Raw genomic sequence first — 57,671 nt, 5'->3', positions numbered from 1 at the left:
TCATGGTATTCAAGACAGCGTCACTGTTCCCTGTGAATGAACAGACACGTTGGCGGGAATCTCGTTGTGAGACAACACCACCAAATGGGGAATGACCCCCTCCGTAGCCTGTTTCACGAATGGTCGGACCCGGGTGCCGCAAACCAGGACCGGTTGCACCACCTGGGATGCAATCCGTTCGACCATGTCACGTACTCGCGAACAAAACTGGTTGGCGGCGCGTGGCGACAAGGCAAGATAAGAGCCATATTCGCCATCCACGATAGCCTCCGCGACCAGGTTTTCCGCATCGGCGCCCAGCATCAGAACCTGCAACTGGGCATTCTCGTCCAAATATTTTTTGACGATGGAACGAGACAAAGATTGTCGCACCAGCTCCACCAACTGCGGCGGGTGCTTGATAATTTTGGCATAATCCGAAACCGTTTCCAGAATGGTCGGCATGTCCCGGATAGAGACCCGTTCCCGCAACAACCCCTGCAACACCTTCTGGATCCCACCCAGGTTGATCACGTTGGGCACCAGCTCCTCCACCAGCTTGGGCTGATTCTTGGTCACCAGATCCAACAGATTCTGCACCTCCTGGCGACTGATCATCTCGTGCGAAAAAGTGTGAACCAACTCGGTTACATGCGTCGCCAGTACCGTCGAGGGATCCACCACGGTATAACCCAACATTTCCGCCCTTTCCCGATCATGGGGCGTGATCCAGATGGCCGGCAGGCCAAAGGCGGGCTCGGTGGTGGGAACGCCATCGATATGTCCAGACACCGCGCCCCCCTCCATGGCCAGGAACTGCCCTGTCTTCAACTCGCCGCGCCCCACTTCCACCCCTTTGACGAGAAAGGCATATTCGCCCGGACGAAACTGTAGATTATCCTTGATATGGATGGGGGGAACCACAAACCCCATGTCACTGGCGAACTGCCGCCGGATGGCCCGTATCTTGTCCAAAAGATCCCCTTGCTGACTCTCATCGACCAGGGCAATCAATCCATAACCGACATCCAATCTAAGCACATCCAGTGCCAAGAAATTTTCGATGGGCTCTTCAACCTCAGCCGCCACTTGCGCCTCTTGCGCCTCCGCATGGACGCGCTTCCGGTCAACGATCTCCTGACGACGGAACAACAGGTAGGCCCATCCACCCAGCAGGAGAGCGAGTGTGGCAAAGGAGAGGGTGGGCATGCCCGGCAAAACGGCAAACAGTCCGAGCACAGCCGAGCTGATCAGGATAACCCGTGGTTGGGCCGTAATCTGGCCACCAACATGCTCGGCCATGTGCTGATCGGACGAGGCCCGGGTCACCAGGAAACCGGCGGAAGTGGAGATCACCAATGCGGGAATCTGGGCAACCAGACCGTCGCCAACGGTCAGAATCGTGTAAATGTTCGCCGAATCCGCCGCCGTCAAACCCTGCTGGGCCACGCCGATGATGAACCCGCCCACAATGTTGATGACAGTCACCAGGATACCGGCGACAGCTTCGCCGCGCACAAATTTTGACGCACCATCCATGGCCCCGAAGAATTCCGACTCTTCTTCGATTTCGCGCCGCCGCCGTTTGGCTTCAGCCTCGGTGATCAGACCCGAGTTGAGGTCTGCGTCGATGGCCATCTGTTTGCCCGGCATTTTGTCCAACGTGAAACGGGCCGCCACTTCCGCGATACGCCCGGCGCCCTTGGTGATGACGATGAAGTTGATGATCACCAAAATGGAGAACACGATGATACCCACCACCGGGTTGCCCCCGACCACAAACTGACCAAAGGCCCGGATCACCTCGCCGGCTGCCGCCTCCCCCTCCCCGCCATGCAGCAGGATACGCCGCGTCGTCGAAATGTTCAGCGACAGGCGAAAGAGCGTCGAGATCAACAACACGCTGGGAAAGGAGGAAAATTCCAACGGCTTATGAACGTAAAGAGTCGTCATGAGTATGACGATGGAGAGGGAGATATTGACGGAAAGAAACAGGTCGAGAGCCCAGGCCGGCATGGGAAGAATCATGATCGCCAGCACCATAATGATGCCCACGGCCATGAAAATATCGCTCACGCCCTTGAGTCGCCCAAACGGTATCCGAAAAGAAAATGCTGAAGCTGCCAAGGGCTTCTCTCCAATGCCAAGTTGGTTGAGGATACCAGACTCTCACCCAGGCAGCAATTCTTGTACCACTTGACGTCAACATCCTCACAAATGCGTCCGGCTTTATGGTGACAGAATCTCCTGCAACACCTCCAACAGGCGGGCTCTGCGGATCGGTTTGGTCAGGAACCGGTCACAGCCCGCTGCCAAGGCCTGTTTTTCATCCTCCTCCATGGCATGGGCAGTCAGGGCCAGAATGGGAATGCGCCCCCCCTGCTCCCGCAACCGGAAACGTCGAGTCGCCTCAAAACCATCCATCACGGGCATTTGCAGATCCATCAACACCAAGTCATAGCGATTCAGGCGCAATTTTTCCAGAGCGAAAGCGCCATTTGCCGCCGTATCCACCCGATAGGGATAGTTCTTCAGGAAAGCCTGGATCAACAGGCGGTTGTCATCGGAATCGTCGACCACCAGCAGCCGCCAAGGCAGGGACTCCGTTCCGCGTTCCATCCCCCCGACTGGCACGGGATCCCGTTCCAAACCCGGTAGAGCCGTCGGCGCAACCACGACGACGCCTTCGGTGGCCGATCTCGACCCCAGGATCACATTGAACCAAAATCGGCTCCCTTTTCCCGGCTGGCTCTCCACATGGATGGCTCCCCCCATTTTTTCAACCAACTGCCGTGCAATGGCCAGACCCAGGCCCGTGCCACCAAAACGCCGCGTCATGCTTGCATCCAACTGGGAAAAAATCTGAAAAAGTTGCGACTGTTTTTCCAGCGGAATCCCCATCCCGGTGTCGCGAATCTCAAACTCCAGATCAACTTGTCCAGGTAACAATCGGTTCAATTTGACGCACAAGACCACAGAGCCTTGTTCGGTGAATTTGACTGCGTTGCCGACCAGGTTGAAAAGAATCTGTTGCAACCGAAAGGCATCCCCCTCCAGATGCCCGGGTATCTCTTTGCCAAGCGCTGCACAAGTCAGTTGAATCCCTTTCTGGCGTGCGGGCACTTGCATGCTCCCCTCGATATGGGCCAAAACATCGGTCAGGGAGAAGGGGGCGATCTCCAGGTGCAGATGCCCGGCATCCACTTTGGCGATATCGAGCAGATCGTTCACCAGACGCAATAGAATTTCCGCAGATTTACGGCTCACCTCCAGATAGCGTTTCTGTTCAGCGGTAAACTCCGCATCCTGCAACAAGTCATGGATACCGAGTATGGCATTCAGGGGGGTGCGGATTTCATGGCTGACGTTGGCCAGAAATCGGCTTTTGGCCTCGTTGGCCGTCTCCGCACGGGCGCACGCTTCGCGACTGGCCCGCTCAGCCAGCTCACATCGGCCCACCAGATCACGAATCTGCTGGAAAATCCACTGCATGGCCAAAAAACCCGTCATCAACAGAAACAGGGAGAATACCAGCAGGTATCGCCACCCTTTTTTTCTCTCTTGCCGAAAATTTTTATGGATCGCCTCGACAGCAAAGCCGTGTCCAGCCTGGATGCGGGCAATATCACGGCGCAAGGCCTCCACCATGCCGGCCAGGACGATGCCACTCGTGGATCCTGTACGACCGGTTTCACGAATGCGGTCCACCCGGCTCTGGATCAGTTCACGCAGAATATTGTATCGCGACTCGGCACCCTTGATGTTGGCCAAAAAAACCCCGGCAACATCATGATTGTTTTCCAGTTGACGCATGTGATCCAACTCTTTCCGAATGCGCTGCATGTGCCGATCCATGATCCACACTGCACGAGTCAGATCGGCCCCGGTATTGTCACCGGCAAGATGGAGCTGCATGTCCGCGAGGGCCACATCGATATGGAGGCAATGGGTGATGGTCGGCAGATGATATTCGATGACCAGCTTATCCCCGCTCTGCACCCGCGACTCGATCCAATGAAGGAATATTCCAAAAAACAATAACATCAACAGGATCATGCCCGACAACAGCCAGTAATGAACCTGTAGGGAAGGTGTGGCGCGCAGGCGCTCGGGCAAACTTTCCTGCATATGAAGAAAGCTCTTCATGGTTCCGACTTCGAGCCACTTTGCTCAAGGTAATGCCGCAAGGCCTCCAGGATAGGGGCGAATGCCTGCGAGAGCTGTTCCAACGCCTCTCGTGCGCGCTGCCACTCCCCATTGCGAATCTCACGGTGCAACCATTGGGAGGGTTCCTTGAGGGCGGGAAAAATGGCGTTGGCCATACTGCCCCGCAAAACATGTGCCTTGGCCCTGGCCTCTTCCTGGAGTCTGTTTTCCACGTCACGGGCCATGCTGTTCAGCAGCTCGGGAAGCTGTTGTACGATCAACTCTGCCACCTCTTGGAAAGTGTCCTCCGGGAGTCCGAAGGCGCCCATGGCCTTGGGTATGTCAAGCAGCGCCTGTGCCGGTTGGTTGGAGTTGCCCTGGAAAGGCCTGTTTTTACCGCCACGAACCGTCGAGGTGATTCCCACCGGCTCCGAAACGATCCCGGGCAAAGGCCGCAAAAATTTTTGCAACAAATGGCCCAAGGTTCGGAGCATCACAGGCTTGACCAGAACATCATCCATCCCCACGGCCAGACAATCCATCCGCTTGCTCTCGGTGATATCGGCAGTGAAAGCCACGACAGGCAGATGTGGTCGGCCCTCTGCCGCTTCCTGCTCCCGGATGGCCCGCGTCGCGGCCAAACCATCCATGCCTGGCATGCGGCAATCCATGAGGACAAGGCCAAACTCTTGCCGTTTCAGTTCTTCCAGGGCCGATTGGGCATCAGGGCAGGTTACGATGCGACGTGGATCACAACCAAGACTTTGCAACATGCCACTGGCCACCTTCAGGTTGGCGACATGATCGTCCACAACCAGGATACGATCCTGGTACTGTATCCGGCTGGAAGAAGTAAACTGCCCTTTGACAAACATTTCGGAGGCATTGGAAAAGGTCGTCATCCGCTGGTTCAGCAGGCGACCCATGGCGCCACGCAGGCGCATGGCGCTGATCGGTTTTTGCAGACAAAGCACATCACCCGGCACATGCGCCGCCTGATCCAAACCGTGATCCAACAGATCCGTCAGCAAGATGACCCCCACTCCAGGGGTCAGGGCATCGTGCCAATCGATCAATTCCGGACGACCACCGATGCCGGCTTTCTGGTTGATCATCAACAACCGATAGGGATCCTCTGTTTCCTGGGCCTCCCGCAGCAAAATCCGGGCGACCTGCGTATCCTCCGCATGCGTATGTCGAGCCCCCGATGCAGCAAAAAAGTCATCCAGAAGCACCCGTTGCAACCCGTGACTCCCGACCACCAAAACCCGCAATGACGGCAACTCGTCCTGTTCGGCAGCCACGGATGACACAGCAACCTCTTCCAGGAGGATGGAGAAGAAGAAAACACTGCCGGATGCCGCTGACACATTCGCCTCGACCCCGATCTCCCCCCCCATCAATTCGACCAGCCTTTTGCTGATGGTCAATCCCAACCCGGTTCCCTCCACACGTTCCTGACCCGGCACGTGGTCCACCTGTGCAAACTTGTTGAAAATGCGATTCCTTTGCTCCTCAGGCACTCCAATTCCCGTGTCCCGCACCTCAAAATGGTATAGCGTCCCCCCGGTATCACGTTGTTGAACACCGGCGTGCAGTTCGACGCTCCCCCCCCCCGGGGTAAACTTGACCGCATTACCCAACAAATTGACAAAAATTTGACGAAGCCGGTTGGGATCCCCCCGCACAGCCGTATGCAGCTCCCGCGGCACAAAGGCGGTCAACTCCACCCCCTTGCCATGTGCCAGGGGCGCCATCATCAAGGCCGCCTCATCCACCAAGGCACGCAGATCGAACTCGGTCAGATCCAAACTCAGGTGACCAGCCTCTATTTTGGAAAAATCCAAGGTATCGTTGAGGAGGGAGAGAACGGCCTGTCCGGCACTGTGGCAGAGATGGACATACTCGCGAGATTGTGGAGCCAAGGGTGCCCGGCGCAACAGCTCCAGAAGCCCCAGCACGACGTTCAGGGGCCCACGGATCTCATGGCTCATGTCTGCCAGGAAGGCGCTTTTGGCGCCACTGGCACGGATGGCCTGGTCCCGGGCTTCCTGAAGATCCCGGGTGCGGTTCCGCACCTCTTCTTCCAGCTCTTCGCTGCGGCTCAGTCCCGCTCGCAGCGCGGCCTCCTGCCTCTCCCGCCAGCGCTCCCACCGCCAAAATCCGAACAGCAACAAAGGGAGACCCAGGAGATCCCCCAAAGCCTGCACCCCTTCCCTTCCGTTCGGATCGACCCAGCGGTCCGAAATCCCCAACCCCATCAGGGGATCCAGCAGGAGCAGAAGAGCTCCTCCCAGCATGAGCCACCAGCCCGGCAAAGGCTCGCCTCTTTTCTGCCACATCCGAACGGCCAAAAAGACCGTCACCGCAGAGGTGGAGAGGAGGCTGGCTGACATTTTATCGACGCTGATCATGATCCACCGGGACAGATCGTTGAAGCCGCATCCGAACCGGGTTCGGCCTCAGGAGGATGCGTTGCGCCATTGAATCATGCTTGCAACCAAAAAGACACCCCCGAATCAGCATTCACCAGGGCAATCGTATTTGCAACAGGCATACCCAAGGCCATGACCATTTTTTTTGGATATGAGGGCCACTATCGGGGCTTCGCCCCGAACCCCAGCCGGACCCTGTCCCGGATCCGCCAGGGGAGCCAGCCCCCCGAACCCCGGTTCGTTGCCGGGTGGTCAATCGTTGCGGGTCTGAATCGTTGCGGCTATCTGACAGAGAGGATACACAGCAGGCGCCGGATATCCGCATCCGTAAGCACCGTTTCAAGGGACAACGTCTTGAGAGATCCTCTGCCTTGGGCCGGACAACCCTCCTCACCATTCAGAAGCTCCAACCGATGCATCTGGCTCCCACCCCTCTCCGAACACCCCGCTCCCTTGGGTGCAGACATATTCGCCACCACATCCGCAATCTGGCCAGGCAGCAACATATCCTCTCCTCTTGTCCAAACGTCACCGACAAAAATACCCACTGCGGCGCCCTCCGCTGGAAAACAACGATGGTGAGGGGAAAAAGCAACTCCCGGGCCAATTGTCCTGATGACCATGAGCGGACACGCCTCATGCCTCTCTTGTGGAGCGATCCTGTCGGGGTGGACACGACCTGTATCCATCGCTCCTCTTTGGACGGGTGCTGCATGGTGGCAAATATTTCAAGACTTGTTTTTTCTCAGTGCGCCGGCTAGAGTGGAGGCATGCTTATCGAGGGGAAGGCAACCTGACACATGTCGTCGACCGAATGATCACGCCCGTGCGCCCTGCGGATACCCGCCCCTTGGTGGAGATCCACACGGATGGGGCATGTCGCGGCAACCCCGGCCCTGGGGGATGGGGGGTTGTCCTGCGTCATGGGTCCAGCGCCCGCCATCTGAGTGGATTCGCTCCTCATACCACCAACAACCGCATGGAAATGTTGGCTGCCATCCACGCGCTTCTCAACCTGAAGCGCAGTTGCCGGGTTCGCTTGGTCACGGACTCCAACTACGTCAAGGATGGCATGACACAGTGGATTCATTCCTGGAAGAAGCGCCAGTGGCGCAAGAAGGACGGTGGAGCCGTGCGCAACGCCGACCTGTGGCAAAAACTTGACCATCTGGCCGGACAACATGCCGTGCAATGGCAGTGGATCAAGGGCCATGCGGGGCATCCGGACAACGAACTGGCCGACCAGTTGGCGCGCCAAGCTATTGACAAGGGACTGAAGGGGGAGTTGCCATCCGACCCGGACGGACTCTCTCCCGAACCACAGCAGCCTGAAGACACTTCGTCTCACACGGATCATCACACTCAGGAGGGAGGCATCCATGTTTGAGGATCAGCTCCAAGCCGTTCGCGAACTGCTGGAAACAGATTCGCAGTTTCAAGAGCTCCACCAGCAACACCAGACCCTGAAGGACAAGATTGCCGAGTTGGGACCGCGAAGTGTCGGTGACTTCACCGTCGAACGATTGAAAAAGGAGAAGTTGCTGCTCAAAGACAAGATGGCCGCCATTCTCCAGCGCCATACCGAAACACGGACCTGACCCCTCCTGTAGGGCCAGCTCAGTCCCCCGGGCGGTCGGAACCAGTTCGGTTCCTGGCCGCTTGGCGCCGTATGCGTCTTGTCCCTGTTGCCACTCTTTCCCTTGCGGTCCGATGTTGCGTCGCATGTGGCACTGATTCTGCTTACCCTTGCGCTCCAGGTACGCCCCGGTTGCGGGGTTCCCTCGGCATCCTTTTCAGTGCTCTCAGCTTTAAAGAGTGAAATGAAAGCCCATGGAAGAGAAAAGCGCAAACACTGTCTGGCATCCGGCTGTCGTCTCCCGGCGGGAGCGGGAGAAAAACAACAACCATCGGGGAATGGTCATCTGGTTCACCGGCCTCTCCGGCTCGGGAAAGTCGACCCTTGCCCAGGCTGCTGAAGCCAAACTGTCGGCAACCGGTCTTCATACCTACACCCTGGATGGCGACAACATGCGTCATGGCCTTTGCGCCGACCTTGGATTCTCCAACGAGGACCGCGTCGAAAACATCCGCCGCATCGGTGAGGTGGCCCGCCTCATGGTGGATGCCGGCATCATCGTTCTGGCCGCATTCATCTCCCCCTTTCAGTCCGACCGGCAAAAGGTCCGTAATCTCGTTGATCCAGGCACCTTTTTCGAGGTCTATTGCAATTGTCCCTTGGACATTTGCGAACAGCGTGATGTCAAGGGTCTTTATCGCAAAGCCAGGGCCGGTCAAATTCCCCATTTCACGGGGATCTCTTCGCCCTACGAGCCGCCGCCCACCCCGGAGTTGGCACTCGATACGGGGCAAGAGGGGGTTGACCATTGCGTGGAGCGGATCGTGACGGCAATCCAGCCGCGCCTCACCTTATAGTTCAACGTTCGTTTCCTGCCTTGCCATGCCATAGGGACCGGTTGCCTCCCGCTGGCGGAGAACTTTCGCACGGGTTACCGGGGCGTGTGGCGGTCGATATCTTTGTTAATTGCAAAAAATGCGGCAAACCGTATAATACCGGCAACCGTATCGAAGCGAAGGATTGATCCCATGATACCGATTCGCACATTACTCCTCTCCGCGCTCGCGGTCCTGATGATCGGCCTGATGTTTCATGGCGGCAACTTCCGCGAAATGATGACCTTGGAAAACATCTTTACCTGGGTCATCCTGGCCATCTTCTGGGTTCTTCTGGGGCAGTGGTTTGAGCGTTCCCGTACCGATTCAGGGTCAGAGTCCGTTGAAGCGCCTCAGAGCATGGGCATGCGGGAAGAGGATGAGTCGGAGGAAGCCGGCGCACCTCAACAGGGCGCAGTCTATCATCAGCTTCCCTGGCAGGTCACCCAGCAGGGCTCCTCCCTGGGTCGGTTTCGTGATCTCCCTATCCCCGCCTGGATCGAAACCTCCGACGGTCGGCGTGCGGAATATTCCGGCACCGTTGCCATCCAGATGCCCGAGGAGTGCCGTTGCCTGGAATTCCCCAAACGGGGAGAACTTATCCTGCCACCCGGTCTCGTTTACCTGATCAATCGTCAATCCTGATGGCAGGTTGGTCAGTGGCTGCGGCATGAGTCCCAAAAAGAGTTCCCCGGTTCTTGGCGGAGAGGGTGACCACACCCCCGTCATGCAGCAGTATCTCTCCCTTAAAAAGGCACATCCCGAGACCATCCTGTTTTATCGCATGGGCGATTTTTACGAGATGTTCTACGAAGATGCCAAAACCGCTGCGGAGGTTCTGGGCATTGCCTTGACCCACCGTGGTCAATCCGCCGGGAAGCCCATTCCCATGGCCGGTGTGCCCCACCACCAGGCCCGTGTCTATCTGAAAAAATTTTTGGACGCCGGTTACAAGGTGGCCATCTGCGAGCAGATGGAACCACCGGGGTTGGGCCGCGGACCCGTCAAACGGGCCGTTGTGCGCACCATCACCCCAGGCACCCTGACCGAAGATGATCTGTTGGATCCCTTGGCCAACAACTATCTCGTAGCCATGGCCTTGCGTGCGGCTCCCCAGAAAGGTCAACAAGCCGAATTGGCCGTCGCCTCTCTGGATCTCTCCACAGGGATTTTTCAGGTGGTCCTGACACGCACCCTGGATCGCACCCTTACCGAAATTTCACTCCTCTCTCCATCCGAGGTGATCATTCCAGAGGGGTGGGATCCGCCCAGGGAGATGGCGGGGCTGGCCCCACGATTGACCCGCCGACCGGACTGGGAGTTCGATCCGGACCATGGCAGCCGCAATCTCCAGGAACATTTCCAGGTCACCACCTTGGATGCTTTCGGCATCGAGGACTCCCCAGCCTGCAAAGCCGTGGCGGGGGCCTTGATCGGTTACTGCCTGGAAACCCAGAAGGGTTCCGTCCGTCACATCACCTCCCTGACCCGCATCGAACCGGATGACGTGTTGATCCTGGACGACATTTGCCGACGCAATCTGGAAATCAACGCCACCTTGCGCGACAACCAGCGGCAAGGCAGCCTGCTGGGCGCCCTGGATGTGACCATGACTCCCTTGGGTAGTCGGCTGCTGGCGGCCTGGTTGAACCGCCCTCTGCGCCAGATCGATGCCATCCTCCAACGACAGGACACGATCGAGTGGCTGCTGCGCGACCCGGCCAGACGGCTGAAGCTGCGCACGGAACTGAAGGGGATTGCCGACCTGGAACGTCTGCTCTCCCGTATTGCCTTGGGCAGGTCTTCACCCCGTGATCTGGGCGCCCTGCGCAACACTCTGGCCCGCCTGCCCAAAATGGACGCCCTGTTGTCCCATCCGACCACACCCTCCCTGGCGGAAGTGCTTCTGCAAAGCCTGCGCGGTCATGAACCCCTGCATGAGCGGCTCCAGGCTACCCTCGCTGATGACCCACTGCCCGTGGACATGAAGGATGGCCCGGTCATCCGCGCTGGTTTCAGCCCGGAACTTGACCGTCATCGCACCCTGGCGCGTGAGGGCAAGGTTTTGATTCAAGCCATGGAACGGGATGAACAGAACAAGACCGGCATTCCCAGATTGAAGATCCAGTATCATCGCACTTTTGGCTACAGCATCGAAGTCGGCAATACCCACCTGGACAAAGTTCCCTACCACTATCAGCAACGGCAGACCATGACCCATGCCGTCCGCTATGTCACTTCAGAATTGAAGGAACTTGAGGAAGGGATCGAAAATGCCGAGGAAAATGCGGCACGCCTTGAAGCAACCTTGCTGGATGATCTGCGCAAGGAGGTGTCAACCCATACGTCAGCATTGCAGATAGGCGCCCGGGCCCTGGCAACCTTGGATGTGTTGACCGCTTTCGCGGAAATGGCGGAACGCCGGAATTATTGCCGCCCGGAGCTCCATGCCGGCTCGACCATCGCCATCCGCCAGGGTCGGCACCCTGTCGTCGAGGTGTTTACGGACAAACCGTTCATTCCCAACGACACCCTCCTGGATGACGCCGACAACCGGCTCATCATGCTGACCGGGCCCAACATGGGGGGCAAGTCCACCTGGATGCGGCAAACAGCTCTGATCGCCCTGTTGGCCCATACCGGCGCGTTCGTTCCTGCCCAATCGGCCCGCATCGGCTTGCTGGACCGCATTTTCACCCGTGTCGGGGCCGCCGACGACCTGGCTGGGGGACGTTCCACCTTCATGGTGGAAATGGCGGAAACTGCCCATATTCTTCATCAGGCAACCCCTCGCTCGCTCATCATCCTGGATGAAATTGGCCGGGGCACCTCCACCCTGGATGGCTTGGCCATCGCCCAGGCCGTGGCCGAGCACATCGTCGATGTCATCGGCGCTCGCACCATCTTCGCCACCCACTACCATGAGCTGACGGCCCTCGAACAACAACGAACCGGCGTGGTCAACCACACCGTAGCTGTTCGTGAATGGCAGGAAACAGTTCTGTTTTTGCACACCATCATGCGCGGCCAAGCCAACCGTTCCTATGGCATTCATGTCGCCCGTTTTGCCGGCCTCCCCCGAACGGTCACCCAGAAAGCGGATGCCCTCCTGGCCGCCCTGGAAAGCGATCCATCCCGTCAGCTCGCATTTCCGAAAGAGATGACACGAGAATCACAATCGGATCCAATCTTGCATGCAGGTGTAACAACCCAGGATGGTCGCGCCATGCAGCCTCCGTTTTGGCAGGATCAGGCCCCCCTTCACCCAGCCTTGGCCGAACTCATGACCCTGGATACCGATGCATTGACACCACGTCAGGCCATGGACACTCTTTACCGGCTCAAGGAAATGGCCGCCATTTGAAAGGAGATGGTCTTCTTGATCAAGCTGGAGAAACATGGATCCCGTCCGCCCTGCAAGCCAGGCTCCTGGGGATTGTCCCTGCTCGTGGTTTTTGCCATGTTGATCCTGCCGGGTTTGGGATCCGCCGCAAGCACCTCCTCCAACCATCTCCACGTATGGATCTATCCTCTGGAGGAAGCCGATTCCGGCAAGGTGGACGAAACCCAGTCGGCGCGGGTTTTAAACGCCATCCAGCAAGCCTTGGGTCGGCTACAGGGGTTCCAGAAAATGGATTTGGGCGCTCCGGCTTATGTATTGCCTGCCGGTGCGCCTGATCCGCGCACGGTTTTGGGGGCGTCACAACTCGCCCGGTTGGGGGCCCATTATGTTGTCGGGCACACCCTGATCGCCGGACAGTCGGGTTTTCTTGCCCTGGAACTCTATCATCCTCCCCAGCCCCGCATGGTCTGGATGGCCATTCACCCTTTGACCGCCGACACCGACATTCGACAGGTTACCAGTCAGTTGGCCTTGCAGTTGGCGGAACATCTACAGCGACTCGATGCACGTCCCTTGATCGCCCTGGCCCCCTTGTCGGCGTTGCAGGCCGTCGCTGCCGCTCCTGCATCAGCCGGGCAAAGCGCCCCGTCCGACCTGCCCAAAGATGACCGTCGCTATGCCCTCCAGGTTGAGGCAAGCCTGATTCCGGATCATGCCTACAATGCCATCAAATCTTTGCGCGCCCTTGGTTACGAACCCCGCATGGAGGTTGCCAAGGACGCAGAAAATCACAAGTGGCACTACGTCCGCCTGGGAACCTATCCCGACCGCAATTCTGCCCAGAGTGCCTTGCAATCTTTCCAGGAAAAGGAAAAAATACCCGCCGTTCTGGTCATGACCACCTCCGATCAAAAAAGCGAGCCTGTCCCGGGGCAGTACCTGGTAGCGCGTAACAAGGACAAGCTTGCCGACAAAAAAAATGTTGGCGAGCGGCCAGGCCGCACAGCCCAGAAGGAACCTGAGGAAAGCATCGGCGACGACGAGGAGGAAGAGGAGGAAGAGGAGGCCCCCCCCCCGGTTGTCTCCAAGCGTCAGCCATCTCATCGCACCGTGAACCCCAAAGGGTCGCCTCACCCTGCTTCCCGTCGTGCAAACCTTTCTCGCAAAGCCCATAGTCACAAAACCCAGGCCGACAGCCCTGGTAGAGTCGACATGGCCAAGAAAAGAGATTCCCAGGGGAAAAAGCGGAGCGAATCTGCAACTTTTGATATTCGGGTCGCACCAGGCCAGGTTCGCGGCAATCCAGGAAAAGTGATGGCTTATTTGCGCAAGAAGGGGTATCAACCGCACACGCACAAGGTGCGCGACTCCCAGAAACGTGTCCGGCATTCGGTGCGTGTCGGTCCGATTCGGGGCCTCCAGAGCGCCGCCTTGGCCCTGGAGTCCTTTCGTCGGAGGACGGGTTTGAGAGCCGCCATCATTCCAGCGACGAAGTGACCCGGACATCAGCTTGAGGTATCACTCCCATGCCGATCTATCCCTATCGGGGTGTTTTCCCCGAGATTCATCCCAGCGCTTTCGTTCACCCCGATGCCGTGGTGATCGGTGATGTGCACATTGGCGCCGAATCATCCGTCTGGCCTGGCGTGGTCATCCGTGGGGATGTCAATATCATTCGTATCGGCGAACGGACGAGCATCCAGGATGGATCCGTGCTGCATGTCTCTCGCCCTTCAGAGACCTCCCCACAAGGCTTTCCGACCATCGTAGGCCATGATATCGTCGTCGGTCACAAGGTGGTTCTGCACGGTTGCCGCCTGGAGGATGCCTGCCTGATCGGCATCGGCGCCATTCTACTCGACAACGTCTCGGTAGGCCGGGAATCGATCATCGGCGCCGGTTCACTCCTGACCCCGGGCAAGGATGTCCCGGAAGGCACGATGTGGATGGGCTCTCCGGCCCGGCAGCTCCGTGCCACATCCGAAACGGAACGCCAATCCATACGCGCCACCGCCGAAAACTACCGCCGTCTCACCACCCAATATCGTCTGGCCCACGGCGGGGAAAACACTTAAAAGGTGAGGTGCTGCATAACCACCGGAAAATAGTGGGGTAACACCATGATGGAGCAGTTGCGCCTTTATAGCGGCGTGGTGTTGCTGATTTTCGTTCTGATGCATTTCCTGGAACACACCCTCGGGATCTTCTCCATACCGGTCGCCAACCATGGCGGCGAGTTTTTGACTGAACTCTGGGATCCGCCACCCGCTTCCTTGTTGTTGATTCTGGCGTTGCTCCTCCACCCCACCTTGGCCCTGTGGACTCTTGTCCGTCGCCGCAACTTTCGCATGCCCCATTGGCAACTCTGGCAAATGGGATTGGGGATCCTGATCCCGTTATTTCTTCTGGATCACCTGCTGGCCAACCTGGTATTGAGCCGCACCAGCTCCTATCACGCGACCCGCGAGTTTGTCCTCACAGCCGTCTGGAAAATGGAACCCGGGCAGGGCATCAAGCTGGGCATCGGTTTCACTTTGGTCTGGATCCATGCCGTTCTGGGCTTCCGTCAATGGCAGGGACATCAATCCTGGTTCAACCGTTGGCGAACTTCCCTCCTCGTCCTTGCCTTCCTGATCCCCTCCCTTACGCTGGCAGGATATATCGCCGCCGGCGTGCGTTCCCCTCATCCTGACCAGCAACCCCATGTGGTCCAGAAAATCATGGACGAGGCCCGCTTTACGCCCAAAATGGCCGCATGGGTCCACGAATATGGCGAAGGTTTGACCATGGGATATCTGGGGCTTCTGCTTCTTCTTCTGCTGATCCGTAAAATTCGTCTACACATCCTGATGCAGGGAACCGCTCCCAAACTTTTCTATCGGGACAATTTTATTTTGAATATACCCTCCGGCGCTTCGGTTCTCGAGGTTATCCAGAGTGAGGGCATTTCCCATGCCTCCATTTGTGGCGGGCGTGGTCGTTGCAGTGTTTGCCGGGTTCGCGTCGGTCAGGGCGGAGAGCATTTGCCACCACCCAACCCCGTCGAGCGGCACGTTTTGCAGCGGGTCGGCGCTCCGGATTCGATCCGTCTGGCCTGCCAGATCCGGCCCAGCATCAATCTTGAAGTGACCCCCCAACTCCCTCCATCCGCCACCATACACGACGGACTTCCCGACTCTGGTCACAAATTTGGCCGTGAGTCAGAAATCGCCATTCTTTTTGCGGATCTGCGCGGATTCACCACCATGGCCGAAAATCGGCTGCCGTTCGATGTCGTTTTCATTTTGAACCAATACTTCAAATTGATGGGAAAATCCGTCGAGGCGTCCGGTGGCTATCTGGACAAGTTTATCGGCGACGGAGTGATGGCCCTCTTTGGCATCGAGTCGGACATGGCAACCGGATGCCGGGCTGCGGTGCAGTGCGCCCAACGTGTTGATGCCGGCCTGGCGATGCTGAACGAGCAGCTCCAGCATGAACTCGACATGCCCCTGCGAGTCGGTATCGGCATCCACGCCGGTCACGTCATTCTCGGCGAAATGGGCTATGGTACCACCCGCCACCTGACTGCCCTGGGGGATACCGTGAACACCGCCAGCCGCCTGGAAGGGGTGACCAAGGAGTTGGGCGTCCAATTGGTCATCTCCGATCTGGTCGCCCAACAGGCCCATATCTCCCCGGAACCTTCCCAAATATCGGAAATCTCCATCCGGGGACGCACGGAACCCCTGGTTGTCCATGCCATTCCCTCGGCATCAAGCCTCTTTTTTGTTGATGAGTAATACAATACCATCTCTCACCGCCCGGCAAGCCGCCCCAGGTAGTGCAACGTCACCTGAACCCGGGCCCTTTTCTCCGGCCCATCCGATAACCACCCCGGGACACCCAACCGGGCCGATTCCCCCGTCCCGTCCAGCATCCACCCTGGGACTCCTTGACAGGCCACGCCCAGGCGGTTAGCCTTTGGACGTGCCTTTTGATCACTTGATGCCCCGACCATAGCTGCCTTCGCCTCCTTTCATCGCCCCCCTTTCGTCGATAGTCCCCCGAACAGTTCAGGTTGGTGCGCATGTCCCCGGCTATCAGAAAGATCAAAATGGAAAACACCATAAGCCAATCTGACCCTGCCGGTACGCGGGACTCTGCACCTCTCTACTCCCGTGCCTACTCGCTGGTCAATTCCCACTCCAAGAGCCACGCCGTCATTGCGGCTTTCCTCCTCCTCCTGTTATTGACGGGCTTGGGTTATACCTCCTATTTGACGGGTACCGTTCCCCAGGCGGTCTTCAAAATCGACTCGTTTTACCTGCTCAACATGGGGGACGAGATCCTGAACGGCCAAAACCCAGTCATGGACCATATCGTAACTGGTCCACAAATCTTTCAGCCCTGGATTACCGCCCTGGGGATATGGCTAGGGGGTGGAACAAGCAAAGGACTTTCCTACGGACCTCTGGCCCTGTTTCCCTTCCTGGTTCTGGCCAGTTGGTACATCAGTATCTCCCGATTGGGCCTGATGTCGGCCGCTTTGGTATCCATGCTGATCAGTCTGGTCCCCTTGGCCCACTTTGGCGTTGACCTTTGGATGCTTGGTTATCGGGAACATGACGCTTACTCCTACGCCATGCAATACAATAAGATTGGTTGGTCATTTCTCTGTTTAGCGTTTCTGCTGCATATTTTTCCTAGAAAAAGGGCAGCCATGACACGAGCAGAACCTGAATATGTCATTGGAGGCTTATTATTCGGCTGCATGATCTTTATGAAAGCCAACTTTGCATTTACAGGAGCATCAGTTGTTGTCATCGGCGCAATTCTTCGTAAACAATGGGGTCACCTGTTTTATACGTTTGGTATCACTGCAATTGCAATCGTCGTCGCCTCCTGCTTTGGTTTTTCGTACCTGGATTTCATCAATGCCTATCTCAGAAACTTCAATGAGACATCGGGCTATGTTGGGGGTCATGCAGTTTATTTAACCAAGATTCGTGATGTCGTCGGTGAGGTCCGAACGAGCTTCCCCTATGTTACCCTGGTCCTCATTGTACTCTTTCAGTCACTTCTACTTAACAACAGAACCAGAAAGGAGTTCTGGCTCAGTCGGTTGGGGTTCGATGATCGGATCTGGACGGGCATCATCGGCCTGCCCATCGGCATCGGTGTCGCCGCCTTGAATGCCGGGGATGCCAGAATCTTCCTGATTTTTTTAGCTATTGTCTGTTCCGATCCAGGAGAGTCCCTCCGGTCTGACGGCCCCGTCGATCGCTCCGCGCTGCGGAAACGTCACCGGCTGTTGATCCAAGCCCTGGTGGCCGTGGTCTGCTTGACATTGGTCGGCAACATATTTTTGCACATCCACTCGGCCTATCATAATAAAATGGCCCTCCGAAAGGGCACCGAACAAGCTTTCCTCGTCAACACAAAACGCCTTCAGGATATGTATTTCCTTGATTCAAGGAAAAATATAGACCCGAAATCCTTTGATGTCGCCGAAATATGGGGAAAATGGCTGGAGGGAAGAAACATCCATCTCGTCATCAGCGATGCCATCAACATCATGCGAGGCCATATCAAGCCGGAAACCAGAATCTTTCCCTTCACCCCCTTGGATGTCGTCAGTTTTCCCCTGGGGCTACCCCGGCCACTCCATGCCCCTACCTGGACCGTCGATTCCGGAGTCGCCAACGGCGATGACAGCCCCAAGTACGACCCCAATGTCATTCTCGCCCACGCTAATACCGTACTGGTTCCCAACGTCCCTCTGAACGCCCCCCCCCTCTCTCTCTGGGGTGAATGGAAAAAGCTGCTTGCCTACGTCGAGAACCACTTTCAACTCACGGCCAAATCGGACCTTTGGGTGCTCTACCTTCGGAAAGAGAACCCAAAAACCGGAGAGTGAATTGGGCCTTGCGGCCTCGTCATGACGTAGCGAAATCAGCCGTGCAGGCAACAAGCTGGAAGGATCCGCTAAAGCATCTCGTGACGGGTGGTGTGTACGCCGATCAATCCGCCTGCGTCGTGGACGAGGGGAAAGCCGTGGAGGACGTATCCTTGTGTACGCCGATCAATCCGCCTGCGTCGTGGACGAGGGGAAAGCCGTGGAGGACGTATCCTCTGGACTGCCGGCTTCAGGTCTCTCCATGTTGGCCGAGAAGAAGAGGGTTCCAAAGTAGTAGCGCAGCCCGCGGATCCGTTTGAATATGGCAAACTCCAGCGCTGGTGAGACCATAAACAGCCCTTGGGAAACACGTGCCAGACCGAAATCCAGCCATATCATGATCATTGTCAGGATACTCGGTCGGACAATGAAGGATCCGTAGCAATACTTTTTGAAAAAATTGTAAAACTCCTCTATGCTTGCCGTGGTCTCGGGGGGAAGGCCAAAAAAATTTTTCTTGATGGTATGAAATGTATGCATATCAAGAACGTTGGTAAAATGCGCCCGGAGCATCAGATACTCCTTCTCATCCAGATACCATTCCTTGATCCCGGGATTGTCATCATAGTAGGCAGTACCGGGCGCAGGGGCCAGGATTGAAATGAACAAGCGCTTGGTATAGCGGGTGATGTCAAGAAAGAGTTGCCTTTCCTCTTCGATCAGATTTTTATTATCGAAGGGGAAGCCGATCATGACGAAAATCGATGGTTGGATTCCATGCTTGGCCACCAGGGAGAGCACACGGTGGACGTTATCCAGATGCTGGACTTTCTTGATCGAGGCGAGGGCAAAGGGCGTCAGGCGTTCCAGGCCAAAGTTGATGCGGACAAACCCGGCTCGTTTCATCAAGGCAACCAGTTCATCACTCAGCTTGAAACGAGTGGTGGTCTGGCTGGAGAAGGTCACCTTCTCGTTCAATCCCGATTCGATCATCCGGTTGCAGAAGTCGATCAGTCGGTCCTGGTGGAGTGTGATGTTGTTATCCGCCAACAGGATATAGCGGACCCCATATTTTTGATAAAGGGCAGCAACGTTGTTGAACATCCACTCCCCTGATGCGCTGCGCTTGTCGGCAAGCTGGACCTCATCGGCACAAAAAGTACATTTGAAGGGACATCCCCTCTGACCGTTGATGTAAAAGTTGCCGACCTCCCGACCAGTCTTGATGTAGTCCGACAGGTTGAACAGGTCGTAATCGACGATCGGAACGGCGTCCAGATCCTCCAGGGCAGGGAACTCGGTAGCCCGGTGAAAAGTACCATCACGGCGCACGAACGAAACCCCGGCAACAGACTCCAGTCCGCTGACAAAAGTTTCCGGGGTGCGGCCCGTCAAGTGGGCAAGCAGGGGCAGAATGACCAGTTCGCCCTCCTGCTCGACCACGGCGTGAATCCCATGCTGCAGGGCCTCCATGGTACAGTGGCGCATGTGGATGCCACCGGCGATGATGATCATGCCGGGAAAGAGCTTCCTGAAGTGACTGACCTGACGATAGGTCTCGAATGCATTATGCATGGTGATGCTGTAGGCCAACACATCCGGGAGGAAGGAACGGATGCGTTTTTCGACATCCTTCATCTCGAAGAAACGATAATGGGTGTTATTATCAAGAACCTGGACCGTATGCCCCCCCTGATGGGCCATGGTCGCGATGACGCCCAATCCGTAGCTCAATTGCGAATGGGACATCAGCAGACAGGAGTTGCGGACGAAGAGGATTTTCATGAAAATCGTGTCCTTTGACGACTTAGGCGCAAACCAAGCGAATGCCCGCACATCGTTCCCTTCCTTTGCTTCTCACTCCTGCAACCGTGTGCCAGCAGTTTCGACCGGTGGGACCACAGCCGAAGGCAACTTCAAATCAGGATCCATCAGGTTACAGACATCCGGGATTCTTTCGACGTGCGGGTAATGGGAGCGGATGCGGCTGGCGATCTCACTGGAATAAACAGGAATGCCGACGACCACCGTCCCGATTCTCTCCTGGTCGATGACGTGAGGGGGGTGAATGGTCTTCCCAAAAAGGTCCATCATCCGCTTGCTGGAGGAGATGTCCACCGGGTAGACCCGGTCGTCAGAGAAGGCCGGCAGACTCCAGAATAAATTGGCGATGAGATAGTTGACACCCCATACCGCCAGTTTACCGGTATTCTCCGTGATATGCCAGACATTGCGATCCTCGCTCATGTTTCAAATTGTGTGACGCCGCATAGAATCCTCAGGAATTCCAACGTCATTTTTTTGAGGTTGTGTGCCCATTCATGCATGGCCACGTACTGTTGGAGGTAGACCTTGTTGACACCACGAAACGGGCGCAGAAAGTTCCGGAGTCCGGTCCATGTACCCTCTATGGTGTTATTGTGGACCTCGCGGATGCCGTCTCCATCCATGTCTCGTGCCCACACAGGGTTTTTGAGAGAGTGGCAAACGGTCACATGGGGCCTCCCATGGCTCGACAGGGGAAGATATCTGGACCAATCGTCTGTGTTCACGGTCGTACCGGGTCTGGTGGCCTTCAGCAAGAATCGTCTGTGTTCACGGTCGTACCGGGTCTGGTGGCCTTCAGCAAGAGCGGATTCAGATCCTGCCAGGCTGTGTTGTGCAGCACTCTGAGGCGGATCTGTTCTGATTCACGACCAACGATACCGAGTATCGGAGGACGGTCCTTGTCCCAGGTTCCATGGCCCCGAACCTTGTTTGCGCGGACACGGGGAGGATCCATCTTATCTTTGTGCAGCACACCTTTTTTCCCCCGTATTTTGAAACATTTCATCAGCTTCCACAACACGATCAAGGAGGGGATCAGCAGGCTGAGTGTCGGCCACATGTTGTTGAAGTCTGTGGCGACGTTGCAGCAAACGAGACCGGTCAATCTCCAGTTTTTTCGCCAGATGGCTCGTCGGCACACCCTGCGCAACTCCTTGCAGGATGCGGATGACGATCGAGCATGGATGATGAGTCCCTTGCCAAATCATTCCAGTGAATGCGTTGAAAACTCGACCACAGGAACACCGGTAGTACAGGAGAGGCGTGCGGTCTCTCCGATGAACCTTGACCGTGTCCAGGGATGCTTGGCATTCCGGGCACTTCAAGCCCTTCGGGTGCAGGATCTCCACGAGGTGGTCGTAGCATTTTTTCTCATCCATCAGGTGGGTAATCGGAAACGTAACTATTCAGTACCCTTTCAAAAACAGCCTGGACATGAAAGCCTTTGTCAGGGCTTCGCCCCGAACCCCACCAGGACTCCGTCCTGGACCTGCCAGGGAGCCAGCCCCCTGGACCCCGATTCGTTGGCGGGTGATGAATAGTTACTCGGAAACAGTATCATGGGTGTCTCCCCGCATGCCTTCCTTGGACAATCGCACGTTCCTGCGAGGGTATGCCTTTGAGTTTCAATGATCAACGGTTCACACAATTTGCAGCATTAGCGGCTGAACCCCCCTCAGATCCGGGCAAGTTCCCCCGGATTGAAATGATCTCGCTCTTTCCATCTCTCGTGGATCAGTAAAATGTCGGGAAGAATTTGCATGAAGTGATCGATCAACGATGGGTCGAAATGGCGGCCTTTCTCTTCCTGCATCCAAGCCAATGTTTTCTCCACCGACCAGGGGGCCTTGTAGGGGCGCATCGAGGTCAGGGCATCGAAGACATCGGCCACAGCCGTGATGCGGCCAACCATGGGAATATCCTGGCCTGCCAGGCCTCGGGGATAGCCCGATCCGTTCCATTTTTCGTGATGGGTCAGAGCGACCTGACGGGCAGTTTCCAACAAAATCGAATCATGTTGTCCGATAATGCCGGCCCCGATTTCCGGATGGCGTCGCATGATTTGCAACTCCCCCGACGTTAGGGCTTCCGGTTTGAGCAGGATGTGGTCTGGAATGCCGATTTTGCCAATATCGTGCATGGGGGCTGATTGAAACAACAGGTCTGCCTCTTCCGTAGACAGGCCCGCAAGCGGCGCCATGGTCCGGCAATAATGGCTCATGCGAATGACGTGCAGCCCGGTTTCATTGTCCTTGAACTCCGCCGCCCGGCCCAGGCGACGGATGATCTCCAGGCGGGTCGATGCCAATTCTTCTGTTCGACGCTGAAGGTCGGACGTCCGCTCCCGGACCCGCTCTTCCAGAATACGGTTCTGGTCAGCCAACGCTTCCCGGGCACGCTTGAGTTGAATATGCGTCCGCACCCGAGCCTGCACGACGGGCGGGGAGAAGGGTTTGGTGATAAAATCAACCGCTCCCAAGCCAAAGCCGTGCGTCTGGTCGTCAACCTCGTTGCGAGCCGTGATGAAGATAAGAGGAATATCCTTTAATTGGGGATCTTTTTTCAGGCGGCGGCACACCTCGTATCCGTCCATGCCAGGCATCATGACATCCAGCAGTATCAGATCAGGATGGCTGGCAACGATGTCGTCCAGTGCGGAAACACCATCCAGGGCCACGCCCACGTCGTACTCCTCGCCGAGGGTCTCCACGAGAAGGTCAATGTTGGTTTCCGTATCATCCACCACGAAGACCCGCGCCCTGCATGTCGCCTGTGCGCCTGGCTTATTCATCGATCACTCTCTCCAACACCATCAGGAGGTGTTCCAGATCCGCTTGAGCTTCACGAAATCGATAACGCAGAATCCGTTTTTCCAGGGCATCCATCTGCCCCCACAGAGAGGCGGGCCAAGCCAGGGACTTGACTCTCTCCAGAGCAGACCGGCAGGCGCGTGGCTGACGCGAAGGAAGCAGCGCCGCCAGATCCTGCAAAGCAGTCACCAGGAGTTTTCTTTTGGCCTCCCCAAAATGGTCGTCTTCCGCATCACCTCTCTCGCTTTGAAACCCACCGGGAAGGGCATTTTCCGCCAACTTGACCTGGTGGGTCAACCCTGAGGTGGGATACAACGAATCGGACCGATTCCGCAAACCCACCTGCGGATCACCCCCCACTGGCCATGACGGCGCCAGAGAGGAGCGATCTCCTTCCAACCAATACGCCAAAAGGGTAAACAGGCTTGTGGAATCAATCGGTTTACCAAGATGGTCATTCATACCGACATGCAGGCAACGTTCGCGATCACCGAGCATGGCGCCTGCGGTCATGGCAATGATGGGTATGCCTTCTTTGCCGGATAATTTGCGAATTCTGCGTGTCGCCTCATAACCATCCATCTCCGGCATTTGCACATCCATCAGGATGATATCGAAGGAACCTTCACGGACCATCTCCACGGCCTCACCTCCATGGCGAGCCACGGAACTTTTCATGCCAGCCAACTCCAGCAGCCCCAGAGCCACCTGTTGATTGACATTGTTGTCTTCGACCAGAAGAATCTGTTTTCCACGCAGAATTCCCATGATCCCTTCCGACAGGGGAGGGCGACCGGAATCGTCCCACCCCTCCTGACGGCGAACCTTGTAACCCAAGGAGCCCATCACCCCATCCAGAAGGCGTGACGGGCTCACCGGTTTGCAGAGAAACCAGCGGATACCCATCTTTCCACATTGGTTCCACACCGGTTCCCGATCAAGGCTATGATGCAACATCAGCACCTCCGGCCTTGCCGGGTGCAGATGTTCCAGAAGCCGCCTCGCTGTCTCCGGTCCATCCCAGGCCGGCATGTCGGAATCGATGATCAACAGACGAAAATGTTTGTCTGTACTCTGCACAATCTGTAGGGCCTCGGATCCGGAGGCAGCCAAGGTCACTTGACAGGAAGCCCTGGTCAAAATCTCGGCTTGGATCGCCCGCGCTCTGGCGTTGTCATCCACAAGCAAGACCGGTACATCGCATAAATCCGGTCCCGGCGACCCTATCCACCGGCCCACACCGGCATGCGATCCAAATTTGGCCGTACACCAGAATGTGCTCCCCTGGCCGGGAACGCTCTCCAGTCCGATCTCTCCCCCCATCAGCTCAACCAACCGTTTGCTGATGGCCAGCCCCAACCCGGTTCCCCCATACCGCCGCGTCATGGAGGCATCCACCTGGGAAAACGAGCGGAACAACTTGGACCGTTCCTCCTCGGTCAGACCAATGCCCGTGTCGCGTATGGCAAAATGGACGGTGATACTCTCTTCGTCGGATTCCATGTGCCTGGCCAGCAGGGAGACATCGCCGGCAGAGGTGAATTTTATGGCATTGTTCAACAAATTCAGCAAAACCTGATGCAGACGCAAAGGATCCCCGAGCATCACTCTGGGAAGTTGTGGATCGATTTGCAACAGTATTTCCAACCCTTTATTGTGCGCCTCCAGGGTGACCAAACCCGCCAGGGTATCGAACACATCTTCCAGGCGAAACGCCACCCGTTCCAGATCGAGCCGCCCGGCCTCGATCTTGGAAAAATCCAGTATGTCGTTGATAATACGTAACAGGGACTGTCCTGCCTTGTGGATGGTCTGCACTTGTTCCCGCTGTCGTTGTTCCAGATGGCCCTGCAAAACCAGATGGCTCATGCCAATGATGGCATTCATGGGGGTCCGGATTTCGTGACTCATGTTGGCCAAAAATTCGCTTTTGGAGCGGTTGGCGCTTTCGGCCTGCTCCATGCTTTTGCGCAAGGCTTCCTGAATGCGTATTTGTTCGGTGATATCGCGGAAAACACCCACCGAACCATTGATCCGCCCCTCCTCCCACATGGGCACAGCCACCATGGAGACCGGAAAGCGTTCCCCATCACGCCGCGTAAAAATATCCTCATCCGAGCGGAAGACCAGGCCAGCCGCCATGATCTGCCGCGCCGGACAGGCCTCCTCGGTCACCGGACGACCCAACCCATCCTGGAAATGGACGGCATCATGGAAAGTGGTCCCCTTCATCTCGGCAAGGGTCCAGCCGAGTATGCGCTCGGCTTCGGGGTTGAGGAAGGTGCAGTATCCCCATCGATCCAGGGCAAAGACGCCATCCCCCATGGAGTCGGTAATGCCCTGCAAAAACCGCCGGCTCTCGGCAACAGTCTCTTCCATTTTTTTTTGGTGTGTGATGTCGGTGCGAATGCCGATGTATTGAATCGGACGCCCACGGTCGTCCAAAAAAGGCACCACCGTGGCAGCCACCCAATAAAGGGAACCGCTCTTGGCGCGGTTGCACACCGAGCCATGCCATACCTCACCCCGGGTAATGGTCCGCCACATCTCCTGGAAGAATGCCTTGTCGTGGTAACGAGAGTTGACAATACGATGATCGCGACCAATCAACTCCTCCAGAGAGTAACCACTGATTTGACAAAACCGGTCATTGGCATAGGTGATACGCCCCCGCACATCGGCAATAGTCACAATCGCGTGTTGATCCAGGGCAAATTTCTGCCGCTCCAATTCGCGCTGGATCGCCCCTTTTTCTCGCACCAATTCAGCCATCAGTGACGACAATTTTTCCAGACTGGCATCATCGGAGCCAATCTCTGCGTGGCCGGTCGAACGCAACAATTCGTTGGCAGTATGCCGCAGGGAGTCAATAACCTGGAGATTTTTTTCGCTCTCTTCCCGCAACTGCGCGTTGGCTCGTTGCAACTCCTCCGAACTAGCGCGCAACCGTCTTTGCCGCAGCAGGGAATCTTCCTCAAACCGTTCATAGGTCTGGATGACCTGCTCGAACAACTGCGCCAACCCCACCCGGAACGACTCCATCCGTTCCGGATCAGGATCTCCCCCCATCGCATTCAGGCCCAACAAAAAGTCGGAGACCTGTTCGACATCACGCAGACCCAGAGAACGCTGTATCTGTTTTTCCAGAAGGTGGCGGGCAGAATCATGTTTGCGGATCCATGTATCCTGGGCCAGTGCGTCCGGAAATTTCTCCTCATTGTCGGACATGGGCAGACCTGATGGCACCTCGGCGGATTCAACGTGTTGCAGGCGCAACGACACGACGTTTCAACAAAATAGAACCCCACTGAAACATGCTCAACCCTCCCAGGATAAGGGAGGTTCCCAAAACAACGCCGCCGCGCAGACTCTCCTGGTTGAAAGCAAAGCCTATCCACAAAGCCAACACGGGGGCGCTCAAGGTGACCAGAACCGCATTGGCCGCGCTGACCCGACTGAGCAAATAATAAAAACACACGAATCCGACGCCATTGGCGACCAACCCGAGGTAAAAGATGGCCAGCTCCGCCCGGATGGGAATCTCCCTGGGCCAGGAGACCCCGGAAAGCCAGAGGGAAAGAGCATAAAGCGGCAGAGCGACCCAGAGGGAGCCAGCCGTCACCCACAAGGGCGAGACCCCCTCCCCAAAACGTTTGATGCCAATATTCCCTGCCGAATAGATCAGGACAGCCAACAGCAGGGCGCCTATCCCCACCAAGGTCTGCTCACCCAAAGCGCCGCCCTGGCCAAAAATGGTTATCAATCCACCCAGGCCGATCAACGACCCGAGAATCTTTTCCGACGTAAACGGCTCCCGCAACCACAGCGCAGCCATCACTCCCGTCAACACGGGACCAAGTCCAAATAACACCGAAATCCAGCCCGATGGAATGAAACGCGCACCCCAGTACACACAAAACATGGAGGCAAACAGGTTCAATCCAGCAATCAAGGAGACGATGACAAGCTGTCTGAACCCCACCGGTCGCCGGCGCAACCAAGGAATCAGGAACAAAAACAGCACCGCCCCAATGGCGATGCGGGCCGTCACTGCAAACAAATAACCACCGCCCCCCTGACTCCACTGTACAGCCAGAGGAGTACTGCCCCAAATCACCGTCACCAGAAGAAAAGCCACCCAGATGGGCATCCATGTCACTCCAGAATCGCCAAGTCTCCGCAACCACTCAGCACCCGGCAACACACCGAGGCCCAGGGAGCCTGTACCCTGCCAGGACCAGGAGAGAGCTCCGGTGAAGTTCGGGGCAAAGCCCAGATAAAAGCTTTCATATCCAGGCTTTTCTTGAAAGGGTACCGAGTCGTTGCCGTGATCACACCCTGGCTCTGCCAGCGCTCATTCGGTGGTTCGTCGCCGCAAATCCTGCAACACCTGTTCGGCATGGCCTTTGGTTTTGACCTTCGGATACACCTGTTGAATCAACCCATGGGCATCGACTACGAATGTGGCGCGCACGATGCCCATGTACGTTTTGCCATAATTCTTCTTCTCCTGCCAGACCCCAAAGCCTTCACACAAGCGGCCATCCTGGTCGCTCAGCAGGGTGAAGCCCAGTTGATATTTTGCACAAAATTTTTCGTGGGACGGAACCGAGTCTTTGGAAATACCGACGATGGCATAACCCATCGCCTGGAAATCCCCGCCATGCGCCTGAAAATCCTGGGCCTCCAACGTACACCCGGGCGTATTGTCCTTGGGATAAAAATAGATCACCCCCCCTTTGGCGCCCAGGAGTCCGTACAAACGCCGCTCCTTGCCAAACTGGTCCGGCGCCAGCGAATCTGGAATGTTCTGGCCAACCTGCAACATACGCCCTCCAACAAATCCTCGGAGCCAATGTTCAACACCTTCCTGACTGCTGCAATCCCTTCCCTTGGGCACCCTTTGGGAGTTGAATGGAGCCTCTATCGATGCGGCCTGCCTCCGAGCCCAAGTGTCCGCTATGGATACCTGACTTGCCACAATCATTCAATGGAGATCAAAGACCATGAAAAAACTTGCGGCCATGCTTGCGACCTGTGCCACCTTGGCATCTTTTCCCATTGGCCATGCAGCCGATGCCACCCCGCCCCAAAAAATCAAAATCTGCGGCGGACCCGAAGGGTTGTCTTACCAAAAATTTGCCCAGGATCTGGCGAAACGCATCCCGGCTTCGGACGCTGAATTTGAGGTTGTCTCCACGTCGGGAGGCGTCGACAATGTCGTCCGGGTAGGCAGAAAAGAGTGTCAATATGGCATCGCCCCCCTGCCCATGGTGATGGATCAAGCCAATCTGCCCGTGGTGGCCAACCTGTTCGACTCCTACACCCTGATGGTCTGTTCCGCATCCGTGGTAGGCAAGGCGTCCAGTTTGAAGGATCTGAAACCCGAAGGCGCCATGATCGCCGTCGGCGACGGCATGTCGACCGCCAACTGGACCTGGAAACATCTGGTCGCGGAAAACGCCAAACTCGCCGCGCTCAAAACCTCACCCATTCCCTTTACGGATGCCATCAAGGATGTCATCGACGGTCACCTGGGGTGCGCCTTTGCGGCCTCCGGCCTTGACTCACCCTTGACGAAAGATCTTGATGATGCAGGAAAATTTATCAAAATCATGGATATCAATGTGAGTGTCCCGAAAGGGTTCAAAAGCTTCAGCCTGGATGGAAAAAAATATCCCAAGCTTTTGAAGGGGTGGTTTTCAAGCGTGGACGTGCTGACGTTTGGAACGGTCCTGTTCCACTATCCCACCGTGGCAACCAATCGGAAAACGGCCAGAATCCACGCCCTGGTCTCCCAGGCCACCATCAACTATGTCAAGGAACTGAAAAAGTAGATCCCAGTCACCCACCCAGAGTCGCCATGGCGTGGGGGTGCGCGTCATCCCCTGCCTGGTGATTCTGGAAGCCATGACCCAGAGGCTTGCGACGAACAGCCTGAAGAATCAACACTTGCATGGATGCGTCGTCGGCTCCGGAGCGAAGCGCGTCACGCAGGTTGACCCTGTCTTCCCGGCCCAGGCAAAGGACCAAATCTCCCCACGAGGTGAGACGCACCCGGTTGCAGGTATCGCAAAAATGTTGGGAAAGGGCAGAAATGATCCCCACGTCCACCCCCAACCCACGAATGCGGAAATAGTTGGCCGGACCATTGCCTACGGGACGATCAACGGGAACCAGATCGCTGCCGCAAGCCGCCAGGATGCGTGCGCCGATCTCGGATGCCGAAATGAATTGCCCCATGACCGCAGAGCCCGCCACACCCACCGGCATGGTCTCGATAAAACGCAACAAGGCCCCCTTCTCCCTGGCATAAGCAATCATGCCGGGAATTTCATGATCGTTGACCCCGCCCATCACGACCATATTGATCTTGACCGGCGCCAATCCGACCATCAAGGCCGCATCGATACCCGCCAAAACCTGATGCAGATCTCCACCCCGGGTGATGTGAGAAAATGTCTCCGGATCCAGGGAATCCAATGATATGTTGACCCGGCGCAGCCCCGATTGTTTCAGGTCTTGCGCCATGCCCGCCAGCATGAATGCATTGGTGGAAAGGGAGACCTCCTCCACCCCGGGCAGGGCCACCATACCGGCCAACAGGTCGCGAATATCCCGACGCAGCAGGGGTTCACCCCCTGTCAAGCGAAAACGCCCCACCCCCAACTGCGCGAACAAACGCACCAGTCGCAAAATCTCTGCGTAATCCAGGGATTCATGTCGGGGTTCCGCTCCCTCCCCAGCGGGAAGACGGCAATAATGGCAGCGAAAATTACACCGCTCCGTCACCGACAGACGCAGATAGCGAATCTCCCGGCCATACAGATCCGTCAGTATGGACGACACCGGGGGGACCGTCACCCACCCGCCTCTTCCGACCTGATGAAATGACCGCTGCGACCACCCGATTTTTCCACAAGGCCCATGCCGCCGATGACCATCTCCCGATCCACACTTTTGCACATGTCATAAATGGTCAGCCCGGTCACCGCCACGGCGGTCAAGGCCTCCATCTCCACGCCCGTGCGACCAGTACAGGTGACCCGGGCCGTGATGCCGACACAATTTTTCGTCCGATCGGGAACAAAATCCACCGTCACCGAAGTCAGGGCCAACTGGTGACACAGGGGAATGAGCATATCCACCCGCTTGGCCGCCATGATACCCGCGATGCGGGCCACCTCCAGGACATCCCCCTTGGCGGCCCCTTTGTCGAGAATCATGGACAGGGTCTCCGGTCGCATGGAGACGCAACCCGTCGCCACCGCCAGACGCACCGTCTCCGCCTTGGCCGCCACGTCCACCATACGCGAGGCCCCCTGGGCATCGAAATGGGTCAACGTCTGCTCATGAGGCATCTATCCGTCCTCCAAAGTAACCACCCAACACCCATACCCATTCTGTCTCACCCAAAAAACGATTGAAGGATGCAGGTAACTGCCCAGGTACCCGGTAACGAACCGGGGTCCAGGGGGCTGGATCCCTGGCAGGTCCAGGACGGAGTCCTGGTGGAGTTCGGGGCGAATCCCTGACAAAGGCTTTCATGTCCAAGCTTTTCCTGCAAGGGTCACTCCTACCCGCGCACCGGCGGATGATCTTCGATCGCCTTGAGCAGGGCCAGAAACCCCTTCAACAAATCTGTCGGGGTCGGGGGACAGCCGGGAATATGCACATCGACCGGCACGACATCCTTGACGGCGCCGACACAAGCATAACTTCTTTTGAACACACCGCCATGGCAGGCGCAATCTCCAACGGCCACGACCCAGTTGGGGGCCGGGGTCGCAGCGTAGGTTCGTTCCAAACCTTCGCGCATGTTGCAGGCCACAGGCCCGGTCACCAGAAGGAGATCCGCATGGCGTGGAGATGCCACGAATCGGATGCCGAAACGCTCCACGTCGTAGAAGGGGTTGTTCATGGCGTGAACTTCCAATTCACAACCGTTGCAGGATCCGGCATCCACCTCCCGAATGGCGATGGTACGCCCCACCATCCGCCGGGGACGATCCTTGATCGCCTGGGTCGCCTCAGCCAGGGCGGCACCATCCGGCTCCGGCGCCGCAAGGGTCACAGGGGCTTGCAAGAGCGCTTGCGCCAGGAGGTTTTGCATCGCACGTCACCTCAAAGGTCATGGCCGGAGTAGGAACAGTTGAACGATTTGTTGCAGAGCGGAAAGTCGGCGACAATATTGCCCTCGATACAGGCCTCCAGAAGCGGCCATTGAAACCAGGATGCGTCTCGGGGGTGACAGCGCAAAATCCGGCCATCAGGCCCCAGACGGACCCAGATGAACACATCGCCCCGAAACGCCTCGGCGACGCCACACCCCTCGTGGAGGGAAGGCATCATCTCCCCTTCTCTATTTTCGGCGATGACGGGCACCTGCAACGGCCCTTCGCCAGGATTTTCCAGAATCTGCCGAATCATGCTCACGCTTTGCTGGACCTCCTCGGCTCGAATCATAAGCCGGGCATGGACATCTCCCTCCTGGCGCAGCGGCACGTCAAAATGCAGCGTGTCGTAGGGGGGATAAGCCAAATGACGCCGGGCATCGAATGCACGGTTGGAAGCCCTGCCTACAAACCCGCCGGGGGCAAATTGGCGCGCCAAATCTTCGACCAGATTTCCCGTCGCCCGGGTACGATCCAACAAGGAGGGGACGGTATCGTAAACGGCCATCAGGTGATCGAATCGTTTGCCAAAACTCTCCAGGAAGGCGAGCAGGCGCTGCTTGCCATCGGGGGGAAGATCGACGGTGACGCCTCCAGGCACGACCCGATCCATCATCAACCGGTGACCAAAGCAATGGTGGGCGATTTGCAGAACCTCTTCCCGCAGGATGGAAAAATGGGCCTGAAGAATGGAAAAGGCAGCATCGTTGCAAATGAATCCAATGTCTCCGCAATGATTCGCCATGCGCTCCAGTTCGGCCATCAGGCCCCGCAAGGCATGCGCCCGACTGGAAGGGTGCATGCCCAAGGCCGCCTCAACGGCCCGGGCAAAGGCCACCGCGTAAGCGACGGTACTGTCACCGGAGATGCGCCCGCAGATACGGGCGGCTTCTGGAATATCCCTGTCCTCCAGGAGGCGTTCCACACCCTTGTGGACATAGCCCAGACGCTCCTCCAGACGCACCACGGTTTCGCCATTGGCCGTAAAACGAAAATGGCCCGGCTCGATGATACCCGCATGCACCGGACCAACCGGAATCTGGTGCAGGGCCTCCCCATGGATCGGAAGAAAAGGGTAGGCCGTTGCCGAGGCCAAACGGCAAGGCGGGGCCTCGGGGCGGGGCTGTTGTGTCCATACGCCATGGTTCAACCATGGCCGCTCATCCAACAAACCACGGGGAATATGCCCATGCATGTCGCGGACGGTCCGTTCCAGGCGCAAGGCTGGCAGGTGATCAGGGGTCAAGGCCGGATATCCCCCATCCTGCACCGGCACCGAAAGGATCATCGCCCCTTCCGGCAGTCCCATGACGGCAGCATGGACCTCCTGGGCATCGGCCCACAAGGCAAACAGGCTGCACAATCCCTCCCCCAGGGCCTTGCCGAACAAGGTCCAGGTGGCAGCGTCGACCTGAAAACGCGGCCAGGGATGATGCCCCGGCACCGGCTTGCCGACAGTTTGGATCTGGTTGGCAATCTCACAAGCTGGCGTAGGCATCATCTCACCCCTATCCGAGAAGGTCGGCCACACGGGCAAACCAGACACCCAAGCTGTCCGGAAGGTGTAAACCCGCCCACAGTATAAGGGCCAAATGCGCAAACAGAGGTACGAGTGAAGCCTGAAGCGGCATGGAGGGACCAACAGGTTCCCCGAACACGATCTCCTGGAGTCTGAACAGCAGGGCGCCGAAGGCAACCAACAGACCCACCATCAAGATGATAGCCAACAGCGGCTCACGGGCGAAAGTGGTGGTCACCAGGACAAATTCGCTGGCAAAGATGCCGAACGGCGGCAGACCGGCAATGGCAAGAACGCCCAGGGACAACCCCCAGGCCAAAGCGGGATGGGTCTCGCTCAAACCATGGATGACATCCATATCCTTGCTCCCTTTGGCCTGGGTCACATGCCCCACGGCAAAAAAGATGGCCGATTTGGTCAGGCTGTGCATAGTCATATGAAGCAGGCCAGCAAAGTTGGCCAACGCCCCGCCCATGCCAAAAGCGAAGGTAATGATCCCCATGTGCTCGATGGAGGAGTAGGCAAACAACCGTTTGATATCCCTGCGCTGATAAAGCATGAATGCAGCAAAGAGCAGGGAGAGGAGCCCCATGAACATCAGGATCGGCCCTGGCGACAGGGCTTGCGGATTTCCGGCCAGGATCATCTTGAACCGCAAGACGGCATACAAAGCCACGTTCAGAAGCAAGCCGGAGAGTACGGCGGAGATGGGTGTCGGACCCTCTGAATGGGCATCCGGCAACCAGGCGTGCAGAGGCGCCAGACCCACCTTGGTGCCAAAACCAACCAACAAAAACACAAAGGCCAGGCTCAGAAGATTGGGATCCATGCGACCGGAAGAGACCACAAGCTTGGTCCAGGTCATGGCGGCCATACCCTCACCCACCACCGGTTGGGCCACAAGGTAGATGAGGATGGTCCCAAAAAAAGCCAGGGCAATGCCAACACTGCCCAGGATGAAATATTTCCACGCCGCCTCGATGGCTTCGGGGGTCCGATAGATCCCCACCATGACCACCGTCGAAACCGTGGCCACTTCCAGCCCCACCCACATCAAACCGATGTTGTTGCTGGAAAGGGCAAGATTCATGGCGCACATCAACGCCTGGTACATGGCATGGTAAAAACGGAGGTGCATGGGGGTCAGGTGTCCCACCTCCAATTCGTAGGCAATGTAGGTCGCACTGAAGATGCTCGTGGTCAATCCGACGAAAGTATTCAGGGCGATCAGGTAAACATTGAAATCATCGATGAACAAAAAACCATGGGAGAGATGGGGCGTGAAAAACAGAAACAGGCCCATCATGAAGGTAATGGCCATGGAGAGGACGTTGATCCAGGAGCCCACCCGGTAACTTGGAACCATCAAGAGGACAACGGCGGTCGCCCCGGGAATATAGAGAAGGGCCTGTAGCGCCATCTCCGGCGTGATCAGGGAAGTCTCCGGCAGATTCATGGACGGTCCCCCCGCACGGAATCCATGGAGGGAATATCCGGGGCCGAAAGAGCGTCCCCCGACTGATAGCGTCCCTCCATGCGACCTTTGCGAAACTTTTCCAGATTGCCGATATCCACGGAATCGAATCTCTCGCGGATGCGGAATATGAATATCCCGAAGACCAGAAAAGCAATCAACACGGAAAAAGCGACGCTGACCTCCACCACCAGGGGCATCCCCTTGGCCCCGGTGGCAGCCAGGATCAAACCGTTCTCCAGGGACATGAAGCCGACTATCTGGCTGATGGCGTTGTGACGGGTGATCATCATGAGGATGCCCAACAGGATGACGGCCAGAGCGAAGGCCAGATCCTGGCGCGTCGCCTCGGCATGGGCCGAAGTCATGGGCACCACGATCAGAACGGCCAACATGGTCAGGAACACCGCCACCAACAACGTCGAGCCAACGCCAACCACCGACTCTATGTTGCGCTGAATGCCCAGCCTGCGAATGATGATACGCAACACCCAGGGGATGACCCCTGCCTTGACCACCAACGCCATGAACGCCGTCACCATGAGATGGGGGGCGTGTTGGACCCTGGCCTGCCATGCCACCGCCAGAGCCAACAGAAGCGCCTGCATGGCAAAGGCGTTCAGAATCCCGTACATACGGGTCTGGTAGAGCAGGACAAAACTGACCATCAAAGTCGATCCGGCCAGCAGGTGGGTCACATCCGCGTTGAGATTCATCCTCAAATACCTATCGTGACGAACAGAAGAACCACCAGGTGGGTCACATCCGCGTTGAGATTCATTCTCAAATACCTATCGTGACGAACAGAAGAACCACTGCCAGAATTCCCAGGACCAGGGCGATCGTCAAAAATTCCGCCACACGAAACACCCGCATTTTGGCGACAACCGTCTCCCCTATGGCCAACAAGACGGCGCCAACCAGCAATTTGCCCAGATAAGTGGCTACGCCGACACCCAGATCCAGCACGCTTCCACCGGGGATCGCCATGCCATAAGGAACGAAGAGGCTGGCAACCATGGAGAGGAAAAGAACCAGTTTCAAGGCTGCGGCCATTTCGATCATGGCCAGATGCCTCCCGGAGTATTCCAGAACCATGGCTTCATGGACCATGGTCAGTTCCAAATGGGTGGCGGGATTGTCCACGGGAATGCGACCATTTTCCGCGATGGCGACAATGATCAACGCCATGAGGGCAAGTCCCAGAGAAACCCGCAACCCGACGTGTTCAATGATTAAAAACTGGGCAATCTGGGAGAGCTGGGTCGTACCAACCAGAATGGAGACGGTAAAAACGACCATCAGCATGGCTGGTTCGGCCAACGAGGCAAACATCATCTCCCGCGAAGAACCAATACCGCCGAAACTGGTGCCGACATCCATGCCGGCCAGGGCCAAAAAGAACCGGCCCGTTGCCAGCAGAGCAACGATGGCAACCAGATCGGCAGCCCAGCCAAAGGTCAGGCTCGTCGTAAAGGTCGGGATCAATGCGGTTGCCACCCAGGTCACCCCGAACAGAATGTAGGGAACCGTTCGATAGATCCAGGAGGTATTCTCCGCCATCAGGGCGTCTTTGGCGAGCAGCTTGGCCAGATCGCGGTAGGGCTGCAAAACTGGCGGACCCCGGCGGCGCAGCAAACGGGCCTTGACCTTGCGCACCACCCCAATGACCAAAGGAGCGACCATGAGCACCAGGGCAATCTGAAAACCCTGGGCCATGAATTCGACAATCATCGCCATATGGCAACCACCGTGAGCAGAAGGATCAACGCGGCAAACATGATCGACAGAAATTGACGTATGGTCAAAAAGTGCATCCTGTCTGCCCGAATCGAAAACCTCACCACAAAACGCCCCAGCGGCGCAAAAATAAACTCCCATATCGGATCCAGCATGGTCACGGTCAGGCTGGCGGGTCGGGGATCACCCGGGCGCGGCATGAAAACCTTTTCGCGCGCCCGAAAGCAAACGCTTGCAAACACCCGACGAATGGGCTGGCTGAAACTGTTGCCGGTATACTGGCTCATGGTCGAAGGGTCGGGAAACCCGCAATCCCAGGCTGGCCCCTTCCGGACAACGTTGGAGGCGCGCTTGTGGATGAACAAGGCCGCCATGCTGGACGACAGGGCAACAAAAAACAGGATGGCCAAGCTGTTGTAGGAACTCTTGGTCACTCCAAAAGGCACCAGGAACATCCAACCGAAGGTGGAGTCGCCCAAGCCGCTGGACAGGGTTGCCCCAAGCAGTTGGCTGGGAACTGCAAGGATGACCTTCACGACCAGGGTCGGCACAACGCCGACCAAAAGGCACAGGGCAGCCAATATGGCCATGGCACTCAGGGAGAATGGATCGGTCTCGTGGGCGTTCCTGGCCATATCCGTCCGGGGACGACCCAAAAAGACAGTGCCATAAACCTTGACAAAGCCGGTGGCGACCAATGAAGCAGTCAGCGCCAACCCGGCGCCAACCAGGGGAACCAAAAATTTCAGCAAGGGCTGGGGAAATTCCGGACTGGCCAGAATGGCCTGGAAGGTCATCCATTCCGACGCAAACCCGTTGAAGGGGGGCAACGCCGAGATGGAGACCGCTCCCACCAGAAACAAAAACGCCGTGCGGGGCATGCGGTGGATCAGACCACCCAATCGTTCGATATCACGCAGACCCGTGGCATGCAGGACCGCACCGGCCCCCATGAAGAGAAGATTTTTGAACAACGAGTGGTTCAGAGTGTGAAACAGGGCCGCTGTCATGGCTACGGCAGAGGCCTCGGCATGTCCGTTGGCCTGGAATGCCATGGCCAGCCCGATGCCGATGAAGATGATGCCAATGTTCTCCACGGTGCTGTAGGCAAGGAATCGTTTGATATCACTTTGCATGATCGCATACAGGATACCCAGAAACGCCGTGACGCCGCCGGTGACCATCACCGGGACCGACCACCACCAGGGATTGGGACCGGAGAGATCGAAAAGGATGCGCATGGCGGCGTAGACCGCCACCTTGGTCATGACCCCGCTCATCAATGCCGACACATGGCTCGGAGCCGCCGGATGCGCCAGGGGAAGCCAGACGTGCAGAGGGACCAGACCGGCCTTGGAACCCGCACCCAGAAGTGTCAGGACCAGCACCACGGCGACGCCCCAATCAGGCAGCGTGCCGCCACGCATGGTATCGAAGGCGTAGTCCCCCTTGTCGCCGGCCATGATGCCGAAAGCGAACAGGAGCATCATCGTGCCAAAACTGGCCATGACCAGGTAGACGAAAGCAGCCTTGCGATTCTCCTGCAACCGATGGTTCACCAGAACCAGGCTCCAGGAGCTCAGAGACATGAACTCCCAGGCGAACAGGAACGAAAAGGCGTCGTCTGCAACGATGACCAGGTTCATGGCGGCCAGGAAGACCGGATACATGGGCAGGATGCGCAAGGGCCGCTCCTCGTGCGCCCCGTAGCCAACGCCATACAAACTTGCCATGGCGCCGCCAAAGTTGACGACCAGCAAAAAGAACGCTCCCAGCGCATCCATCCGGCATTGAACGCCAATCCAGGGCAACCCCAGGTGGAAACCGCTCTTCAGGGGGACCGGGTCAGACAAAAGAAAAACCAGGCTGACGACAACGGCAACAAAGCTCAGCAACGCCGACCCGCCATAAACCAAGCGAAACCAGAAAGGGCTCCTCTTGGCGCCCAAAGCGGACAACCCAAGCGCAAAGAGACCAGCGCAGACGGAAAGCTCAACTTCGAGAGCACTCATGGTACAATCGCCATCCGGGACATCCACCTCTCCTCAATCGACCGCCCGCACCTGGGTCACTCTAATACTCCCCGAACCACCCATGCAAGATGCTATGGCAAACACTTCCCAGGAAAACCCGCACACTCTCTCCACACCCGCGAAAACAGCTAGAAAGGCAGATCCCTGATGCCAACGGGTTCCTTCTTCTCCAGAAAACTTTCAACACCTGCCAGCCGCAATCCGACATCGGAGCGTTTGGTGGAAAAAAGTTCGAACCCCCGATTGGCGCAACGCAGGCTGTCAGCCCCAAATTTCCAACCACCTCCCCGGATCACCCGATAGGGCGTGGCATTTTCCACCAACGGGTCATGGCGCTGGTGGTGCTCATAGGCATCCTTTTGGTAGGAGTCCTGTGTCCACTCCCAAACGTTGCCACTCATATCCCACAATCCCAGACGGTTGGGTCCACGGGAAGCTGTGCGCTGGGTACCGTTGGGGCTGTTCTCCCGATACCAAGCCACTTGATCCGGATCGCCGCCTCCCGCGTAACGAACATTTTGCCCACCATTGCGGCAGGTATATTCCCACTCGGCTTCGGCAGGCAAACGGAACCGCACCCGACCCGTGTAAAGCTGGTTCAATTTTTCCACAAACCCCTCGATGTCGTCCCATGCCACCTGCTCGACCGGATAGTCATCCCCGTTGCGAAAATGGGCCGGATTGTTGCGCATGATCAGCCGCCACTGTCCCTGGGTGATCTCACGCCGCGCCAGCCAAAAACCGGAGAGGCACACCTCATGAACAGGCCCTTCGTCGACCTCCCGGTCTTCGGTCTCCGGGTGACTCCCCATCTTGAAACATCCGGGGGGAATCCAGGCAAAATCGATACCACTGACCGGTTCAACCCACCCCTGGCCAGGGGTCACATGATCAAGCGGCCTCCGTCCAGCCCCGCCCGTATCGATAAACTCCCACTCGTTAAGGAGAAAAGCCGAAGCTGCCAACGGCAATAACAGAACCAGCAGGAACAGGGGCGCCCCCCGGAGTCGTCCCATCATTTTTCACCTCCGGTCCGGACCAGACGAATTTTGGCCGGAGTGGAGAGGGAAGGGTCTGCATCCGGGTAGTCGATGCGCATCTGCTCCTGCAACTGGCTGAACACCTCCTGCAAATCGACCCAACCATCTCGGACACCGCCATCCCGGCCATCGGCGCCACCGAGCAGCCCCTTCATAAGGTAGTAGGTGAAGGCCCGTTGACGGCCCGGCCCATAGATGTCGGCATCACCTGCCACGGCGGCAACGCTCCAGGCCTTGGGGGAAAAGAAGAGATTGGCAGGAGGTTTTGGCCCCTCGAACGGCTGCCGGATGGCACAACTCTCCGAACCGTTGAAACAGGTGTCGATCAATACCACGATCTCCCGATTGGGCAGCTTCTCCAAAGTCTCTTTCAGGGCCATCAGGGAAATGGCATTCTCGGTATTGACCTCGTTTCCGGAGAACTCAACCGGCACCAGGAGAGCATCTTCGACCTGGGTCCGCCCGGCGTTGTAACCAGGGGCGCCAAAGCCCGAATAGTAGAACACCAGCATGGCGTTGGGATCCAGACGACCCTGTGTCACCAACCACTCCAGGTCGTGACGGAGCCGGGGCAGAGTGGCATCTTCGTTGATGCGCACGCGCAAGTGGTTGTCATCGTCCCGCAACGGTCCACGGCGGGTCAACAGGGTGCGCATGTTGCTCGCATCCCGATCCGCGAAGTGCCGACCCCGAACCTTTTTGTATTGACTGATCCCGACGAACACACCATAGGCATCGGCACGTTTCTGCCATTTCTCCAGGGGGGGCAACGCAGCGATGAAATCATCCAGGACGTGGCGATGGTCGTCCACATCCCCGCTGCGGGCCCATGCTTCATGGGGCAGTGCGATGGAGAACGGCACCTCGGCATCGGGATCCAACTCTGCGGCGACCAGGCGATCTTTGGCCTCGACAAAGGCCGGCTCACCCGGATACTCCTTGATCACCTGGCTGACCATCTGCTTAACGGCTTCCATCCCCTCACCCCGGCGAAATTTCCGCCACAGGGTTTCAACGACATAACGCACCGCCTGATCTCGCCAGGTTTGCGCCCGCACCCCTTCCAGGTGGGCGCGGTACAACCAGTCGTAGGCCTCCATGTAGCGACCCATGCGAAACAGGGAGTAAATTTTCGTGTGGGCCAGGGAGAGATTGTTTTTGAAACGATCCAAACCCTTGAAAGCTTCGATGTGGGCGCTTTCGTCATCGCCCAGGTCAAAATAAACCCAGGCGAGGTTGGCATGGGTCTTCAGGTGCTCCGGAAATTTTTCATGGGTCTTCTGCCAGACATCCCGTGCATCTTCCTTGCGATTGTGCAAGTAGTGGCCGAGGCCCAAATTGTAGCCCACCGCCAGATCACCCGGGCACTCGGCATGGGCCCGCTCCAAGCCCTGCAATCCCTTCTCCGGCTGGTTGGTGTAGAGATCGATACTCTTGGCTGCCAACTCCCGCGCCACCGGACAGGAGGAGACATCAGCCGCCCACCCACTCCGCCCGACAGCCAGAACGAAGAGCAGCAGAGCCAACCCAACGGGCAACCGCGCACGCCACATTCTGGTTCGTTCAGGCAACACGAAGACCGGCAGAGCCAACCCAACGGGCAACCGCACACACCACATTTTGGTTCGTTCAGGCGACACGCGGGTTCAGAATGCCAACGGCATACCGCTCGGCCATGCGTTCCAGGGTGATCGGCTTGATACCGGAACCCCAACCTGCCGAACCAAAGGCCTCGTAACGGGCTTTGCAAACGGCGTAGGCAGCATCTTCGGCTGGACGCATGTATTGGCGGGGATCAAACTCCAGGCGATGGGTGGACAAATACCGCCGGATAGCCCCGGTCATGGCCAGGCGCAGATCGGTGTCGATGTTCACCTTGCGCACGCCGTATTTGATGCCGACGATGATCTCCTCCAAAGGCGTCCCGTAGGTTTCAGGGATGGCCCCGCCGCCCTCATTGATGATGGCCACCAGGTCCGCCGACACCGTGGAGCCCCCATGAATCACCAGGTGGGTATTGGGTATGCGAGCGGCGATATCTTTGATGCGGCTGATGGGCAACTGGTCATTGGTGGGCTTGGCGGTAAATTTGTAAGCGCCATGGGAGGTGCCGATGGCGATGGCCAGGGCGTCCACATGTGTCGCCTTCACGAAGGCCGCCGCCTCTTCTGGATCGGTCAACATGTCGTTCTTGGCAGTCGGACCGCCCTGGTCTCCAGTGGGGTGACCACTTTGCAATGGACCTACGACCCCCAGCTCCCCTTCCACCGAAATGCCGACCGCATGGGCCAGCTCCACCACTTTTCGTGTCACCTCTACGTTATAGGCATACGTGGAGGGTGTTTTGCCATCTTCCAGCAAGGATCCATCCATCATGACGCTGGAAAATCCGCTCCGAATGGCCGCCTGGCAGACATGGGGCGTCTGACCGTGATCCTGGTGGACAGCCACGGGAAGGTGCGGGTACAGCTCCAGGGCCGCCAGGACTTGATGGCGCAGGAACACCTCCCCCGCATACTGCCGCGCCGAGGTCGTTCCTTGCAAAATCACCGGGCTGTCCGTATCGTTCGCGGCCCGCATGATGGCACGGGCCTGCTCCATGTTGTTCACGTTGAAGGCCGGGAGCCCGTAATCGTGTTCCGCAGCGTGATCCAGCAGTTGCCGCATCGATACCAGTGGCATGGATTCCCTCCTCGCAAATGGGTGTACACCACGGAGGGGCCGGTGACACCCCCCTGACTGCGCCGATTATAGAGGAGGTCGAGCCACATCAACAGTGGAAACATAACAATGCGGCAAAAATGCGGTCACAGCTGGCATGAGGCAAGCGCAAAGGGGCGGAATGAGGAGTGCCTTCTGTCCACCCGGACGTGGTTGGGCAGGCAGGGAACGGCAGATCCGCTGGCAATATTGGCAGCCCCATCCCAGGCCAGGTCGGCGCAGACCACGCGCACCGTCCCATCCCTGCGCGGCAGAGCCAGGGAAAGAGTGACGCACATGCAGGCATCCGGCAACGAAAGATAGGAGTCCGTCACCTGGACTTCGCCTGGTCGAGCCATGGCCCGGCGAAAATAGTGCCGCCGCGACCAATCCGCCCCATGAACGCCCGCCATGATGTGGTACTTTTCCACCACCTTCCCGACTGGCGACTCCATGGTCAGATTTTCACCGACCTGATGACCATAACCGTCCAAAATAAAGCAGCGCATCACCCCCTGCATGCCCAGGAACCGCATGCAGCCGGATACGATGGAGGCATCGTTGTCACTTTGCCGAAAGCTCTCCAGAAAGGGCACCAAAAACCGGGAAAGGTCACGCATTTGCCGCCGACCATCCAAGGTGGCCGTGTCACGAAACTCCCGGGTCAAAAAATCCACCCGTTTCTCCCCGGCTCCCTCCAGGGCATCCAGGTCACACTCCGGAGTGGAAAAATAGTAGCCTTGCACCAGATCGGCTTCCGAATCGATGGCAATCATGGCCTCATCGCGGGTTTCGATCCCCTCGATAAGGGCCAGGCAACCCGCCTCGTGAATCAGGGAGACCAGACTGGGCAACATCCGGCGCGCTTTTTGATTGTGGACCGAGTTGACGATGATGGAGCGGTCCAGCTTGACGATTTCCGGTTGCAGGCGCCAAATCCGATCAAAGTTGGACTCCCCGGCGCCAAAATCATCCAGGGCAATCAGGCAACCATTCTCCTGATAGTGGGTTATGGCCTCTTGCAGCACCCCTTCGTCACCGATCTCCTTCTCCAGTATCTCAATCACCAGACGGTGATTGGGGATCCCCAACCGTTGAAGCAGAGAGGTGATCAGAGGAGCGCCAAAACCAGGCTCCTCCGTCACCACACGCGGATTCAGGTTGAGAAACAACCATCCCCGCTCCGGCGCAAAGACATGGAAATTCAGAATGTGCAGCATTTGACAGAGACGATCCAACTCGACCATGCCTTCCCGGCACTCGGGATGATCGAACAACGCCTTGGGCGTCACTTTTCGCTCGCTGCCACGATCGACGGCCCGGATGAGCCCCTCAAAACCGGCTGGCTTCTGATGCGAGAGGCTGAATATGGGCTGAAAGGCGCTCTTCAGTCTGAACGGACCAAAACCGCTGACGTTCCAATCCCCATCGGATTCGATATGGGCCGCCAGAAGGGTGTCCAAAACCGCACCATCCATGTCAGCCATATGGGGTGTCCATTCCACCCGTTTTACGACCATGATCCGACTCCTTCGCACGGAATGCCTTTTGCATCCGATCCACCGCCAACCCAACGACACACCGGGAACCCACCCGGCTTGAATGATTGTCATCGTACACTCGCGTGCCATTCATAGACCGTGCCAAAAAATTATATTTAACAATATCAAAATATTAAACAACACACGCCACAACCAGCTCCCCCTGGAAGCCCAATAAATGAGCATGCATGCTTATAATCAAGTCAGATCAGGATGCCTCCCACTCCAGGGAACGACGCGCTCACAAGGAGTGTCAAGCCGCTGCAACAAACGGAATCCAGCCGGGGAAGTTGCGGTTTGGCAATGGATTCACCTTCGTGTACAATGGGGTTGGATTTATTGATTCGAAAACGGGGAAGTTGTAAGGTCAACAGGCCATCCATGTGTTCAGTAACGGAGAAAGACATGCCGATTCAGGAAACTCAAAATTCTTCCGATGGCTTCCTGCGCGTGTTTACCGTGGATGATTTCCGTCAATCCATGCGCAGCCGATTGCGTCATGTCGGCGTCCCTGACATGCACGCCCAGCATGAGGGACTGGTGGAGATCATGGTTTCCCTGTATAGCGAAGTCAAAAAATTGCAAAAGGGAGTCCCCGGGCAGGAAGAACATGACTCGCTGCGGGCCACCATCAACGAACTGAAGCGCTATGCCACCAAACATTTTCAGGAAGAAGAGGCTTTCATGCGGAGAATCGCGTTTCCCGGCCTGGAACCGCAGATCGCAGCACATCAAGCTTTCGTCAAATCCCTTCTGGAAGTGGAAAAACGCATGTGGGAGGAGTCGATCTCCTACGTGATCGACCTTCAGCATCTGGTCGTCGGGTGGCTCTTTGAACATATCAATTTGATGGATATGGCCTATGGCCGTTTTTCCCGTGGAGAAAAGGAGAGCGTCGGTCCGTTGACCAAAACGCTTCAAGCGTCTTCATCAGCCTCTCTCCCACAGCAAAGGGAGAAAACGAAATCCCCCGATACAAAATCCCAGGCCGATTTCAGAAACTCCTTGCGCAGTCGCCTGCGCATGACAGGTATTCCGCGCATCGACAAGGAACACCAGCAACTTTTGGAACAAGTGATCGACCTAAACATTCTTGCCGAGGGACTCTCCACCCGCAAACCCTCTCTTAAGGACTGGCAACAAATTGATCAGGCCATCCATTTCCTCACCACCTATTGTCGGGACCATTTCACCGGGGAAGAGGCCTGGATGCGTAGCGTGGGCTACCCAAAGCTGGCTGTCCACACGGAAGAACACAAACGGCTGTTGATCCGTTTGCAGGATCTGGCCGCCAAACTGTCCAAAGACCATCAGGTTTTGTATGTTGTCGATTTAAACTTTTTCCTGGTCGAATGGCTCTTGACCCATACCTCCCGGACTGATTTTCTTTATGTAGAGTTTGGCAAGGTCAGGAGCAATCCCTGAACGCTGCAAATCGAAGCTTTTCTTGTACAGGCCAGGTAGTTTATGTCCGTTCCAGCTTCCGTGACAGCACTCCTGAACTTTGCCAGGGATGGTATCGCAGCGGGGTTTCTCGTTGGCGTCACGACCCTCTCTCTGATTCCCCTGACGCACCATCTCATGCTGGCCAACATTCTCGTGCTCTACCTGCTATTGGTCTTCCTGGTCGCGGTCAAGATTGGCCGAAGATTGTCCATACTCGTGTCCATTCTCAGCCTTTTTGCTTTTGCCTACTACTTTGTGCCGCCGCATCAATCATTCAATATTGTCGACCAGCAATACTGGTTGATTCTCGGCTTCATGCTAACGATATCCCTGATCACAACCCATTTGACGACCGGATTGCATATTCAGGTCGCGATTACAGAAAACAGGGAGCGCCGCATTCGGTCTTTGTATGAATTATCCAGTGCATTGACAGGCATCGTGACACGAGACCAGGTTGTCGCGCCGTGCAGTCACTTTGCTGATGTCAACTTCAACGCCAAAGCGTCCATTATTTTGCCGGATCACAATAACAGGCTATTTTCAGACTCTTATCATCAGGAGCCGCTGGATATCCGTATGGCGCAAACCGTCTATGAACAAAAGAAGGATGCACCAGCCGGAGCCTTGTTTCATCGACATGATCGCCTCCTCTATATTCCTCTTCCCGGGAGCAAGAAAAATCATGGCATTCTCGTGCTGACCTTGCACGCATCCCACGATGAACTGTCACCCGAACAGACATCGCTCCTGAAAACCTGTATCGCCCTCGTTGGCTTGGCTTTGGAACGATTGAGTTTTGCCACCAAGGTTCAACAAACCGCACTGGAGATTGAAGCGGAGAGATTACGCAACGCTCTGCTGTCCAGTCTCTCCCACGATCTGCGAACCCCCATAGCCGCCATGGCCGGTATTGCCGACACCATGCAGTTGAGGCATCCCCCCTTGTCCGAAATCCACAATGACCTGTTGAATACCATGCGCAATCAAATGCGGCTGGTTCTGTCGGACATCGACAAGCTGCTGGACATGGCGCGCCTGCACAAGGGCCATGCCTTGCTGCACAAGGAGTGGCAACTGTTGGAGGAGGTCATTGGCTCCGCCATCAAGACCGCGGCCATTGTCCTGAGCGGATATCAGGTGCAGGTCCACTCGGATGAAGAGCTGCCCCTGCTGGAGATGGACGCCATGCTCATGGAGCGCGTTTTTTGCAATCTGCTTGAAAATGCCGCCCGTCATACGCCGGTCGGCAGCCGTATCGACATCGCGGCCCATATCAAGGGTGACAGGCTGGTCGTGACCGTTTCCGATAATGGTCCCGGTCTGCCTCGCGGTCAGGAAGAGGCCATTTTTGAAAAATTCATGCATGGCAGGTCAAAGGCCGGCACAGGCGGCGTTGGGCTGGGTTTGTCCATCGTTCGGGCCGTGATCGAAGCCCATGGAGGAGCCATCCAAGCCAGTAACCAACAGGGGGGGGGAGCAAGGTTTGAGTTCTTTCTCCCCGTCGGCAACTCTCCCTTCTCCACCCTGGATGCAGAGAGGCTTCCATGAGCGACTTGTTGCACCGCGCCGTCCTGATCGAAGACGAGACCCTGGTTCGCCGCTACGTCGCCATAGCCCTGGAAACCCTGGGTTTCCAAGTATGGGAATCGGAAACCGCCGCGCAGGGACTCATGGAAGTGGTCTCACGTCAACCCGACCTGATCATCCTCGATCTGGGACTGCCTGACCGGGACGGCATCAATGTGATACACGAGCTGCGCCCCTGGTGCGACATCCCCATCCTGGTTTTGTCCGTGCGCACCGAGGAGCTCCAGAAGGTGGCCGCCCTGGACGCCGGGGCGGACGACTACCTGACCAAGCCGTTCGGGGTACCGGAACTCCAAGCCCGTATCCGCGCCGTGCTGCGCCGTACCCAGCACAAGGGCGAGGGGTTTGCCGAAAACAACAGCGTTGTCGATTTTGGCAATATTCGCGTCGATATGATCCGCCGCCGTGTCACCCGGGCCAAAAAGACAATCCATCTGACCCCTACCGAATACCGGATCCTGACCCTTCTCGTCACCAACATCGGAAAGGTTCTGACCCACCGCCAAATCCTGCGGGATGTCTGGGGCCCAGGTTATGTGGATCGCCCGCACTACCTGCGTGTCTTCATGGCTGGATTGCGCCGCAAGATTGAAAACGAACCCGCCAATCCCAAACACATCCAGACGGAAACCGGCATCGGCTACCGGCTGGTCCAGTGACACCGAGAGACCTCGGGTGACCCGTCTGGCCGTGATCGCACATCAACTCCGCACAAGGCCTGTCAGACCAGGGTCACCTGTCCATCGACGATTTTGACCGCAACCGATGTCAAGCCGGGCTTACCGGCGGGATCCGGCCCCAGACAAGCCCCGGAGGCCAAATCGAATTGCCAGTTGTGGATCCGGCACTCCACCGTTGTGCCATGATCCACCCCCTTGCATAGAGGGGCCTTGGAGTGCGGACAACGGTTGGCATAGACACGCACCGTATCTGGACCTGTTCGATAAACGATCAAATCACCATCGCGCCGATTGACGCACTGCATCTTGCGCTCCGGGAAACTGCTCAAAGGCCCCAGAAGCGAACTCTCCGGGGGAGAGGGTGACGCTTCATCAGGCAGGGGCGGCAACAAATCCAGATCGCGCAGGACATCGATGGCATCCAGCATCTTGTTCAAACCGGAGGCAGGAAATGCCATCAGGACGGCATCCAGAATCTCCTCCCGGGTGGCTCCAGATTTGAGCGCTTTGGGTGCGTACTGACGCAATCCCCGCTCGGTACCGACAGCCACCTTGGTCACAATCTGAATCAAATGCCGGGTCTTGTCATCCAGGGCCTGCACGCTGTGCTTGTAAAAACCCATGAGATTCTGGGCTGCGTCAGGACGCACACCAGCCAGATAACGCAATGCTTTGGACATGGCAACATGATCCTCCCGTTGGGTGATGGAACCTTTCATCTCTGCGCGACACTACACAGTTGTCACAAAAAAATCAATATACCCTTATTATTTTTTTAAATCATGCATGTAAATGATTTCTTAACGATGCGTCAACCGGTCATTCATTGGCCCACAGTTTGCCATTATCACTGTGATGGTGACTATTCAGTGCCATTTTAAGCAACTTAATGAACCATCCGGATAAAAATGCCTTTTTAACAGGCAGTCCATGATCAAAAAAAGACCATGCCCTGGTTCAATTCAACACTGTGAGGCCCCCATGAGCAACCTTGCACTGCCACAAATCGAAAGAACTTTCTATAAGGCCCCTGGTGTGTTTGATGAGCTCCTGATGCAGGCCAAGGAGTGCCGGAACGATCAGCAACCCTTGATGCCATTTATCGAGAATCTTGGCGTGGAGGAGTTGACCCGTCGGCAAAGCGCTGCGGATGTCGCCATCCGCAACCTGGGGATCACCTTTACGGTCTACTCGGAAGGGGAAAACATCGACCGGGCCTGGCCATTCGACATCATCCCCCGCTGCATCGATGCCAAGGAGTGGGAAAAATTGGAGAGGGGCCTGGTCCAACGTGCCTATGCCCTGAATGCCTTCATCGACGACCTGTACAATGATCGAAAAATCATCCAGGACAAACGGTTTCCGGAAGAGGTACTGGCAGAGTCCGTCAATTTTCTACCCGCGCTGGTGGGGGTGCGGCCCAAATATGGCGTTTGGGCCCACCTGTGCGGCAGTGACCTGCTGCGGGATCGGGATGGCACCATGTATGTCCTGGAGGACAATTTGCGGGTTCCCTCCGGCGTCTCCTACATGCTGGAAAATCGCATGCTGACCAAACGGGTCTTCCCGGAGCTGTTCCGGGACCACACCATACGCCCGGTCGATGACTATCCCTGCCAGCTTTACGAGTTGCTGGCTTCTCTCACCCCACGTCCCGGCGACAAAGCGAACGTGGTTGTGTTGACCCCGGGTATCTACAACTCCGCCTATTTCGAGCACGCCTACCTGGCTCAACAAATGGGCGTTCCCCTGGTGGAGTCCCGGGATTTGATGGTGGGAGAGGATGACCAGGTGTTCATGAAGACCATCCATGGCCTGGAACGGGTGGACGTGATCTACCGCCGCATCGATGACCAGTTCATCGATCCCCTGGTGTTTCGACCCGATTCGACCCTGGGCGTTTCCGGCATCATCAACGCCTGGCGTCAGGGCAAGGTCGCCTTGGCCAACGCTCCGGGAACCGGCGTGGCGGATGACAAGGTGGTTTACTCCTATATGCCTGACATCATTCAATACTATCTGGCGGAGGAGCCCATCATTCCCAACGTCCCCACCTGGCGGTGTCACATACCCCAGGAGCGTCAACATGTGCTGGCCAACCTGGACAAACTGGTGGTCAAACCCGCCAACGAGTCGGGCGGTTACGGCATGCTCATGGGATTGCACGCCACACCGGCAGAACGGACCACCTTCGCCGCGCGGATCCGTGCCAACCCACGCAACTACATTGGCCAACAAACCTTGACCCCCTCAACAGCGCCCACGCTGGTCGGAAACCGCCTGGAGCCACGCCACATGGATCTGCGTCCTTTCATTCTCAGCGGACGCAAATCCTACGTCACGCCGGGAGGCCTGACCCGGGTCGCACTGCGGCGGGGTTCCTATGTGGTCAACTCCTCGCAAGGGGGGGGGAGCAAGGATACCTGGATACTGGATGAAAGGAGATCGTAATGCTTTCCAGGGTCGCTGAAAACATCTACTGGATGGCCCGCTATCTGGAAAGGGTGGAGGGTACCGCCCGCCTCGTGATCGCGACCAACCAAACGATGCTGGACATCGCCCCCATCAGCCATGTTCGTCCCCTGGACTGGTTTCAGTTGATCGCAATCACCGGCAGCAGGGAATATTTTGCCAAACTCCATGCAACGATCGACGAAACCATCGTGGTGCAGTTTTTGATCGCCGATGCAAAAAATCCCAGTTCGATCCTCTCTTCCCTGCGTCTGGCCAGGGAAAACATGCGCAGCACCCGGGAGCTTTTCCCCCGGGAGGCGTGGGAAACGCTCAACACCTTCACCATCCACACCCAGGAGTTGTTGCACAGCGACATACCAGCCGCCCAACGTCATGCTTTTCTGGAAGGCATCATCGATGCCTGCCTGAAATTGACAGGACTGCTGGACAGCACCATGTGCCGGGATGACGCCTTTCACATGTTCCGATTGGGACGCTGTCTGGAACGAGCCGACATGATCACCCGCATCCTGGATGTGCGGGGAGCCGGCATGCTGGAGAGCTGGAAACAGATGGATCTTCCCCTGCGCAACGCCGTGTGGCTGACCGTACTGCGCTCCCTGTCGGGAGACCAGATGTATCGCCGGCGGGTGGAACCGCGTGTGCGCGGGCCGGAGGTTTTGGCGTTCCTCCTCAAGGATCGCCAGTTTCCGCGCACGTTCCGTTACTGCATCGATGGCGTGGAAAACTGCCTGGCCAAGCTGCGCCGGGATACAACAGCCCAAACGGTCATCAAAGCCATCGAACAGGAGATCTATCTGGCCGATGTACAGGGATTGGCCGAAGAAGGAGGATTGCACGAATTTTTGGACAAACTTCAAATCCACCTGGGCCATCTTCATGGCAGCATCGGCAAGACTTACTTCAACACCCTGCCTGCCCAAACAGAAGGAACCGACCGCTCCGAACAGACTCAAACGTGAACCCACCCGCATCCATCTCCCCACCCAACCGGGACACTCGACCGGGCCACCCGACTGGGACACTCAACCGGGGGCTATGCAAGGCCCCCTGATGATTGGAAATCATCCTGCAACACATCGACGGAGACCTTCAAGACATGCTCACGCCCCCCCAACACCACCCCCTTGACCGGGGGAACGTCGGTGTAATCCCTCCCCACAGCCACCGTGATGTGGCGTGTGGAGGGAATGATGCCGTTGGTAGGGTCGAAGTCCACCCACCCCATGCCGGGGACAAAGAGGGCGAACCAGGCATGCGAGGCATCCGCTCCGGCCAGACGTGGCATTCCCGGAGGGGGATCGGTCTCCAGGTAGCCGCTGACATAGCGCACACAGAGTCCCAGAGAGCGCAAGGCTCCCAGGGCCAGATGGGCAAAGTCCTGGCACACCCCGCAACGCTGCCGCAAAACCTGTTCGATCGGGGTAGCTATGGTCGTGCTGCCGGGTCGATATTTGAAATCCTGGTAAAGCCGTTGGGTAAAAGCCAGGGCCGCCTCAACCAGGGATCGCCCCGGCGGAAAGTCGGGACGGGCAAAGTCGGACAAATCGACACCACGCGGCGCCATGGGGGAATCCATGGCAAAAATGGCCCAGCGGCGCACCTCGTCATGGGCTTCCGGACGACCCGGGCACCCCTGCTCCCAGGCTGGAAAGGCGGAAAAATCATGCACCACAAAAGGCTCGCGGGTTACCTGACTGGTGCTTTTGATGTGCAGGGCCTCATGAGGTTCAAGAATTTCGAAGTAATGGACCGTGTTGCCGAAAAAATCCTCGAACTCCTGCAATGTCGTCGGTTCGGGACGTACCGTCAGCTCAAAGCGGTGACAACGCTGTCCAGGAAAATTCATCGGTTTAAGATGAATACGGTTATGGCCAATCGTCACCGGCTCGTTGTAGATGTAGCGGGTGGTATGCGTGATGCGGTAGTTCATCACCTGGCATTCCTGTTGGCTCTGAACAAGTGGTGGGGAGGGTCGGCATGACGAAAATAACTGTTGGAGGCTGTTTCGGAGAAGAGTGGCAGGAGTTTCCGGATGCGGCCCGTCAAGTCGATCAGTTTCTCCCTCTGCCCCCCCGCTTCGGTCACGCGGATCAGCTCCCCGGGATCTGCCAGGCGCACGGCGGCAAGGGTCTCGAAGACCACCCTGCCCAAATGGGTGCGGTAGAGATTCTGGTGCGGGCTGCGTGGAATGGCTGCCGCATGGTTCTCCATCAGAGTCAACTGAAACACCAGCGAACGTGGATTGGTATCATCCTGCAACAACTTTTCCAGCACCAGAGAGAGTTCCATCGTGGTCTGGAACTGCATGCGAAAGGCGGTCAGACTGTCGTTGACGTTGAGCAACCGCTCCATGATGGCCGTCTCACTGCTCTCTTCCACCGGTTCGGCCAGGGTGGTTTCCAAGACCTGCGCCAAAAACATGCTGCGTTCCAGGCGGCGCCCCAGATCAAGGAACCGCCACCCCAGGTCACGATTCATATTTTCCCAGGTCAGGCCGGAAAAAGCGGTCAATCCCTGCAGCAGAGGTCCGGTCTCCCAGAAGAGCCCTCCAAGATTCCGGGGCATGCGTCCTTGCAGGGCGTCCAAGGCCTGGGAGATGCCGTCCAGGACTTCCCAGGTATCGGTCGAGAGACGATCACGCACCGAAAAAGCCGCATGAATCATGGATCGCAGAGAGAAGGCCAGACTGCCGACCCGTTCGGGAGTCAGGAGAGTCGAAAAAAGTTCGGAAAATGGATCGGAGAGGGCATAAGCCCCCTCCTCGCCCGTAAACCCGGGGTAGGTGGCCGTGACGTGGGTGAAGGTGGTCAAAAGCAGCCGGCGGCACAGGTCACGCTGCCGGGAGGTCAAGGAGTTCTCCTCCGTATCCAAGGCCATGAACTCACGAAACAAACGAATCGTTCCTTCAGCCCGCTCCGCATAACGCCCGATCCAAAACAGGTTTTCCGCCACCCGGCTGGGAACGCCGACCAGCGGCGCCGGATTCAGAATGGGCGTGCTGACCAGGGTCTCACGTTGTTCAAAAGGCTGCGCGGCAACAATCCAGATATCCTTGGCAACCCCCCCCTGCGTGGGGGAAAAAGCCAGAGAACCGCTATGTCCCGTGGCAACGCGCGCCAATCCCCCCGGCATCACCCGGGCATGTTGCCCATCGCTGGAGAGATAGGCGCGAATGAGGACCGGTTGGTGACCAAGCTGGCCAGCATGGATGCAGGGCGCCCGGGATGGGATAAAACTCTCCCGGGCAACAAAGCGGTGCGGCATCGCGAGAACCTGTTCCCTGGAGAGTGCTGCAACCGAAGCATTGCCGGATATCGGATAGACCGGATCATAGGCCAGAGGCAGGATCGTCAACTCGGACCAACGCGCCACAGCCTCGGCTCGTTGAACCGGATCACCCAACCACCAGGTGCGGGGACTCGCCAGAAGCAGATCCGCGCCAAGAAAATAGTTGGCAAGGCGGGGCAGATAAGCCTGGATGGCCAGGGTTTCCAGAACGCCGCTCCCGAGAACGTTGGCCATGGCCACCCGTCCTGCCCGGGCCACCTGGGTCAACCCCACCACCCCCAACATCGAATCCTCCCGCAACTCCAGAGGATCGCACCAGGTCTCATCAACCCGGCGCAGCACCACTTCGACAGGCATCAACCCATCCAGGGTTTTCAGCCACAGGCGGCCATGACGCACGGCCAGATCATCTCCCTGGGCCAAGGTCAATCCCAAAAAATGGGCCAGCAGGGTATGTTCGTAGTGTGTCTCGTAACCCGGCCCTGGCGTCAGAAGCACCACATGGGCCTCCTGCTTGGAGTACGGCGTCAGAGACACCAGATCCGAGCGCATGGCCCGGAAAAAGGGCAACAGCGGCGGAATGTTGGCCAACTGCCCGGTGCTGCCATACAGCCGCCCCATGACCCGCCGATTCTGCAACACGTACCCATGTCCGGAAGGGGCCTGCGTCCGGTCCGAAAGAACCAGAAAACGTCCAGACATATCGCGTCCCATATCCGCGGCATAAAATGGCAAAGCCGGCGTCTGCCCTGTATTGCGGCCATAGGAGGACAACAAAAAGCCCGACCAACCGTAAACCACCTCTGCCGGCAGAATGCCTTCGTGGATGCAACGGCGCGGACCATACAGATCCTGCAACAGCAGCGAAAGGAGCTGATGGCGTTGCGTCAAACCCACGGAGAGCCGCTCCCAGAGATCGGCGTCCATGATCAACGGCACCGGATCCAACGGCCAGACATGGCGCCGGCTGAACTGCCCTGCCCGAATATTGTAGGTCGCGCCGGATTCCCGCAGCAAACGCCTGGCATCCTCTTCCAACCGCTGGGGCAGATCGGGTCCACCGGCATAGAGAAAATCAAAAAATTTCCGCCAATGGGCCTGGAGCGTACCATCGCCACCAAAAGCTTCCTGATATCCTGGTTCCAGATTTTCCTGCTCGGGCAACTTTCCGCTCTCCATGGTCAAATAGTCGCTGTTCAGCACTCTTCCGGCAACAACTCCATTCCAGGCATAGACGAGGCGTTATGACCTATTGCGTCGGCATTCAACTCAACGAGGGCATGATACTCGCTTCCGACTCACGCACCAATGCCGGTGTGGACCAGGTGGGTTCCTATCCCAAAATGTTCACCTTCGTTTGGAAAGGGGAACGCCAGTTCGTCCTGCTCTCCTCGGGCAATCTGGCCACGACACAGGCAGTGGTCCACCGCCTCTTCCTGGACAGCGAAAATCCGGAGTGCAAAACCAGCCTGCGCACCGTGGTGGACATGCATGCCGCCGCCGACTATCTCGGCTCGGTCAGCCTCGATGTACAAAAACGATCCGAGGATCGACAAGACTCCTCCGTGCGCTTTGAAGCCACCTTCATTCTGGCCGGCCAGATCGGCTCGGCCCGGCACGCCATGTTTCTGATCTACCCGGAAGGGAACCACATCGCTCCCTCCCCCTATCACCCTTTCCTTCAGATCGGTGAAACCAAATACGGCAAACCCATCCTCGACCGGATCGTACACGTCGGGATGTCCATCGACGACGCCACGCGCTGCGCCCTGGTCTCTCTGGACTCCACCATGCGTTCCAACCTGACGGTCGGTCCACCCATCGACCTGCTCATGCTCCACTCTGGTCAACTCGACGGCGGCACCCAGGCCCGTCTCGGACAGGACAACCCCTATCTGCTCTCCCTGTGCAAGCACTGGCACAAGGGCCTGGAACGCATCTTCCACGGACTCCCCCCGTTCAACTGGGAAAAACTCAAAGACCACTCCTGAGACTTGACGAGGCTGTTTCCCATGACCATCCGTGTCGCCATCCGCCATCAAACCTCTTATCGATTCGACCGCCTTGTCTCCCTTTCGCCTCACGTCATCCGCCTGCGTCCGGCGCCGCATTGCCGCACGCCCATCGACTCCTACACCCTGAAGATCCGACCGGAGCCCCATTTCATCAATTGGCAGCAGGATCCTTTCGGCAATTTTCTTGCCCGGGTGGTCTTTCCGGAACTCTGCCGGGAACTGAGCATCGACGTGGAGGTGGTGGCCCGCATGGTCACCATCAATCCATTCGATTTTTTCCTGGAAGAGTCGGCCCGCACATTTTCTTTCCCCTACGAAAAAGAACTCCTGAAGGAGCTGCAACCCTATCTTGAGGTCAGAGAAACCAGCCCGCACCTGGAAAAATGGCTGCAAAACCTGAACCAAAAACCTCGTCCCACCATTGATTTTCTCGCCGAAACCCTGCAAGCGCTGCAAAAGAAGATCGGTTACACCATCCGCATGGAGCCCGGGATCCAATCCTGTGAGGAGACCTTTGCCAAGGGAACCGGTTCCTGCCGGGATACCGCCTGGCTGCTGGTGCAGGCCCTGCGCCGGCTGGGACTTGCCGCCCGTTTTGTCTCCGGATATTTGGTCCAACTGGTCTCGGATGTCAAATCCCTGGACGGACCCTCCGGCCCCCCCGCCGATTTTACCGATCTGCACGCCTGGTGTGAGGTCTATCTGCCCGGGGCCGGCTGGATTGGCATGGATCCCACCTCAGGCCTCTTCGCCGGAGAGGGGCATATTCCCCTGGCCTGTACGCCGGATCCTCGCAACGCCGCGCCCGTCACCGGCAACAGCGATCCTTGCGAGGTCACATTCCACCACGCCAACACCTTGACCCGTATCCAGGAAGATCCCCGCGTCACCAAACCCTACACCGATGACCAGTGGTCGGCCATTCTGGCCTTGGGGGAGCAGGTGGATGAGGAAATCGTGGCCAACGACATCCGCCTCACCATGGGGGGGGAACCCACTTTCGTCTCCATCGACGACATGGACGGCCCGGAGTGGACGACGGCAGCCGACGGTCCCCACAAACGGGAGCGAGCCCACGATCTGCTGTTGCGATTGGCCCGGCGTTTTGCCACCGGATCCCTGTTGCACTTCGCCCAGGGCAAGTGGTACCCCGGGGAGGAGCTGCCGCGTTGGCGTTACGCCTGTTACTGGCGAACCGACGGCCAGCCTCTCTGGCACCACCCCGACCTCCAGGGAGACCCCACCCGCAACGATGGTCAGGATATCGCGTCCGCCCAACGCTTCGCCCAAAGGTTGGCCGCCCGGCTGGGTGGTATTGAATCGGCCCTCACCCCCGCCTACGAAGACCCGATCTATCACATCTGGCAGGAGTACTCCCTCCCCGTGGGCGTCGATCCCCTGCAAGCCTCTCTGAAGGACTCCCTGGACCGGCAACGCCTGGCGCGTATCCTGTCCCAGGGGTTGCAAAATCCGGTGGGTTTTGCCCTCCCCCTGGCCTGGGATCCACACGCATCCCGCTGGATCAGTTGCCTGTGGCAAACACGTCAGGGGCACCTTTTTCTGATTCCCGGCGACTCCCCCATGGGCTTGCGGCTCCCCCTGCAATCGTTGCACGCCACGCCTCCGGAGAAGCGACCTTCACCTCCCGAACGGTGCGCTTTTGAACCCAGGGAACCCCTGCCGGCACAGCAACCGGTCGCGGCAGCCCTGCTGGCTGATTTCATCGGCACGGCGCTTTGCATCGAACCCCGGGAGGGGCGTCTGTGCATCTTTCTGCCACCCTTGACCCATCTGGAGGGGTTCATGGCCGTGGTCGAAGCCATCGAGGCCACAGCCCAAGAGTTGGCCATCCCAGTCCTTCTGGAGGGGTATCCACCCCCGGAAGATTGGCGTCTCAACAAGTTTTATGTCACCCCGGACCCCGGGGTCATCGAGGTCAACATCCATCCCGCCCACCATTGGGCCGACCTGGTCCACTGCACGACCGTGCTTTACGAAGAGGCTCGCAACGCCCGTTTGGCGACGGAAAAATTTTTGCTGGATGGCCGCCACACCGGCACCGGCGGCGGCAACCATGTCACCCTGGGGGGACCGACCCCTGCCGACAGCCCCCTGTTGCGGCGCCCCGACCTGCTCGCCAGTCTGATCACCTATTGGCAGCACCACCCAGGGCTCTCCTACCTCTTTTCCAGCCTTTTCATCGGCCCCACCAGCCAGGCGCCGCGTGTCGATGAAGGCCGCGACGACTATCTCCACGAGCTTGAAATCGCCCTCAGTCAGATTCCCAACGGCGAAAGCGACCAACCCTGGCTTGCCGATCGGCTGTTGCGCCACCTGTTGGTGGACATCTCCGGCAACACCCACCGGGCAGAGTTTTGCATCGACAAACTCTACGCCCCGCACAGCCCCACAGGCCGTCTCGGCTTACTGGAACTGCGCGCCTTTGAAATGCCCCCGCATGCCAGGATGAGCCTGGTCCAGATGGTGTTGCTCCGGACTTTGGTCGCCCGATTCTGGCAGCAGCCCTATCGCATCCCTCTGGTGCGTTGGAGCACGACCCTGCATGACCGTTTCATGCTGCCGTATCACGTCGCCCGGGACGTGGCCGAGGTGGCCGCCGAACTGCGGGCAGCCGGTTATCCATTCCAGGATGCCTGGCTGGATCCCTTTCTCGAATTTCGTTTCCCCAAAATAGGCGAGGTCCAAATACAGGGAGTCCATCTTGAACTGCGGCAGGCGCTGGAGCCCTGGCACGTCCTCGGCGAGGAGCTCAGCCGCCAGGGAACCACCCGTTTTGTGGACTCCTCCGCCGAACGCATCCAGATCCGCATCGCCAACCTCCCCCCGGATCGTTACCAGGTTGCCTGCAATGGCCACCTCCTCCCCATGAACAATACTGGCACCGCCGGAGAGTACGTCGCCGGGGTCCGTTTCAAAGCCTGGCAACCCCCTTCCGCCATGCACCCCCTCATCAAGGTCCATTCCCCCCTGGTGTTCGATCTCTTCGACACCTGGAACAAACGCGCCGTTGGTGGCTGCACCTATCATGTGGTCCACCCGGGCGGACGCAGTTACGACACCTTC

At 57.5% G+C, this 57,671-nt stretch carries 43 protein-coding genes and 1 pseudogene; 18 read left to right on the top strand and 26 right to left on the bottom strand.

The window, feature by feature from the left end; all coding sequences use genetic code 11:
• Positions 1 to 9: 9 nt before the first annotated feature.
• From flhA to HQL63_01965, 4 genes are all read right to left on the bottom strand, one after another.
• The gene (gene flhA / locus HQL63_01980; protein MBF0175607.1) at positions 10 to 2,040 is read right to left on the bottom strand and encodes a flagellar biosynthesis protein FlhA; all 2,031 of its coding nucleotides are present in this window, start codon (positions 2,038 to 2,040) and stop codon (positions 10 to 12) included.
• A 168-nt stretch (positions 2,041 to 2,208) separates the two neighbouring features.
• A complete protein-coding gene (locus tag HQL63_01975; GenBank protein MBF0175606.1) occupies positions 2,209 to 4,125 on the bottom strand; it encodes a response regulator in 1,917 nt (638 codons plus the stop codon).
• Positions 4,122 to 6,539 carry a response regulator gene (locus HQL63_01970; GenBank protein MBF0175605.1) on the bottom strand — a complete coding sequence of 806 codons (2,418 nt, stop codon included), beginning with the start codon at positions 6,537 to 6,539 and terminating at the stop codon, positions 4,122 to 4,124. The genes HQL63_01975 and HQL63_01970 overlap by 4 nt, the downstream gene beginning before the upstream one ends.
• Positions 6,540 to 6,841: 302 nt before the next feature.
• Complete coding sequence (locus tag HQL63_01965) at positions 6,842 to 7,066, bottom strand: hypothetical protein (protein MBF0175604.1); 225 nt, start codon at positions 7,064 to 7,066, stop codon at positions 6,842 to 6,844.
• Positions 7,067 to 7,374: 308 nt separating this feature from the next.
• On the opposite strand from HQL63_01965, the gene rnhA reads away from it, so the two are divergent.
• From rnhA to HQL63_01920, 9 genes are all read left to right on the top strand, one after another.
• A complete protein-coding gene (gene rnhA, locus HQL63_01960; protein ID MBF0175603.1) occupies positions 7,375 to 7,947 on the top strand; it encodes a ribonuclease HI in 573 nt (190 codons plus the stop codon).
• Complete coding sequence (locus HQL63_01955) at positions 7,940 to 8,158, top strand: DUF465 domain-containing protein (protein ID MBF0175602.1); 219 nt, start codon at positions 7,940 to 7,942, stop codon at positions 8,156 to 8,158. The genes rnhA and HQL63_01955 overlap by 8 nt, the downstream gene beginning before the upstream one ends.
• 232 nt (positions 8,159 to 8,390) lie before the next feature.
• Positions 8,391 to 8,993: an adenylyl-sulfate kinase gene (gene cysC, locus HQL63_01950; GenBank protein ID MBF0175601.1), complete on the top strand. Its 603-nt coding sequence runs from the start codon at positions 8,391 to 8,393 to the stop codon at positions 8,991 to 8,993.
• Between the two features lie 171 nt (positions 8,994 to 9,164).
• Entirely contained in the window at positions 9,165 to 9,656 is a 492-nt protein-coding gene (locus HQL63_01945) for a hypothetical protein (protein ID MBF0175600.1), read from the top strand.
• Positions 9,657 to 9,681: 25 nt separating this feature from the next.
• The gene (gene mutS, locus HQL63_01940) at positions 9,682 to 12,375 is read left to right on the top strand and encodes a DNA mismatch repair protein MutS (GenBank protein MBF0175599.1); all 2,694 of its coding nucleotides are present in this window, start codon (positions 9,682 to 9,684) and stop codon (positions 12,373 to 12,375) included.
• Positions 12,376 to 12,390: 15 nt separating this feature from the next.
• Entirely contained in the window at positions 12,391 to 13,851 is a 1,461-nt protein-coding gene (locus HQL63_01935; GenBank protein ID MBF0175598.1) for an SPOR domain-containing protein, read from the top strand.
• Between the two features lie 29 nt (positions 13,852 to 13,880).
• Positions 13,881 to 14,429 carry a gamma carbonic anhydrase family protein gene (locus HQL63_01930; GenBank protein ID MBF0175597.1) on the top strand — a complete coding sequence of 183 codons (549 nt, stop codon included), beginning with the start codon at positions 13,881 to 13,883 and terminating at the stop codon, positions 14,427 to 14,429.
• Positions 14,430 to 14,474: 45 nt separating this feature from the next.
• Positions 14,475 to 16,136 (top strand): adenylate/guanylate cyclase domain-containing protein, encoded by a 1,662-nt coding sequence (locus HQL63_01925; GenBank protein MBF0175596.1) that lies wholly within the window; start codon positions 14,475 to 14,477, stop codon positions 16,134 to 16,136.
• 734 nt (positions 16,137 to 16,870) lie between these two features.
• Positions 16,871 to 18,253: a hypothetical protein gene (locus HQL63_01920; protein ID MBF0175595.1), complete on the top strand. Its 1,383-nt coding sequence runs from the start codon at positions 16,871 to 16,873 to the stop codon at positions 18,251 to 18,253.
• A 165-nt stretch (positions 18,254 to 18,418) separates the two neighbouring features.
• On the opposite strand, the gene HQL63_01915 is transcribed toward HQL63_01920, so the two are convergent.
• From HQL63_01915 to HQL63_01905, 3 genes are all read right to left on the bottom strand, one after another.
• A complete protein-coding gene (locus tag HQL63_01915; GenBank protein MBF0175594.1) occupies positions 18,419 to 20,017 on the bottom strand; it encodes a B12-binding domain-containing radical SAM protein in 1,599 nt (532 codons plus the stop codon).
• A 72-nt stretch (positions 20,018 to 20,089) separates the two neighbouring features.
• Complete coding sequence (locus HQL63_01910) at positions 20,090 to 20,479, bottom strand: hypothetical protein (GenBank protein ID MBF0175593.1); 390 nt, start codon at positions 20,477 to 20,479, stop codon at positions 20,090 to 20,092.
• The gene (locus HQL63_01905; protein ID MBF0175592.1) at positions 20,476 to 20,814 is read right to left on the bottom strand and encodes a transposase; all 339 of its coding nucleotides are present in this window, start codon (positions 20,812 to 20,814) and stop codon (positions 20,476 to 20,478) included. The genes HQL63_01910 and HQL63_01905 overlap by 4 nt, the downstream gene beginning before the upstream one ends.
• Before the next feature lie 207 nt (positions 20,815 to 21,021).
• Here HQL63_01905 and HQL63_01900 point away from each other — a divergent pair, with 207 nt between their 5' ends.
• On the top strand, positions 21,022 to 21,600 hold the full coding sequence (locus HQL63_01900; GenBank protein ID MBF0175591.1) for a hypothetical protein: 579 nt from the start codon (positions 21,022 to 21,024) through the stop codon (positions 21,598 to 21,600).
• A gap of 134 nt (positions 21,601 to 21,734) precedes the next feature.
• Here the strand turns inward: HQL63_01900 and HQL63_01895 are convergent, their stop codons facing one another.
• From HQL63_01895 to HQL63_01880, 4 genes are all read right to left on the bottom strand, one after another.
• The gene (locus HQL63_01895) at positions 21,735 to 22,850 is read right to left on the bottom strand and encodes a response regulator (GenBank protein MBF0175590.1); all 1,116 of its coding nucleotides are present in this window, start codon (positions 22,848 to 22,850) and stop codon (positions 21,735 to 21,737) included.
• Positions 22,843 to 26,097 (bottom strand): response regulator, encoded by a 3,255-nt coding sequence (locus tag HQL63_01890; GenBank protein MBF0175589.1) that lies wholly within the window; start codon positions 26,095 to 26,097, stop codon positions 22,843 to 22,845. Before HQL63_01890 ends, HQL63_01895 begins: the two co-directional genes overlap by 8 nt.
• Before the next feature lie 28 nt (positions 26,098 to 26,125).
• On the bottom strand, positions 26,126 to 27,019 hold the full coding sequence (locus tag HQL63_01885) for a DMT family transporter (GenBank protein ID MBF0175588.1): 894 nt from the start codon (positions 27,017 to 27,019) through the stop codon (positions 26,126 to 26,128).
• Positions 27,020 to 27,223: 204 nt separating this feature from the next.
• Positions 27,224 to 27,697 carry a peroxiredoxin gene (locus HQL63_01880; GenBank protein MBF0175587.1) on the bottom strand — a complete coding sequence of 158 codons (474 nt, stop codon included), beginning with the start codon at positions 27,695 to 27,697 and terminating at the stop codon, positions 27,224 to 27,226.
• Between the two features lie 178 nt (positions 27,698 to 27,875).
• Between HQL63_01880 and HQL63_01875 the strand changes: the two genes are divergently transcribed.
• A complete protein-coding gene (locus tag HQL63_01875) occupies positions 27,876 to 28,706 on the top strand; it encodes a hypothetical protein (GenBank protein MBF0175586.1) in 831 nt (276 codons plus the stop codon).
• Positions 28,707 to 28,713: 7 nt separating this feature from the next.
• Here the strand turns inward: HQL63_01875 and moaA are convergent, their stop codons facing one another.
• From moaA to HQL63_01815, 12 genes and pseudogenes are all read right to left on the bottom strand, one after another.
• Positions 28,714 to 29,733 (bottom strand): GTP 3',8-cyclase MoaA, encoded by a 1,020-nt coding sequence (moaA, locus tag HQL63_01870; GenBank protein MBF0175585.1) that lies wholly within the window; start codon positions 29,731 to 29,733, stop codon positions 28,714 to 28,716.
• Positions 29,730 to 30,230 carry a cyclic pyranopterin monophosphate synthase MoaC gene (gene moaC / locus HQL63_01865; protein ID MBF0175584.1) on the bottom strand — a complete coding sequence of 167 codons (501 nt, stop codon included), beginning with the start codon at positions 30,228 to 30,230 and terminating at the stop codon, positions 29,730 to 29,732. Before moaC ends, moaA begins: the two co-directional genes overlap by 4 nt.
• Positions 30,231 to 30,445: 215 nt before the next feature.
• Positions 30,446 to 30,982, bottom strand: a complete 537-nt coding sequence (gene nuoB / locus HQL63_01860; protein MBF0175583.1) for an NADH-quinone oxidoreductase subunit NuoB — start codon at positions 30,980 to 30,982, stop codon at positions 30,446 to 30,448.
• Positions 30,983 to 30,993: 11 nt separating this feature from the next.
• Entirely contained in the window at positions 30,994 to 32,541 is a 1,548-nt protein-coding gene (locus HQL63_01855; protein MBF0175582.1) for a nickel-dependent hydrogenase large subunit, read from the bottom strand.
• Positions 32,542 to 32,551: 10 nt separating this feature from the next.
• Positions 32,552 to 34,018, bottom strand: coding sequence for a hydrogenase 4 subunit F (locus HQL63_01850; protein MBF0175581.1), 1,467 nt, complete (start codon positions 34,016 to 34,018; stop codon positions 32,552 to 32,554).
• Between the two features lie 95 nt (positions 34,019 to 34,113).
• Positions 34,114 to 34,752 (bottom strand): annotated as a pseudogene (locus HQL63_01845) (hydrogenase-4 component E).
• Positions 34,753 to 34,819: 67 nt separating this feature from the next.
• Positions 34,820 to 35,776 carry an NADH-quinone oxidoreductase subunit H gene (locus HQL63_01840; protein ID MBF0175580.1) on the bottom strand — a complete coding sequence of 319 codons (957 nt, stop codon included), beginning with the start codon at positions 35,774 to 35,776 and terminating at the stop codon, positions 34,820 to 34,822.
• Positions 35,767 to 37,788 carry a hydrogenase 4 subunit B gene (gene hyfB / locus HQL63_01835; GenBank protein MBF0175579.1) on the bottom strand — a complete coding sequence of 674 codons (2,022 nt, stop codon included), beginning with the start codon at positions 37,786 to 37,788 and terminating at the stop codon, positions 35,767 to 35,769. The genes HQL63_01840 and hyfB overlap by 10 nt, the downstream gene beginning before the upstream one ends.
• A 149-nt stretch (positions 37,789 to 37,937) precedes the next feature.
• Positions 37,938 to 38,828 (bottom strand): formylglycine-generating enzyme family protein, encoded by an 891-nt coding sequence (locus HQL63_01830; GenBank protein MBF0175578.1) that lies wholly within the window; start codon positions 38,826 to 38,828, stop codon positions 37,938 to 37,940.
• Complete coding sequence (locus HQL63_01825) at positions 38,825 to 40,468, bottom strand: caspase family protein (protein MBF0175577.1); 1,644 nt, start codon at positions 40,466 to 40,468, stop codon at positions 38,825 to 38,827. The genes HQL63_01830 and HQL63_01825 overlap by 4 nt, the downstream gene beginning before the upstream one ends.
• Before the next feature lie 10 nt (positions 40,469 to 40,478).
• The gene (locus tag HQL63_01820) at positions 40,479 to 41,531 is read right to left on the bottom strand and encodes a fructose-bisphosphate aldolase class II (protein ID MBF0175576.1); all 1,053 of its coding nucleotides are present in this window, start codon (positions 41,529 to 41,531) and stop codon (positions 40,479 to 40,481) included.
• A gap of 125 nt (positions 41,532 to 41,656) precedes the next feature.
• Positions 41,657 to 43,069, bottom strand: coding sequence for an EAL domain-containing protein (locus tag HQL63_01815; protein ID MBF0175575.1), 1,413 nt, complete (start codon positions 43,067 to 43,069; stop codon positions 41,657 to 41,659).
• A gap of 426 nt (positions 43,070 to 43,495) precedes the next feature.
• Here HQL63_01815 and HQL63_01810 point away from each other — a divergent pair, with 426 nt between their 5' ends.
• The 3 genes from HQL63_01810 to HQL63_01800 are packed head-to-tail and all read left to right on the top strand — an operon-like array spanning position 43,496 to position 46,785.
• Complete coding sequence (locus tag HQL63_01810) at positions 43,496 to 44,515, top strand: hemerythrin family protein (GenBank protein ID MBF0175574.1); 1,020 nt, start codon at positions 43,496 to 43,498, stop codon at positions 44,513 to 44,515.
• Between the two features lie 42 nt (positions 44,516 to 44,557).
• Positions 44,558 to 46,087, top strand: a complete 1,530-nt coding sequence (locus HQL63_01805) for a DUF4118 domain-containing protein (GenBank protein MBF0175573.1) — start codon at positions 44,558 to 44,560, stop codon at positions 46,085 to 46,087.
• Positions 46,084 to 46,785, top strand: coding sequence for a response regulator (locus tag HQL63_01800; protein ID MBF0175572.1), 702 nt, complete (start codon positions 46,084 to 46,086; stop codon positions 46,783 to 46,785). Before HQL63_01805 ends, HQL63_01800 begins: the two co-directional genes overlap by 4 nt.
• 62 nt (positions 46,786 to 46,847) lie before the next feature.
• Here the strand turns inward: HQL63_01800 and HQL63_01795 are convergent, their stop codons facing one another.
• Positions 46,848 to 47,486, bottom strand: a complete 639-nt coding sequence (locus HQL63_01795) for a Rieske 2Fe-2S domain-containing protein (GenBank protein ID MBF0175571.1) — start codon at positions 47,484 to 47,486, stop codon at positions 46,848 to 46,850.
• Positions 47,487 to 47,859: 373 nt separating this feature from the next.
• On the opposite strand from HQL63_01795, the gene HQL63_01790 reads away from it, so the two are divergent.
• Both HQL63_01790 and HQL63_01785 read left to right on the top strand, forming a co-directional pair.
• Complete coding sequence (locus HQL63_01790; protein MBF0175570.1) at positions 47,860 to 49,257, top strand: circularly permuted type 2 ATP-grasp protein; 1,398 nt, start codon at positions 47,860 to 47,862, stop codon at positions 49,255 to 49,257.
• Positions 49,257 to 50,243: an alpha-E domain-containing protein gene (locus tag HQL63_01785; GenBank protein MBF0175569.1), complete on the top strand. Its 987-nt coding sequence runs from the start codon at positions 49,257 to 49,259 to the stop codon at positions 50,241 to 50,243. The genes HQL63_01790 and HQL63_01785 overlap by 1 nt, the downstream gene beginning before the upstream one ends.
• A 74-nt stretch (positions 50,244 to 50,317) precedes the next feature.
• Here the strand turns inward: HQL63_01785 and HQL63_01780 are convergent, their stop codons facing one another.
• Positions 50,318 to 51,214 carry a transglutaminase family protein gene (locus HQL63_01780; GenBank protein ID MBF0175568.1) on the bottom strand — a complete coding sequence of 299 codons (897 nt, stop codon included), beginning with the start codon at positions 51,212 to 51,214 and terminating at the stop codon, positions 50,318 to 50,320.
• Positions 51,214 to 53,775: a circularly permuted type 2 ATP-grasp protein gene (locus HQL63_01775; GenBank protein MBF0175567.1), complete on the bottom strand. Its 2,562-nt coding sequence runs from the start codon at positions 53,773 to 53,775 to the stop codon at positions 51,214 to 51,216. The genes HQL63_01780 and HQL63_01775 overlap by 1 nt, the downstream gene beginning before the upstream one ends.
• Positions 53,776 to 53,816: 41 nt before the next feature.
• On the opposite strand from HQL63_01775, the gene HQL63_01770 reads away from it, so the two are divergent.
• Together HQL63_01770 and HQL63_01765 are read left to right on the top strand one after the other, a co-directional pair.
• Positions 53,817 to 54,563, top strand: coding sequence for a peptidase (locus tag HQL63_01770; GenBank protein MBF0175566.1), 747 nt, complete (start codon positions 53,817 to 53,819; stop codon positions 54,561 to 54,563).
• A 21-nt stretch (positions 54,564 to 54,584) separates the two neighbouring features.
• Positions 54,585 to 57,671: transglutaminase family protein (locus HQL63_01765; protein MBF0175565.1), on the top strand; the 3,087-nt coding region annotated here is incomplete at its 3' end.

The organism is Magnetococcales bacterium (genome assembly GCA_015231175.1).
Classification (GTDB): domain Bacteria; phylum Pseudomonadota; class Magnetococcia; order Magnetococcales; family DC0425bin3; genus HA3dbin3.
Note: the sequence above shows the minus strand (reverse complement) of the source record. Positions and strands in the feature narration are given on the sequence as shown.

Coding starts and splice junctions, on each gene's coding strand:
- HQL63_01790 (MBF0175570.1), top strand. CDS start 47,860: ATGCAGGCCAAGGAGTGCCGGAACGATCAGCAACCCTTGATGCCATTT.
- HQL63_01785 (MBF0175569.1), top strand. CDS start 49,257: ATGCTTTCCAGGGTCGCTGAAAACATCTACTGGATGGCCCGCTATCTG.
- HQL63_01910 (MBF0175593.1), bottom strand. CDS start 20,479: ATGAGCGAGGATCGCAATGTCTGGCATATCACGGAGAATACCGGTAAA.
- HQL63_01810 (MBF0175574.1), top strand. CDS start 43,496: ATGCCGATTCAGGAAACTCAAAATTCTTCCGATGGCTTCCTGCGCGTG.
- HQL63_01795 (MBF0175571.1), bottom strand. CDS start 47,486: ATGTCCAAAGCATTGCGTTATCTGGCTGGTGTGCGTCCTGACGCAGCC.
- HQL63_01895 (MBF0175590.1), bottom strand. CDS start 22,850: ATGAATAAGCCAGGCGCACAGGCGACATGCAGGGCGCGGGTCTTCGTG.
- mutS (MBF0175599.1), top strand. CDS start 9,682: ATGAGTCCCAAAAAGAGTTCCCCGGTTCTTGGCGGAGAGGGTGACCAC.
- HQL63_01830 (MBF0175578.1), bottom strand. CDS start 38,828: ATGATGGGACGACTCCGGGGGGCGCCCCTGTTCCTGCTGGTTCTGTTA.
- HQL63_01840 (MBF0175580.1), bottom strand. CDS start 35,776: ATGGCGATGATTGTCGAATTCATGGCCCAGGGTTTTCAGATTGCCCTG.
- rnhA (MBF0175603.1), top strand. CDS start 7,375: ATGATCACGCCCGTGCGCCCTGCGGATACCCGCCCCTTGGTGGAGATC.
- HQL63_01815 (MBF0175575.1), bottom strand. CDS start 43,069: ATGGTCGTAAAACGGGTGGAATGGACACCCCATATGGCTGACATGGAT.
- HQL63_01825 (MBF0175577.1), bottom strand. CDS start 40,468: ATGTGGTGTGTGCGGTTGCCCGTTGGGTTGGCTCTGCCGGTCTTCGTG.
- HQL63_01820 (MBF0175576.1), bottom strand. CDS start 41,531: ATGCCACTGGTATCGATGCGGCAACTGCTGGATCACGCTGCGGAACAC.
- HQL63_01880 (MBF0175587.1), bottom strand. CDS start 27,697: ATGTTGCAGGTTGGCCAGAACATTCCAGATTCGCTGGCGCCGGACCAG.
- moaC (MBF0175584.1), bottom strand. CDS start 30,230: ATGCCTCATGAGCAGACGTTGACCCATTTCGATGCCCAGGGGGCCTCG.
- HQL63_01850 (MBF0175581.1), bottom strand. CDS start 34,018: ATGAATCTGCCGGAGACTTCCCTGATCACGCCGGAGATGGCGCTACAG.
- hyfB (MBF0175579.1), bottom strand. CDS start 37,788: ATGAGTGCTCTCGAAGTTGAGCTTTCCGTCTGCGCTGGTCTCTTTGCG.
- HQL63_01945 (MBF0175600.1), top strand. CDS start 9,165: ATGATACCGATTCGCACATTACTCCTCTCCGCGCTCGCGGTCCTGATG.
- HQL63_01885 (MBF0175588.1), bottom strand. CDS start 27,019: ATGCCCATCTGGGTGGCTTTTCTTCTGGTGACGGTGATTTGGGGCAGT.
- HQL63_01965 (MBF0175604.1), bottom strand. CDS start 7,066: ATGTTGCTGCCTGGCCAGATTGCGGATGTGGTGGCGAATATGTCTGCA.
- nuoB (MBF0175583.1), bottom strand. CDS start 30,982: ATGCAAAACCTCCTGGCGCAAGCGCTCTTGCAAGCCCCTGTGACCCTT.
- HQL63_01875 (MBF0175586.1), top strand. CDS start 27,876: ATGAAAAAACTTGCGGCCATGCTTGCGACCTGTGCCACCTTGGCATCT.
- HQL63_01770 (MBF0175566.1), top strand. CDS start 53,817: ATGACCTATTGCGTCGGCATTCAACTCAACGAGGGCATGATACTCGCT.
- HQL63_01915 (MBF0175594.1), bottom strand. CDS start 20,017: ATGAAAATCCTCTTCGTCCGCAACTCCTGTCTGCTGATGTCCCATTCG.
- HQL63_01855 (MBF0175582.1), bottom strand. CDS start 32,541: ATGCCTACGCCAGCTTGTGAGATTGCCAACCAGATCCAAACTGTCGGC.
- HQL63_01955 (MBF0175602.1), top strand. CDS start 7,940: ATGTTTGAGGATCAGCTCCAAGCCGTTCGCGAACTGCTGGAAACAGAT.
- flhA (MBF0175607.1), bottom strand. CDS start 2,040: ATGGCCGTGGGCATCATTATGGTGCTGGCGATCATGATTCTTCCCATG.
- HQL63_01930 (MBF0175597.1), top strand. CDS start 13,881: ATGCCGATCTATCCCTATCGGGGTGTTTTCCCCGAGATTCATCCCAGC.
- HQL63_01780 (MBF0175568.1), bottom strand. CDS start 51,214: ATGAACTACCGCATCACGCATACCACCCGCTACATCTACAACGAGCCG.
- HQL63_01800 (MBF0175572.1), top strand. CDS start 46,084: ATGAGCGACTTGTTGCACCGCGCCGTCCTGATCGAAGACGAGACCCTG.
- HQL63_01920 (MBF0175595.1), top strand. CDS start 16,871: ATGTCGGCCGCTTTGGTATCCATGCTGATCAGTCTGGTCCCCTTGGCC.
- HQL63_01970 (MBF0175605.1), bottom strand. CDS start 6,539: ATGATCAGCGTCGATAAAATGTCAGCCAGCCTCCTCTCCACCTCTGCG.
- cysC (MBF0175601.1), top strand. CDS start 8,391: ATGGAAGAGAAAAGCGCAAACACTGTCTGGCATCCGGCTGTCGTCTCC.
- HQL63_01975 (MBF0175606.1), bottom strand. CDS start 4,125: ATGAAGAGCTTTCTTCATATGCAGGAAAGTTTGCCCGAGCGCCTGCGC.
- HQL63_01890 (MBF0175589.1), bottom strand. CDS start 26,097: ATGTCCGACAATGAGGAGAAATTTCCGGACGCACTGGCCCAGGATACA.
- HQL63_01805 (MBF0175573.1), top strand. CDS start 44,558: ATGTCCGTTCCAGCTTCCGTGACAGCACTCCTGAACTTTGCCAGGGAT.
- HQL63_01925 (MBF0175596.1), top strand. CDS start 14,475: ATGATGGAGCAGTTGCGCCTTTATAGCGGCGTGGTGTTGCTGATTTTC.